The following is a 54,882-nucleotide window of genomic DNA, read 5'->3' as shown; positions in this document are numbered from 1 at the left end:
CGCGAACGTCACGGTCTCGTCCGCCTCGCCGCCGTCGAGGTCGTCGACAAGAAGGACCTGAACCTTCTGTGCCACCGGATTTCCTTTCATCGATAACTTCAGGGCCGGGGGTCTGCGGCGTCCGCCGTTTCGCCGCCCCCCTGTTATATGCAGTACTGCAGTACGTCGGAAAGCAAACCGCTTTTGCGGGAAAAACACAAACCCCTGGGAGAGACCGAGGGGCCCGCTCCCGCGCGGAAACATGCGCGTTTCGGACATAGGGAACCGGGGCATGGCGGGACGCCCGGAATAGCGGGCCGATCCACGGGGATCCTTGCGGATCCATGAGGATCCTTCGCGATCACAGATGCAGAAGCATCCGGCTGTTGCCCAAGGTGTTCGGTTTCACTCGTTCGAGTCCGAGGAACTCCGCGACGCCCTCGTCATAGGAACGCAACAGCTCCGCGTAGACATCGGTGTCCACCGGCGTCTCGCCGATCTCCACGAAGCCGTGCTTCCCGAAGAACTCGACTTCGAAGGTCAGACAGAAAACGCGGCGAACACCAAGCCAACGCGCGGTCTCCAGCAACTTCTCCAGCACTTGATGACCGACACCGGCACCCTTGAGACCCGGCTTCACCGCGAGAGTGCGCACTTCCGCGAGGTCTTCCCACATCACGTGCAGTGCGCCGCAGCCGACCACCTCGGCGTTGTCGTCGCGTTCGGCGACCCAGAACTCCTGGATGTCCTCGTAAAGCGTCACCGTGGCTTTGTCGAGCAAGATGCGGTCGCGGACGTACGCGTCAAGGAGCTGGCGCACGGCCGGGACATCACCGGTCCGGGCCCGCCGGACGGTGATGGCTTTTGCGGTGACTTCGGGGCGCATCGCTGACATGAGCGGACGCTATCGCCCGCCGCGGTCCGGCACGGAGCCGGGGTTCTCCTCTTCCCGTTCGTGCCGTTCCGGGGTTTCCGGACCCTGCACGATGCGTACGGCGTCCCTGAGGGCCTGGCGCTGTACGTCGCTCATCATCCCGAAGAACGCGACGAGGGCGGCCGCCGGGTTGTCGCTCTGCGACCACGCGTCGTTCATCAGGGCGGCCGCGTAGGCGGCCCGGGTGGAGACGGCCTCATATCGATAGGCGCGCCCTTCGGCCTCCCGGCGGACCCAGCCCTTCTGATGGAGATTGTCCAAAACGGTCATCACCGTGGTGTACGCGATGGACCGTTCCTGCTGAAGGTCTTCCAGGACTTCTCGAACGGTCACCGGGCGGTTCCACTTCCACACCCGCGTCATGACCGCGTCTTCGAGTTCTCCCAATGGGCGAGGCACAGCTCAGAACAATAGTGGGAGATCCCGTCAATGGCGTGCCGGACGTGCACTTTCACCAACAAAGGCGACCAAAAAGGGCGTACGACTCGGAAAGTGCGGCCGCGGTGCGGACGCGCGGTGAGTCGTACGCCCAGGGAGGCGCCCGTGGGGGCGTCCCGCGCGCTCAGGCGTCGGCGTTCGGGGCGGCGGTCCGGCGGGCGCCCGCCGCGCGCTCGAGGGCGGCGTCGACGGCGGCGTCCTCCTTGGCCTTGGCGGCCCCGCCCTGGGTCTTCACGATGACCCGGACCAGGCCGATGAAGAAGATGGCCATGACGACCGGAGGCAGGAGCGCGGCGACGTATTCCATGCGTCCAGAGTAGCCACGGGGGACCGGGCGAAAGGGGCGGGGTGGGCCAAGCGTCACGCAAGCCGCGCGAGCTGCCGCTTTCCGGGTGACCGGATCGGGTGGTCGGCTCAGCCGGCGGCGAGTTGCTGCGGTGGTCCGGCGGGCGGCGGGGTGGGGCGGCGGCGCGGGAAGACCTCGCCCGGGGTGGGGATGGGCCGCTTGGGCACGGCGGGCTCGGGAGCCGCGGGCTGCGGGGCCGGCCGCTCGGCGGGCTTCTCCTTCGGCTTCTTCTCCGGCTCCTTGGCCACACCGCCCGGCAGGGCCGTCAGGCGGACTCTGGAGACCGGAACGGCGGGCGCCGGTACCTTGCGGGCTCCCTGGCCGAGCCGGGCCCGCACATCGTGCTCGGCGAGGTCCTGGCACCGGTCGAGCAGTGCGGCGGCGGAGGCGTTCCCCCGCAGGGCCCGCAGCGCGGCGAGGTCGTCCGGGGTGGGCCGGTGTCCGGCGCCCAGCGCCTCCTCCAGGAGGGCGAGGTAGCCGGCGACGGTTCCGGGCAGGGCCGCGCGGTACCGGGCGAGATCGGCCACCAGAAAGGCACGCAACCGGTCTCCCTCGCGCACTGCCTCGTCGAGCGACTCGGCCAGCCGATGACAGTGCTTGATGTCGTCGGCGGAGGCGGGACCGGGGTGAAGGGCGAGGGCGAGGGCGCGACGGAGCACACGCAGCTCCTCCGCACCGAACGCCATGCCGCCGCGGGATCCGTAGGGCGTGGGCATGAACCGAAGATACGCGTAAATCAGACAAACTCGACATAACGCCCGGCGCGTGGCGCCCACTGGTCCACCCGCTCAGCCGCAACACAACCTGCGCCGCGTCCCAGCCCGTCCGTCGTTCGAGGACGAGGCCGTCCAGGCCGAAGCGGGGGTCCGGGGGCGGCAGCCTCCAGTGACGGCGGGGGCCGAAGGGGGCGCAGCCCACTGGTGATGGGACGGGTAGGGGCGGCGGAGGCGAAACCCACCCACGCCCGCCCCACCCCACCGCTCACATCCGCGACACGTTCCGCTCGTACACCAGCCGCAGTCCCACCAGCGTCAGCCACGGCTCGTGCTCGTCGATCACCGAGGACTCCCCCAGCACCATCGGCGCCAGCCCGCCCGTCGCGATCACCGTCACGTCGTCGGGATCGTCGGCGAGCTCCCGGGCCATCCGGCCGACCACCCCGTCGACCTGCCCGGCGAACCCGTACACGATGCCCGCCTGCATGGCCTCCACGGTGTTCTTGCCGATCACGCTGCGCGGCCGGGCCACCTCGATCTTCCGCAGCTGGGCGCCCTTGACGCCCAGCGCCTCCACGGAGATCTCGATACCGGGCGCGATCACGCCACCGACGTACTCCCCGCGCGCGGAGACCGCGTCGAAGGTCGTGGCCGTGCCGAAGTCGACGACGATCGCCGGTCCCCCGAACAGCTCGACGGCGGCGACCGCATTGATGATCCGGTCCGCGCCGACCTCTTTGGGGTTGTCGGTGAGGATCGGCACCCCGGTCTTCACCCCGGGCTCCACCAGCACCGCCGGGACGTCGCCGTAGTAGCGCCGCGTCACCTCGCGCAGCTCGTGCAGGACGGACGGCACGGTCGCGCAGATCGCGATCCCGTCGATGCCGTCGCCGAGTTCGTCGCCGAGCAGCGGGTGCATACCCATCAGGCCCTGGAGGAGCACCGCCAGCTCGTCGGCGGTGCGGCGGGCGTCCGTGGAGATGCGCCAGTGCTCGACGATGTCCTCGCCGTCGAAGAGGCCGAGGACGGTGTGCGTGTTGCCGACGTCGATCGTGAGGAGCATGGGGTCACTCCGGGTCGCGCAGGTCCAGGCCGATGTCCAGGATCGGCGAGGAGTGGGTGAGGGCGCCGACGGCCAGGAAGTCCACGCCGGTGTCGGCGTACGCCCGCGCGTTCTCCAGGGTGAGCCGCCCGGACGCCTCCAGGAGCGCGCGCCCGTCGACGATCGCGACGGCCTCCTCGCACTCCATCGGCGTGAAGTTGTCCAGCAGGATCAGGTCGGCGCCCGCGTCGACGACCTCGCGCAGCTGGTGCAGGGTGTCGACCTCGACCTCGATCGCCAGGTCCGGGAAGGCTTCGCGCACGGCCTTGAAGGCCTGGGCGACACCGCCGGCGGCGACCACGTGGTTGTCCTTGACCAGGGCCGCGTCGGAGAGCGACATGCGGTGGTTGACGCCCCCGCCGCAGCGCACCGCGAACTTCTCCAGGGAGCGCAGCCCCGGCGTGGTCTTGCGGGTGTCCCGCACGCGCGTGGCCGTACCCTCCAGGGCGTCCGCCCACGCGCGCGTGGCGGTCGCGATGCCGGACAGGCGGTTCAGGATGTTGAGCGCGCTGCGCTCGGCGGTGAGCAGGTCGCGGGTGCGGGTGGTGATGGACAGCAGCGGCTGCCCGGCCTCGACCCGGTCGCCGTCCTCGACGTGCCGCTCGACCTCGAACTCGTCCGTGCAGACCACGGAGACCACGGCCTCGGCGACCCGGAGGCCCGCGACGACGCCCGCCTCGCGCGCGACGAAGTCGGCGGTCGCCACGGCCTCCTCGGGGATCGTCGCGACGGTCGTCACGTCCACGCCGTTGTCCAGGTCTTCCTGGACGGCCACGTTGGCGATGTCCTCGACCTCGATGGGGTCGAGTCCGGCGGCGGCGAGGAGTTCGGCGAGCGCGGGGTCGAGCCCGCACACTGCGTATTCTGCGGCCCCCTCGTCGCCGCAGGCACAGCCGTCGCCGCAGCCACCGCCGTCGGCGAGGGGAAGGTCGTTGGTGCTCACGTCTGTCACTGCTCCTGGTGTGGCTGGTGCGGCCGGGTAGGGGGGAAGTCTGCGGTGTCGGTGGTGCCCACGGCCAGCGAACGGTCCGGATTGAGCCGTACGACGATGTGGCGCCGCCAGTGTGCGTCGTCGCGGTCGCCGTGGTCCTCGCGCCAGTGGCAGCCGCGGGTCTCCTGGCGGCGCCGGGCCGCCTCGACGAGCACGCGCCCGACGCACAGGAGGTTGGTGGCCTCCCAGGTGTCGACGCCGGGCTCGGCGGTCTTGCCGTTCTCGTCGAGGGCGTCGCGGGCCTCGGTGTGCAGCCGCTGGAGCTGCTCGGCGGCCGTGGCGAGGGACTCCTCGGAGCGCAGGACGCCGGCGCCCTCGGTCATGATCCGCTGGATGGCGAACCGTGCCTCGGCGGCCTGCAGCGGGTGCGCGGGCTTCTCCGGGTGCGGGACCGGGACGGGCACGCACGCGTGCAGGCCGTCGTCCGCGCGGGCTGCCGTGATGTCGGCGGCGATGGCCTCGGCGTAGACCAGGCCTTCGAGGAGGGAGTTGGAGGCGAGCCGGTTGGCACCGTGCACGCCGGTGCAGGCGACCTCGCCGCACGCGTACAGGCCGGGCACGGTCGTACGGCCGCGCGCGTCGGTGCGCACGCCGCCGGAGGCGTAGTGGGCGGCCGGGGCGATCGGGATGGGCTCGGTGACCGGGTCGATGCCGTTGGCCCGGCAGGCGGCCAGGATGGTCGGGAAGCGGTGCTCCCACATGTCGGCGCCGAAGTGCCGGGCGTCGAGGTACATGTGCTCGGCGCCCTGGTCCAGCATCCGGCGCAGGATGCCCTTGGCGACGATGTCCCGGGGCGCCAGCTCGGCCAGCTCGTGCTGCCCCACCATGAAGCGCACGCCGTCCGCGTCGACCAGGTGGGCGCCCTCGCCGCGGACCGCCTCGGAGACCAGCGGCTGCTGGCCCTCCGCGTCCGGGCCGAGGAACAGCACGGTCGGGTGGAACTGCACGAATTCGAGGTCGCTGACCTCGGCGCCCGCGCGCAGGGCCAGCGCCACGCCGTCGCCGGTCGACACCGAGGGGTTGGTGGTCGCGGCGAACACCTGGCCCATGCCGCCGGTCGCGAGGACCACCGCGGGGGCGTGCACGGCGCCCACGCCGTCGTGCTGGCCCTCGCCCATCACGTGCAGGGTGACACCGGCGGTACGGCCTTCGGCGTCGGTCAGCAGGTCCAGCACGAGCGCGTTCTCGAAGGTGCGCAGCCCCCGCGCGCGTACCGCCTCGACCAGGGCCCGGGAGACCTCGGCGCCGGTGGCGTCGCCGCCGGCGTGCGCGATCCGGCGCCGGTGGTGGCCGCCCTCGCGGGTGAGGTCGAGGCCGCCCTCGGAGGACTCGTCGAAGATGGCGCCGGTGTCGATGAGCCGCCGTACCGCGCCGGGGCCCTCGGTGACGAGGATCCGTACCGCTTCCTCGTCGCACAGGCCCGCGCCGGCCACCAGGGTGTCCCCCAGGTGCTGTTCGGGGGTGTCGCCCTCGCCGAGCGCGGCGGCGATGCCGCCCTGCGCCCAGCGGGTGGAGCCGTCGTCCAGGCGGGCCTTGGTGACGACGACCGTGCTGAGCCCGGCGGCCTGGCAGCGCAGGGCCGCGGTCAGGCCGGCCACGCCGGACCCGACGACGACCACGTCCGCCGAGATGCTCCAGCCGGGGGCGGGCGCGTGCAGTCGTATGCCTGTGCTGGTGCCTGTGCTGGTCACGAGGCGGCTCCGAAGATTCCGAAGGTGAGGGGGATGTTGTCGATCAGCCGGGTCGTCCCGACCCGGGCGGCGACGGCGAGGACGGCCTCTCCGGTGAAGTCGTCGTCGATGTCGGTGAAGTCGGAGGGGTCGACCAGGGCGAGGTAGTCCAGTTCGAGCGGCGGATCGTAGTGGACGGCCTCGTCCAGGGCGGTCCGGGCGGCCGCGCGGACCGCCGCTGCGGCGTTCGGCACGGCCTTGGCGACGGCGTGCGCGTCGGCGGCGGCGCGGGACTCCCCTATGGCGCTGAGCGCCTCGGCCCGCGCGCGCGTGGAGGGCACTTCGAGCGCCCGCGCGCGCAGCGCCTCCTGTGCCGCGTGCCGGTCGCGGCCCGCGAACAGCGCGCGCGACAGCGTAAGGGCCGTGCGCCGCTCGTCGGCCGACAGGTAGCGGTTGCGGCTGGACAGCGCGAGCCCGTCGGCCTCGCGCACGGTCGGCACGCCGATGATCTCGACGCCGAAGTTCAGGTCCCGCGCCATGCGCCGGATCACGGCGAGCTGCTGGGCGTCCTTCTGCCCGAACAGGGCCACGTCGGGACGGGTGAGGTGCAGCAGCTTGGCGACGACCGTGAGGACGCCGTCGAAGTGCCCGGGCCGGGAGGCGCCCTCCAGGACCGTGCCCATGGGGCCCGCGGTGATGCGGACCTGGGGCTCGCCGCCGGGGTAGACCTCGTCCGCGGCGGGGGCGAACACCACGTCCGCGCCGGCCTGCTCGGCGATCTTGAGATCGGCGTCCAGGGTGCGCGGGTAGCGGTCGAGGTCCTCGCCCTTGCCGAACTGCAGGGGGTTCACGAAGACGGTGACGATCACGAAGCCGTCGCCGCCGACGTGCTCGCGGGCCTCCCTGATCAGGGTCGCGTGCCCCTCGTGCAGGGCACCCATGGTCATGACGACGGCGGTACGGCCCGGCACCGCGGAGTGGTCCCGGGCGGCGCTGAGGTCGTCGACGGTGGAGGCGAGTGCGAAGGGGTGGCGGGTCATCGGTCTTCCCCGTTCTCGGACGTGTGCGTGCCGTTGGCGAGGACGCCCAGGAGGTCCTCGGCGAGTTCCGGCTTCAGCAGACCGTGGGCGAGCGCCCGGTCGGCCGTCGCGCGGGCCATCGCCAGGTAGCCGTCGACGGCCTGCGGGGCGTGCCGCCGCAACTCGGTGACGTGCGCGGCGACGGTGCCCGCGTCCCCGCGCGCGACCGGGCCGGTCAGCGCCGCGTCGCCGGAGCGCAGGGCGTTGTCCAGGGCGGCGCCCAGCAGCGGGCCGAGCATCCGGTCGGGGGCCTCGACGCCGGCCGTGCGCAGCAGCTCCATGGACTGGGCGACCAGGGTGACCAGGTGGTTGGCGCCGAGGGCGAGGGCCGCGTGGTAGAGCGGGCGGTTCTCCTCGGCGATCCACTCCGGCTCGCCACCCATCTCGATGACGAGCGCCTCGGCGGCCAGCCGCAGCTCCTCGGGCGCGGTGACCCCGAACGAGCAGCCCGCGAGCCGCTGGACGTCCACCGGCGTCCCCGTGAAGGTCATCGCCGGGTGCAGGGCCAGCGGCAGCGCGCCCGCGCGCAGGGCCGGGGCCAGGACTCCGGTGCCGTACCGCCCGGAGGTGTGCACGAGCAGCTGGCCGGGCCGTACGGCGCCGGTCTCGGCGAGGCCGGTGACCAGGCCGGGCAGGGCGTCGTCGGGGACGGTCAGGAGCACCAGGTCGGCGCGTCGGAGGACCTCGGCGGGGGGTACCAGCGGGACGTCGGGCAGCAGCGCCTCGGCACGCCGTCGGGAGGCTTCGGAGACCCCGGAGGCGGCCACCGGGCGGTGCCCGGCGAGCTGCAGGGACGCGGCGAGCGCGGGACCCACCCGACCGGCGCCGACGACGCCGACGGTGAGCCGCGCGGGGCGGTCACTGAGGTCTGGCTGTTGGAATGTACTCACGCGAGGGTGGCCTTCCCGTTCCAGTCCGCTCTCGGTACCGGACGATTTCTCGTCATGTTAACGCTATCGGGTCGGAGCCCAGTTGGTTGTCCACAGGCTGTGGGTGACCCGTCACATCCCGGGGACGGTTCCGCGCGAAATTCCGGGGCCCCCCTCCCCGCGCCACGGCATCATCCACGGCATGAGCGATACGGCGACGCCCCAGGACGAGCGGCCGCAGGAGACCCTGCCGGCCGAGCAGCAGATGCGAGAGCGGCGCGCGGCCGCCTACCGGAGGGCCGACCGCGTCCTCGCGCGTATGGGCCTGCGCGCCTCCCTGCGTGAACGGCTCGCACGGCTCCAGGAGGCGGCACCCGAGGTGTACGACCTGGACGAACCGGCGGACATCTACGGCAACGGGATCGTCGAGGCGCTGGAGCGGCGCGTCGCGGCCCTGCTGGGCACGGAGGCCGCCGCGTTCTTCCCGACCGGCACGATGGCCCAGCAGATCGCCCTGCGCTGCTGGGCGGGCCGCACCGGCAACCCCACGGTGGCCCTGCACGCCCTCGGCCACCCCGAGGTGCACGAACGGGACGCCTTCCGCGAGGTCTCCGGCTTGCGCACGGTGCGCGTCACCGGTGAGCCCCGGCTCTTCACCGCCCAGGAGATACGCGACCTCGAGGAGCCCTTCGGGGCGCTGATGCTGGAACTGCCGCTCCGGGACGCCGGTTTCGTGCTGCCGACCTGGGAGGAGCTCACGGAGGTCGTGGAGGCGGCGCGGGAGCGCGACGCGGTGGTGCACTTCGACGGCGCGCGCCTGTGGGAGTGCACGGTCCGCTTCGGACGCCCCCTGCACGAGATCGCGGAGCTGGCGGACAGCGTCTACGTCTCGTTCTACAAGTCCCTCAACGGCTTCGGCGGCGCCGCGCTGGCGGGCCCGAAGCCCCTGGTCGAGGAGGCGAAGACCTGGCGCCACCGCTACGGCGGCATGGCCTTCCAGCAGTTCCCGACCGCCCTGGCGGCCCTCGTCGGCCTGGAGCGCGAACTGCCCCGCCTCCCGGACTACGTCCGCCACGCGCGCGTGGTCGCCACGGCCCTGCGCGAGGGCTTCGCCGGGGCGGGCGTCCCCTGGGCGCGCGTCCACCCCGAGGAGCCGCACACCCACCAGTTCCAGGTCTGGCTGCCGTACGAGCCCGACGTGCCGGCGGAAGCGGCGGTCCGGCAGGCCGAGGAGACCGGCACCTACCTCTTCGTGGGCCCGTGGGAGGCGAAGGGCCCGGGTCTGTCCATGAACGAGGTGACGGTGACGGCCGAGGGGCTGGAGTGGACCGCGGAGGACGTGCGGGCGGCGGTCGCGGACTTCGTGGCGCGGCTGCCCTAGCCGCCCCGCCCGAGGTCGCGTGGATTGACGGCGGCCGTCAATCCACGGGGGCGTTGTCGGTGCCTGGGTGCACGATGGGGACATGAGCGTACGTATCGACATCGCGGGGCTGCGGCCGGAGAGGGTCGCCGTCGTGCCCTCTCCACTGGCCGAGCTCGGCATGGCGCTGCACGCGCTGTCCGAGCCGGGGCACCACCCCGGTCTCCAGGGCTGGGTGACCGGCGTGGCCGCCGCTCTGGAGCCGCATCTGGCGGACCGGATGTGCGAGGCGGACTTCCTGTGGCGGACGACGTTCTCGGACCTGTTCCTGCCGTACGCGGCCGTGCCGGGCGCCGTCCCGGGCGGCACGCTCGCCGAGGAGCTGGACCAGCTCGACAAACTGACGGACGAGCAGTTCGTGGACGCGGCACTGGAGTTCACCTGCGCGCTGTCGTACGGCACGCGGGCGCCGGCTCTGCTGTCGGACCCGGCCGCGCGCGGGCGGGCGCTGGAGGTGGCGGCCTCGCGCGGTCCGACGCAGGTCCGCTTCGCCCGGCGGCTGCTCGACGATCCGCCGAGCGTGCGCGCGTGGCTGCGCCGGTTCCTGGAGGACTGCGCCGAGGCGTTCTTCGACGAGGCCTGGTCGCGGCTGCGCCACCAGCTGGCGGCCGACGCCCGGCACAAGACGGAGCTGTTGCGGCGCAAGGGGCTGGCCGAGACGCTGACCGCGGTCTCGCCGTCCGTGACCCTCGACGGGGCGGCCGAGCGGATCACCGTGGACAAGCTCACCGACGGCCACGCCACGGCCGCCGCCGACGGCCTCCTGCTGGTGCCCACGAGCCTCGGCTGGCCGCATCTGATGGTGCTGCACCGCTACGGCTGGCAGCCGGTGCTGCACTACCCCGTCGGTTCGCCGGAGCTCGCCTCCCCGGCCTCGGTGGAGCAGCTCACGCTGCGGATGGCGGCGCTGTCCCACCCCGTCCGGATGCGGCTGTGCCGGTATCTGGCGCGCAGCGCGTACACGACCAGCGAGCTGGCGCAGGCGCAAGGTCTGTCGGCGCCGGAGGTGTCCCGGCATCTGGGCGTGCTCAAGAAGGCGGGCCTGGTCTCCACCCGCCGCCGTGGGCGGTACGTGCTGCACCAGCTGGACGTCACGGTCGTCGCCCGGCTGGGCAGCGACTTCCTGGAAGGGATACTCCGCTAGCCGCCCGCGCGGTACGGCGGCGCGTCAGGCGTGCCCGCCGCCCGCCCGCACCAGCCCGGTCTCGTAGGCGAGCACGACCACCTGGACCCGGTCGCGCAGCCCGAGCTTGGTGAGGATGCGGCCCACGTGGGTCTTCACGGTCGCCTCGGACAGCACCAGCCGGCCCGCGATCTCGCCGTTCGACAGTCCCTGCGCGACCAGCACCATGACCTCGCGCTCCCGGTCGGTGAGCCGGTTCAGCTCCTGGTGCTGCGCCTCCTTGCCGGCGGAGGGCAGCATCGGCGCGAAGCGGTCGAGGAGGCGCCGGGTGGTGGAGGGCGCGACGACGGCGTCGCCGCTGTGCACGGAGCGGATGGCCGCCAGCAGCTCGCCCGGCGGCACGTCCTTGAGCATGAAGCCGGAGGCGCCCGCCTTCAGCCCCGAGAAGGCGTACTCGTCGAGGTCGAAGGTGGTCAGGATGAGCACCTTGGGCGGTTCGGGCTCCGCGCAGATGCGGCGGGTGGCCTCCACCCCGTCCAGCTTGGGCATGCGCACGTCCATCAGCACCACGTCCACGTCGGTGGACCTCAGCACCTGGAGGGCCTCGACGCCGTCGCCCGCCTCGGCGACGACGTCCATGTCCGGCTGCGCCGCGAGCACCATCCGGAACCCGGTGCGCAGCAGCACCTGGTCGTCGACGAGCATGACGCGGATCGTCATCGGGTCCTCTTCCGTTGCCATTCGTACGTTTGTTCCGGGGCGTGACAGGTGTCAACCGGGGGCGTGCGTATAGGTCAGTGCGCCGGTTTGAGCGGCAGCAGGGCACTGATGCGGAATCCTCCGCCGGGACGGGGTCCCGCGTCGAGGGTGCCACCGACCATGCCGACCCGCTCGCGCATGCCGATCAGGCCGTGTCCCTGCCCGTCGGCGCCGCCCTCCTCGTACATCTCGTGCGGGGCGCCCTTGCCGTCGTCCTCCACCAGCAGGCCGAGGCCGTCGTCGAAGTAGACCAGCCGCACACTGGCTCCCGTGTTGGGACCGCCGTGCTTGCGGGTGTTGGTGAGCGCCTCCTGCACGATCCGGTACGCCGTGAGCTCGACCCCGCTGGGCAGCGGGCGCGGGGTGCCCTCGACCTTGAAGTCGACGGGCAGGCCGGAGCTGCGGCACTGCTCGACGAGCTCGTCGATCTGCTCGACGTCGGGCTGCGGGACGTACTCGCCGACCTCCTTGTGCTCGCCCGTGCGCAGCACGCCCAGCAGGCGGCGCATCTCGGCGAGGGCCTGGCGGCCGGTGGAGGAGATCGTCTCCAGGGCCTTCTTGGCCTGGTCGGGGGCGGCGTCCAGCACATAGGCGGCGCCGTCGGCCTGGACCACCATCACGGACACGTTGTGCGCGACCACGTCGTGCAGCTCGCGCGCGATCCGGGCGCGCTCCGCGGCGACCGCGACCTTGGCCTGCGCCTCGCGCTCCTTCTCCAGCCGGGCGGCGCGCTCCTCCAGCTGCGCGAAGTAGGCACGGCGGGTGCGCATGGAGTCGCCGAGCACCCAGGCGAGCACGAACGGCGCCGTCTGGAACAGCACGATCGCGACGTGCCCCGGGAAGCTCGCCTCGTCCTGCGGCCACCGGATCTGCGCCAGCGGCGCGGCGGCCAGCCCCGTGTAGAGGCCGAACCGGGACGCCCAGCGCGCGCCGACGGCGGCGTTCGCGCAGACGATCACCAGCATGGCGAAGTTGGCGACGGTCGTCTCCACGTCCAGCACCAGCTGGGCCAGGCCGGTGGCCGCGGCCAGCAGCAGCATCGGCTCCGGGAACCGGCGGCGCAGCGCGACGACGAGGCTCATCACGACGGACACGGCCAGCATGGCGGCCCTGGACCCGTGGTGCTGGGCCTCGCCGAGCTTCCAGATGCTCGCGCAGGAGATCCCGAGCAGGGCGACGGCCCAGAAGCTGTCGACCCATGTCGGGTGCCTGCGGAGGAAGTCATAGAGGCGCTGCACGTAACCCAGAGTAGGGAAGCGTGATAGGTGCAGGGGTCAACCGGAGGGCCGATCCCTGTTCCGCACGCGTACTCCGCAAGGTGGAGAAGGTGATCACCTGTACGCCTAGTCTGGCCCGGTGACGGATGAGGCGACGCGAGAGACGGCCGACGACGCGCGCGGCTGGCGTGCGGCCACCGAGACGGCCCTGTACGGCCCCGGCGGCTTCTACCGCCGCCCGGAGGGGCCGGCCGGGCACTTCCGTACGTCGGTGCACGCCTCGGGGCTGTTCGCCGAGGCCGTGGCCGAGCTGCTGTGCCGGGTGGACGAGGCGCTGGGGCGCCCCGAGACGCTGGACTTCGTCGACATGGGCGCCGGGCGGGGCGAGCTGGTCACCGGCGTGCTGGCCGCGCTGCCCGGAGAGGTGGCGGCACGCACGCGTGCGTACGCCGTCGACATCGCCGACCGCCCGCCCGGCCTCGCCGACCGCGTCACCTGGCTCGCCGAGCCCCCGCGCACGATCAGCGGCCTGCTCTTCGCCAACGAATGGCTCGACAACGTCCCGGTCGACGTCGTCGAGGTGGACCCGGCCGGGGTGCCCCGCCTGGTGCACGTCCGGCGGGACGGCGTCGAACTGCTCGGGGAACGGGTGTCCGGCGCGGACGCGCAGTGGCTCGCGCGGTGGTGGCCGCTGGGCACCGAGCCAGGGCTGCGCGCGGAGATCGGGCTGCCCCGGGACCAGGCCTGGGCGACCGCCGTCACCGGTCTCCGGAGGGGGCTCGCGGTGGCCGTGGACTACGCGCACACGGTGGACACCCGCCCCCCGTTCGGGACGCTGACCGGCTTCCGCGCGGGACGCGCGACGGCCCCCGTGCCGAACGGCTCGTGCGACATCACGGCGCATGTGGCGCTGGACGCGTGCACGGCGCTCGACCCGGCCCTCAGGCTGCCCGAGGCGCTGCTCTGCACCCAGCGCGACGCCCTGCGCGCCCTGGGCCTGATCGCCGCCCGCCCCTCGCTCACGCTGGCCTCCACGAACCCCGCCGGCTACGTGCGCGCCCTCTCGACCGCGGGAGAGGCCGCCGAACTCACCGCCCCCGGCGGCCTCGGCGACTTCCTCTGGCTGGTCCAGCCGGTGGGCATCGCGGACACCCTGCTCTGACCCACCCGCGGCGCACGCCCCACGCCCACGCCGGCCTACTTGTCGATGTCCCCCACCACGAAGAACATCGACCCGAGGATCGCCACCATGTCCGCCACCAGCGTCCCCGGCAGCAGTTCGGTCAGGACCTGGATGTTGTTGTACGACGCCGAGCGCAGCTTCAGCCGGTACGGGGTCTTCTCGCCCTTGCTGACGAGGTAGTAGCCGTTGATGCCGAGGGGGTTCTCGGTCCAGGCGTAGGTGTGGCCCTCGGGCGCCTTGAGGACCTTGGGGAGCCTCTGGTTGATCGGTCCCGGCGGCAGGTCGGCGAACCGGTCCAGACAGGCGTCGGCCAGGTCCAGGGCGTTGTGGGTCTGCTCCAGGAGGCACTCGAAGCGGGCCAGGCAGTCGCCGTCGGTCCGGGTGACCACCCTGAGGGTGTCCTGGAGCTCGCCGTAGGCCAGGTAGGGCTCGTCGCGGCGCAGGTCGAAGTCGACGCCCGAGGCGCGCGCGATGGGCCCGCTCACGCCGTACCCGTGCACGGCCTCCGGCGTGAGGACGCCCACGTCCCGGGTACGCCCCCGGAAGATCTCGTTGCCGAGGACCAGGTCGTCGAAGACGTCCATCCGGGAGCGCACGGCGGCCACCGCCGCACGCGCGCGTGCGGTCCAGCCGGCCGGGAGGTCCTCCTTGAGGCCGCCGACCCGGTTGAACATGTAGTGCATGCGCCCGCCGGAGACCTCCTCCATGACGTTCTGGAGTTCCTCGCGCTCGCGGAAGGCGTAGAAGACCGGGGTGATCCCGCCCAGCTCCAGCGGATAGGAGCCGAGGAACATCAGGTGGTTGAGCACCCGGTTCAGCTCGGCGAGCAGGGTGCGCGTCCACACCGCGCGGACGGGCACCTCCATGCCGAGCATGCGCTCCACGGCGAGGACCACGCCCAGCTCGTTCGAGAAGGCCGACAGCCAGTCGTGGCGGTTGGCGAGCATGATGATCTGCCGGTAGTCGCGCGCCTCGAAGAGCTTCTCCGCGCCCCGGTGCATATAGCCGATCACCGGCTCCGCCGAGACGATCCGCTCGCCGTCCAGCACCAGCTTCAGCCGCAGCACGCCGTGCGTGGAGGGGTGCTGGGGGCCGATGTTGAGCACCATGTCGGTGCTCTCCGCGGCGCCGCCGATCCCGACCGTGGTCTCCGTCGTAGGAGTCATGGCCCCAGTCTCTCCTACGTACGCTGGGCGTATGGAGACGGGGAGCCCGGCCGGCGCCGGGACGACGGGGACCGAGCCGGTGTGGACGGGATTGCCGTCCGGCCTGCTGCGGATGCGCCGGCTGCTGCTGGTGGTGTGGCTGGGGCTGATCGCCCTCGCCCTGGGGCTGCTGCTCGGCCTGCTCGCGGGCCCGGTGTGGGCGGCGTTCGCGCTGCTGCCGCTGGCCCTGCTGGCCTGGGGCTGGGTGCTGTTGGGCCGCAACTGGCGGTCCTGGCGCTATGCCGAGCGCGCCGACGACCTGCTGATCAGCCGTGGTGTGCTGTGGCGCGAGGAGACCGTGGTGCCGTACGGGCGGATGCAGCTGGTGGAGGTGACCTCGGGGCCCGTCGAACGGCACTTCGGGCTGGCCAGCGTCCAGCTGCACACCGCGGCCGCGGCCACCGACGCGACCATCCCGGGCCTGGACCCGGCCGAGGCAGAACGGCTGCGGGACCGGCTCACCGAGCTCGGCGAGGCCCGATCGGCGGGCCTGTGACCACGCCGGGCGTCGACGACGCGGTAGGCGCGGACAAGGCGGCCGTGGCCGAGCGGCGGCTGCACCCCGTGACGCCGTTCCGGCGGGCGTGGGCGCCGGTCGCGGTGATCGCGGGATGGGCGATGCACGACCCGAACCAGGCCCAGGAACAGCTGACGAAGCTGACCACGACCATGCTCCTGGCCGGGTTCGCCGTCCTGGTCACGGCGGGCGCCCTCTACGGCTTCCTCACCTGGTGGTTCACCCACTTCGCGGTGACCGACAGCGAACTGCGTATACGCACCGGCCTGTTGTTCCGGCGCACCGCGCACATCCGGCTGGAGCGGATCCAGGCCGTGGACGTCACCCAGCCGCTGCTGGCGCGCGTGGCGGGCGTCGCCAAGCTGCGCATAGACGTCGTCGGCGCCGACAAGAAGGACGAGCTCGCCTTCCTGGGGCAGGGCGAGGCGCGGGCGCTCCGCGCGGAGCTGCTCGCGCGCGCCGCCGGATTCGCGCCCGAGACCGCGCACGAGGTCGGTGAGGCGCCGGCGCACGAGCTGATGCGGGTGCCCCCGAACAAGCTCGCGCTCGCCCTCGTGCTGACCGGCGCCACCTGGGGCTCGCTGGCCGCGGCCCTCGTCGTCCCGCCGCTGCTGTGGCTGGCCACCCACAGCGTGTGGACGGTCCTCGCCACCGCGCTGCCGCTGCTCGGCGCGGCGGCCACGGCCAGCGCGGGGCGGTTCGTCGCGGAGTACGACTGGACGCTCGCGGAGTCCCCGGACGGGCTGCACATCGACCACGGGCTGCTCGACCGCACGCACGAGACGGTGCCGCCGGGCCGGGTGCAGACCGTGCGGATCGTGGAGCCGCTGCTGTGGCGGCCGCTGCGCTGGGTGCGGGTGGAGCTGGACGTGGCCGGGTCGGCGAACTCCGTGCTGGTGCCGGTCGCGCCCCGCGCGGTCGCCGAGTCGGTCGTCGCGCGCGTGCTGCCCGGGGTGACCGTGCCGGCCGGGCTGTCGCGGTCGCCGCGGCGGGCCGAATGGTGCGTGCCGCTGTGGTGGCGCGGCTACGGGTTCGCGGTCACGGACGCGGTGTTCGCCGCCCGGCACGGGCTGCTGCGCCGGAAGCTGTCGCTGGTCCCGCACGCCAAGGTCCAGAGCGTACGGCTGACGCAGGGGCCCTGGGAGCGGCTGTGGCGGCTCGCGGACGTTCATGTGGACACGGGGGCCAACAAGACCGTCACAGCCCGTCTGCGGGGCGCCGAGGAGGCCGCCGCGCTGCTGCGGGAACAGGCCGAGCGATCCCGCACGGGCCGCCGAACCGCACGCCCGGACCGCTGGATGGCCTGAGACCGGGGACGACTTGGGCCCGGGACGCCTCAAGGCCCTGGACGCCTTGAGGCCGCACACGCCTTGAAGCCCTGAACTGCCTGAGGCCGGGACCCCGTCGGGTGTCCCGGCCTCAGGATCGCCGCGTGTTCAGGGGGCGGCGTGGCTTCAGGAGGCGGCGCTGCGCAGTCCGCCGAGGTTGATCTGCTCCGTCTCGTCGTGCGCGGTCAGGTCGATGACCTGGCCGACGCCCAGGGACTCCGGGTCGGCGGGCTTGAACTCGGCCTCGGACTCGGCCTTGTGGAGCGCGAGCGCCTCCTGGCCGACGACGTCCGCGAGGTCCTCGTTGTGCATGGTCTCCAGCCCGCCCGCCGCGGCGCCCTTCTGCGTGCCGAAGAAGTCGAACCCGCCGGTGACCAGCGGCCGCGGGATGGGCGCCGCCGGCAGCACGGCCACCGCGGTCGGCACCGTGAAGTGCCCGGTGGGCTGCACGGAGTTGGCGGACGGCGCGGTCGCGGTCGGGGCGTCCTGCTCGGGCCCTTCGGACTGCTCGGGCTCTTCGGACTGCTCGGGCCGTTCGGACTCGGCCGGGGTGGTGTCCTCCGGTCCGGCCGTGGTCGTGGTGGTGGCGGCCGCGCGCGCGTGCCCGTCGGCCGCCTCGGGCTGCCCCTGGTCCTCGTCCTCCGGCGCGGACTCGCCCTTCGCCGCCTCGGGCTCGGCGGCCGTCTCCGCCACGCTCCCGCCGTCGGTGTCCGCCTCGACCGCCGGGGTGTCGCTCTCGTCGAACCGGGCCAATGCCACCTTGGCCCGCAGGAACAGCTTGGAACCCTCCGGCGAGAAGACCGCGGGAGTCGTCTCCTCGACCGTCAGCTCCTCGACGACGTCCTCGACCTCTTCGAGCGCTTCCGCGGCCGCGCCGGCCGGCAGCTCGTTGGACGGCGCGGTCGCCTCGATCTCCAGCAGCCGGCGGCCCTCCAGGGCGCTCGCGCGCTCGGTCTCCGCCGTGGCGTAGCGGCGCAGCAGGGACGCGTGCTCGTTGCGCAGTCCCGCCAGCTCCGCCCGCTTCGCGCGCAGCCGCTGCTCCAGCTTGGTGCGCAGCTCCCGCGACTCCTCGAGGTCGGTCTCCAGCTCGGCGATCCGCTCCTCGTGGCGCCACTCGTCGCTCGCACGCGCGCGTGACAGGTCGGCCACCTGCTTGCCCGCATCGGTGTCCCAGCGCCGCATGACGGCGGCACCGACGGCCGCGGTGGCCGCGGCTATCGCGGCAAGGGTGCGCAGCACCGTCGGTTGGGAGAACAACCAGGGGCCCAGGGCGCAGACGAGGGAGACACCGGCGATCGCCGAGGGAGGCAACAGCCTGTGCAAAGGCGGGGAATGGCGGTGACGTCCACGTGGCATGGCCAGAAACTTACCGCGCGTAGGCGAATCGTGGTGCCCCGGGCCGTAAAAACACAGCGACAACGAAGTCTTCACACGGCATCGGCAGAGCCCGGGTTCAGTGATCGCCCAATCGGCCGCTGATCCACTGAAGAGTCGCGGGGATCTCCCGGCGCCAGGTATTGAAGTTGTGGCCGCCGCTGTCGAGGATGATCGACGAGATCCGGGTCAGCTTCGTGGCCTGCACGCGCGCGATGAATTTCAGCGTGTCCTTGTAGTTCGTTTCCCCGACCCTGCTGCTGGTGACCAGCAGGGACGTGTCCGGAGCGGGCTCGTGCCGCAGCAGCCACCAGAGGTTCGCGCGGTTCTGCAGTTGCCGGTCGCCCTGGAAGAGGTCACCCGTAGTGGCGTCCAGGGGCGCCTTGTACGACGGGGAGAGCCCGGCGCCGGCTCCGTACACGTCGGGGTGGTGCATCGCGAGCTTGAGCGCGCAGTACCCGCCCGTCGAGTCGCCGACGATCCCCCAGCGGCCCTGCTTGCCGACGGCCCGGTAGTGCGCGCGCACGGCCTCGGGAAGGTCCTTGGCGAAGAAGGTCTCGGTCTGCGGGCCGCGCGGGACGTCCACGCACTCGGTGTCCCGGGGCGGCGCGACCGTGGGCCGCAGCATCACCAGGATCGTCGGCCGCATCCGCCCGTCCCGGACCAGGTGCTGCGCCGTGCGCGGGTAGTGCAGCCTGTCGACCAGCGCCCGCGCGGTGCCGGGATAACCGCTGAGGACGACCGTCACCGGGAACGTACGGGTGCGGTTCTGCGGCTGGAAGTACTCCGGCGGCAGGTACACGTACGCGGGGGTGGCGATGTGGCTCGTACGGCCGACGATGTCGACCTGCTGGACCTGACCGGCCGTCTGCGGCAGCGAGCCGCCCATGCCGTGCACCTCGGACGTGGACACCACCTGCACCGGACCGCCGGCCGCGTGGTCGACGACGACGCCCTGGTCCGTCTCCGTACCGAACAGGTCCGCCCAGCTCGCGTAGAAACCGAAAGCCTGGTTGACGGCTATCCCCAGGCACGCGAAGAGCGCCAACTGGGTGGCCAGCAAAAGGCCGACGCGTCCGCTGACGGCCCGCCAGTTCCGCCGGGCCAACCGGGGCCACAGCCACACGGTACCGACGAACAGCAGTACGGCGGACAAGATCGCCAATGCCAGCATTTTATTGCTCGTGAGACCCATGAGGTGCTTCCTGCCTGCGCTTTCCCCCGTGGCGACCACCGCTTTCAGCGAGGCTTGCCCTGGGCTTTCCCTGGCCTTTGAACCGGCTTTCCGGTGGGGAGTGAACCTCTCCCCCCGAGACACCGTCCTAGAGGGCGCAATGTCGCCGGATGCCCGAATCGGCACCGGATTCAAGGTCTCTCGCAGAACTACGGGATGCGATGTCTGTCAGGATAGATGGGGAAATGTCGGGCGAGGTTCCGAGCCGATCAGGCCGGGCGCGGCGCATAGTCCGTGGTCCGCGTCCCGAGGCCGTCCCCGCTCTGGTCGGCCGGGCGTGCGCCGTCGTGGGCGCCCTGGACATCGCCGCGGGTGTGTTCCCGCGCTTCCGTCACAGCCGTATGCACGCCATGGCCGAGGTACTGCCGGGCTCGCTCGGACCGTTCGCGGCCGCGCTCTCGCTCAGCGCCGGGGTGCTGTTGCTGCTGCTCGCGCACGGGCTCAAGCGGCGCAAGCGCCGGGCGTGGCGGGCCGCGGTCGCGCTGCTGCCGGCCGGTGCGGTCTCCCAGTTCGTGTACCGGCACTCGCTCATCGGCGCGCTGATCTCGCTGGCGCTGTTCGTGCCGCTCGTGATCCACCGCGAGGAGTTCAAGGCGCTGCCCGACCCGCGCAGCCGGTGGCGGGCGCTCGCCAACTTCGTCCTCATGAGCGCCGGTTCCCTCGCGCTCGGCCTGGTCATCGTCAGCGCCCACCCCAGGCGCACCATCGGCGACCCGAGCCTGGCCGACCGGCTCACCCACGTGATCTACGGCCTGTTCGGCTTCGAGGGCCCGGTCGACTACGAGGGCGCCACCTCCTGGACGGTCGCCTTCTCGCTCGGCGCGCTCGGCCTGATCACCGCGGTCACCACCATCTACCTCGCGTTCCGCCCCGAACACCCCGCCGCGCACCTCACCGAGGAGGACGAGACGAGGCTGCGCGCCCTGCTGGAGAAGCACGGCGCCCGCGACTCCCTCGGCCACTTCGCGCTCCGCCGCGACAAGGCGGTCGTCTTCTCGCCCAGCGGCAAGGCCGCGGTCACCTACCGCGTCGTCTCCGGCGTGATGCTCGCCAGCGGCGACCCCATCGGCGACGTCGAGGCCTGGCCCGGCGCCATCGAACGCTTCATGGACGAGGCCAAGGCCCACTCCTGGACCCCCGCCGTCATGGGCTGCTCGGAGACGGGCGGCGAGGTGTGGACCCGCGAGACCGGCCTGGACGCGCTCGAACTGGGCGACGAGGCGGTGGTGGACGTCGCGGATTTCTCGCTCGCCGGACGCGCGATGCGCAACGTGCGCCAGATGGTCAAGCGCATCGAGCGGGCCGGCTACGAAACCCGGGTACGGCGCATCCGTGACGTCGGCGAGGCCGAACTGGACCGCATCCGCCGGGCGGCGGAGGACTGGCGCGGCACCGACACCGAGCGCGGCTTCTCGATGGCGCTCGGCCGCATAGGAGACCCCTCCGACGGCGACTGCCTGATCGCCACCGCCCACAAGACCGACGAACAGCCCGGCCCCTACGGCGACCTCAAGGCGATCCTGCACTTCGTCCCCTGGGGCACCGACGGCGTCTCCCTCGACCTGATGCGCCGCGACCGCGCCGCCGACCCCGGGATGAACGAACTGCTCATCGTGGCCGCCCTCCAGGCGTCCCCGAAGCTCGGCATCACCCGGATCTCGCTCAACTTCGCGATGTTCCGCTCGGCGCTCGCGCGCGGCGAGAAGATCGGCGCGGGACCGGTGCTGCGCGCCTGGCGCGGACTGCTGGTCTTCCTGTCCCGCTGGTTCCAGATCGAGTCGCTGTACAAGTTCAACGCCAAGTTCCAGCCGCGCTGGGAACCGCGCTTCGTGGTCTACCGGGCCTCCGGCGACCTCCCCCGCATCGGCCTCGCCGCCATGCAGGCCGAGGGCTTCGTCAACCTCGCCCTTCCGCTCCCGCGCTTCCTGCGCCGCCCCGCCCCCGCCGCCCGCCCCTGCCCGCACCAGGTGGCCGAGCACGAGGTCCGGGCGGCCTGACCCCACCGACGGGCCCGGGCGGCGCCCCTCCCCCCAGCCCGGGGGCGCCGCTCGGGCCGCACGGCCCCCTCCCGGCGGGGCCTACGCTGAACGTATGAACAACCAGAGCGGGCGTGGCCAGGTGACAGGGCTTCCGGCATGGGACCGCTGCGCGGTCATGGGGGTCGTGAACGTCACCCCCGACTCCTTCTCCGACGGCGGCCGCTGGTTCGACACGACCATCGCCGTCAAGCACGGTCTCGACCTCGTCGCCCAGGGCGCCGACCTGGTCGACGTCGGCGGCGAGTCCACCCGCCCCGGCGCCACCCGCGTCGACGAGGCCGAGGAACTGCGCCGGGTCATCCCCGTCGTCCGCGGCCTCGCCTCCGAAGGCGTCGTCGTCTCCGTCGACACCATGCGCGCCTCGGTCGCCCGGCAGGCCCTCGCCGCCGGCGCCGCCCTCGTCAACGACGTCAGCGGCGGCCTCGCCGACCCCGACATGATCCCCGCCGTCGCCGAGTCCGGCGCCCCCTTCGTCGTCATGCACTGGCGGGGCTTCCTGGAGGGCGGCAACGTCAGGGGCGCGTACGACGACGTCGTCGCCGAGGTCATCGACGAACTCCGCGCGCGCGTGGACGCCGTCCTCGCCGGCGGCATCGCACCCGACCGGGTCGTCGTCGACCCCGGCCTCGGCTTCTCCAAGGACTCCGAGCACGACCTGACCCTGCTCGCCCACCTCGACCGGCTGCACGCCCTCGGCCACCCGGTGCTGGTCGCCGCCTCCCGCAAGCGGTTCCTCGGCCGGGTCCTGGCCGGACCCGAGGGGGCGCCCCCGCCGGCCCGGGAGCGTGACGCGGCGACGGCCGCCGTCTCCGCGCTCGCCGCGCACGCCGGCGCGTGGGCGGTGCGCGTGCACGAGGTGCGCGCCACGGCGGACGCGGTACGGGTCGCGCGCGCCATCGAGGGAGCCCGCACCGCAGAGGGAGCCCGGTGAGCGCCCCCCATACCGACGTCGAGCAGGTCGAGGCCGCCAACACCGCCTTCTACGAGGCGCTGGAGAACGGCGACTTCGAAACGGTCTCCTCCCTCTGGCTCACCCCCGCCGACCTGGGCGTCGACGAGGAGTACCACGACCCGGCGGACAGCGGCGTGATCTCCTGCGTGCACCCCGGCTGGCCGGTGCTGACCGGCCGCGGCGAGGTCCTCAGGTCGTACGCGCTGATCATGGCGAACACCGACTACATCCAGTTCTTCCTCACCGACGTGCATGTCTCCGTCACCGGCGACACCGCCCTGGTGACCTGCACGGAGAACATCCTCAGCGGCGGCCCGGCCCCGGAGGGCGGGCAGGAACTGGGCCCGCTGGTGGGCCAGCTCGTCGTCGCCACCAACGTGTTCCGGCGCACCCCGGACGGCTGGAAGCTCTGGTCCCACCACGCCTCCCCCGTGCTTTCCGAGGCCGACGAGGACGAGGAGGACGACACGCCCTCCTGAGCGGAGGAACCTCCTCCGGCCCCCCTCGCGGACCAAGAAGTGGCTGGAATCACGAACTCGCGAGTAGGTACGGCTGCCGGCCCGTGAGCCGCCGGGTTCTCCGGGGGAAACGCGCGATGAACCCTGCCGGCCGTGGCGGACGCCGCCGCCCCGTACCCCGGCGCTGTCAGTGCCCGCAGGTAGATTCGTGTGTGGCCGGTCCGTCGTCCACACGCGATGCGACCTCGCCGTCACCGACGATTGCAGGAGTGATTCGCGTGGATCGTGTCGCGCTGCGCGGCCTCAGGGCCCGCGGGCACCACGGTGTCTTCCCCAAGGAACGCGAGGAGGGCCAGACCTTCATCGTGGACCTCGTCCTTGGCCTGGACACCCGGCCCGCGGCGGCCACCGACGACCTCGCGAAGACCGTGCACTACGGCATCGTGGCCGAGGAGGTCGTCGCCGTGGTCGAGGGGGAACCGGTGAACCTGATCGAGACGCTCGCCGAGCGGATCGCTCAAGCCTGCCTGAAGCACGAGGGGGTACAAGAGGTCGAGGTCCGCGTCCACAAGCCCGACGCGCCCATCACCGTCCCGTTCGACGACGTCACCGTCACCATCACCCGGAGCCGAGTATGACCGCATCCTCCCTGCGGGGTCCCAGCGACCCGACCGTACAACCGGTGCCCGCCTCCGTCGTCGAGCAGGTCGACGCCGCCGACACCACGCTCTCCAACCCCAAACGCGCCGTGGTCGCCCTCGGCTCCAACCTGGGCAACCGCCTGGAGACCCTCCAGGGCGCCGTCGACGCGCTGGAGGACACCCCGGGCGTCCGCATCAAGGCCGTGTCGCCGGTGTACGAGACGGAGCCGTGGGGCGTCGAGCCCGGCAGCCAGCCGACGTACCTCAACGCGATCGTGGTGCTGAAGACCACCCTCCCGCCGTCCTCCCTGCTGGAGCGGGCGCACGCGGTGGAGGAGGCGTTCAACCGGGTGCGGGACGAGCACTGGGGCCCGCGCACCCTCGACGTCGACATCGTCGCCTACGCCGACGTCGTCTCCGACGACCCGCAGCTCACCCTCCCGCACCCGCGGGCCCACGAACGCGCCTTCGTGCTCGCGCCCTGGTACGACATCGACCCCGAGGCCCAGCTGCCCGGCCGCGGCCCGGTCGGGGAGCTGCTGACCGCCGTCACCCGGCACGGTGTGGAAGCGCGTGCGGACCTGGAACTCCGACTGCCCGAGTAGTCGTTAAGGTCAAGACGACCACATCGCTGCGGGGGAGCTGAAGGAACACAGTGAAAGAGCTGCGGATCAGGGTGCTGGCCGGCGTGTTCGTCGTGGCCGCGGTGCTGTCCTGGGCGGCCGCCCGCCTCTGGAACTCGGTGGGGACCCTGCCCAGCGTGCCGGTGGCCGCCCCCATCGTGCTGGCCCTGATCGCCGTGGTCCTGCTCTCCACGGCGCTCTCGCTGCGCGCCCGCTTCAAGGCCCAGCGCGAGCGGCGCCCCGGCGCCAAGGGCGTCGACCCCCTGATGGCGGCCCGCGCCGTCGTCTTCGGCCAGGCCAGCGCCCTGGTCGCGGCCCTGGTCGCCGGCATGTACGGCGGCACGGGCGTCTTCCTCCTCGAACTCCTCGACATCCCCGCCCGCCGTGACCAGGCCCTCTACGCGGCCTTCTCGGTCCTCGCCGGCATCGGCGTCATAGCGGCGGCCATGTTCCTGGAGCGCGTCTGCAAGCTCCCGGAGGACGACGACAACAACCACAGCGGGGCTGAGCCGGTGGCGTGAGCCCCGCACCCCCGCAGGATCAGCGCGCCAGTATCAGACTCATCGCCTCGGCGCGGGTCGAGGCGTCCCTGAGCTGACCGCGCACCGCCGACGTGGTCGTCTTGGCGCCCGGCTTGCGGATCCCGCGCACCGACATGCACATGTGCTCGGCCTCCACCACGACGATCACGCCCCGGGCCTCCAGGATCCGCATGAGGGAGTCAGCGACCTGCGTGGTGAGCCGCTCCTGCACCTGAAGACGGCGGGCGAACACCTCGACCAGGCGGGCGAGCTTCGACAGACCCGTGATCTTGCCGGTCTCCGCCGGGATGTAGCCCACGTGGGCCACGCCGTGGAACGGCAGCATGTGATGCTCGCAGAGGCTGACGATCTCGATGTCCTTCACCAGGACCATCTCGTCGTGCCCGAGGTCGAAGGTCGTCGTCAGGACCTCTTCCGGTTCCTGGTAGTTCCCGGCCAGCAGCTCCCGGTAGGCACGTGCCACCCGCGCCGGAGTCTCGCGGAGCCCCTCACGGTCCGGGTCCTCGCCGACCGCGATCAGCAGTTCGCGTACGGCGTTCTCGGCGCGTTTCTCGTCGAACTCGCCGATGGGGCCCTCGCCGTCCAGGGTCACGGGGTCGGTCATCTGGGGTGCCTCGTTCCATCGGGTGTGCGCATGTGGATCACGCGCCTCATGTACAGGCATTACGGAAATGCCGCGCCCCCCAGGCTAGATCCTGGGGGGGCGCGGCATCCATTCCGAGCCAGGTGAGACCGGTGTGACTCAGCTCTCGGGTCGGTCCTCCGGAGCCTTCTCGACCGCCGGGGCGGACTCGGCCGCCGTGGACTTCGCGGTGCTGATCGCCGGCGTCGAGCCGTTCGCCCCGTTGGTCAGTGCGAGCTCCTTGGGGGAGAGCACCGGCGGGCGGGTGGACGGCGTACGGCGGGAGGAGCCGGTCCACGCGGGGCGCGCGGGCCGCTTGTGGATCGCCGCGAAGACCTCGGCGATCTCCTCCTTGCCCAGGGTCTCCTTCTCCAGGAGCTGGAGCACCAGGTTGTCGAGGACGTCGCGGTTCTCGACCAGGATCTCCCAGGCCTCGTTGTGCGCGTTCTCGATGAGCTTCTTGACTTCCTCGTCCACCAGGGCGGCGACCTCTTCCGAGTAGTCGCGCTGGTGGGACATCTCACGGCCGAGGAAGGGCTCGGTGTTGTCGCCGCCGAACTTGATCGCGCCGAGACGCTCGGTCATGCCGTACTGCGTGACCATCGCGCGGGCGGTGGCCGTGGCCTTCTCGATGTCGTTCGCGGCGCCCGTGGTCGGGTCGTGGAAGACCAGTTCCTCGGCCGCGCGGCCGCCCAGCATGTAGGCGAGCTGGTCGAGCATCTCGTTGCGCGTGGTCGAGTACTTGTCCTCGTCCGGCAGGACCATCGTGTAACCGAGGGCACGGCCGCGGGACAGGATCGTGATCTTGTGTACCGGGTCGGAGTTCGGGGAGGCCGCCGCGACCAGGGCGTGTCCGCCCTCGTGGTACGCGGTGATCTTCTTCTCCTTGTCCGACATGATCCGGGTCCGCTTCTGCGGGCCCGCGACCACACGGTCGATCGCCTCGTCGAGCATCTGGTTGTCGATGAGCTTGCGGTCGCTGCGGGCCGTGAGCAGCGCCGCCTCGTTCAGCACGTTCGACAGGTCCGCACCGGTGAAGCCCGGCGTACGGCGGGCGACCGCCGCGAGGTCGACGTCGGGCGCGACCGGCTTGCCCTTCTGGTGGACCTTGAGGATCTCCAGACGGCCCTGCAGGTCCGGCGGGTCGACCGCGATCTGGCGGTCGAAGCGGCCGGGGCGCAGCAGCGCCGGGTCGAGGATGTCGGGCCGGTTCGTCGCGGCGATGAGGATCACGCCGCCCTTGACGTCGAAGCCGTCCATCTCGACGAGCAGCTGGTTCAGGGTCTGCTCGCGCTCGTCGTGACCACCGCCGAGGCCGGCGCCGCGGTGGCGGCCGACCGCGTCGATCTCGTCGACGAAGACGATCGCCGGGGCGTTCGCCTTGGCCTGCTCGAAGAGGTCGCGCACCCGGGAGGCACCGACACCGACGAACATCTCGACGAAGTCGGAACCGGAGATCGAGTAGAAGGGCACCCCGGCCTCGCCGGCGACGGCGCGCGCGAGGAGCGTCTTGCCGGTACCGGGACGGCCGTAGAGGAGCACGCCCTTGGGGATCTTGGCGCCGACCGCCTGGAACTTGGCCGGCTCCTGGAGGAACTCCTTGATCTCGTGGAGTTCCTCGACGGCCTCGTCGCAGCCCGCGACGTCCGAGAACGTCGTCTTCGGGGTGTCCTTGGTGATGAGCTTCGCCTTGGACTTGCCGAAGTTCATGACGCGGGAGCCGCCGCCCTGCATCTGGTTCATCAGGAACAGGAAGACGACCACGATGAGGACGAAGGGGAGCAGGGAGAGCAGGACACCGAGGAAAGCGTTCTGCTTGGTCGGCGAGACGGTGTAACCGTCGGGGATCTGCTTGTCCTGGTACTTGGTCTGCAGCGTGTTGGCGATGGTCACGCCCTGGTCGCCGATGTAGCTCGCCTGGATCTTCGAGCTGCCGTCGACCTTCTCGCCGTTCTTGAGCGTGACCTTGATGGTCTGCTCGTCACCGGTGGTCAGCTTGGCCGATTCCACCTTGTTGTCATTGATCGCCGCCACGACCTGGCCGGTGTCCACCGTCTTGTAGCCGCCGGACGAGCCGACGACCTGCATCAACACGACCACGGCAAGGACGGCCAGCACGATCCACATGACCGGCCCACGGAAGTATCGCTTCACGTCCATCCATACGGAGCGAGACGCCCCGTCCCTCCTGCCATAGTGAGTTTGATAAGACAGTTCTTCTGACGGTACCCCAGCTTTGTTACCCAAAGCCGCACGGAGCGGCTCGGAGGGCTGGCAAACCCGTCTCTGCATGCTCCAACGGCGCGAAACCCGCTGGGGTTCCCGATCGTCTTACGCAAGTGGACCCTCCGGCGTATCAGCCGGGGGTCAGCCGCCGTAGACGTGAGGCGCGAGCGTACCGACGAACGGGAGATTGCGGTACTTCTCGGCGTAGTCGAGGCCGTAGCCGACGACGAACTCGTTGGGGATGTCGAAGCCGACCCACTCGACGTCGATGGCGACCTTGGCCGCGTCCGGCTTGCGGAGCAGCGTGCAGATCTTCAGGGTCTCGGGCTCGCGGGAGCCGAGGTTGTTGATCAGCCAGGACAGGGTCAGCCCGGAGTCGATGATGTCCTCGACGATCAGGACGTGCTTGCCCTTGATGTCGGTGTCGAGGTCCTTGAGGATCCGCACCACACCGGAGGACTGGGTGCCCGCGCCGTAGGAGGACACGGCCATCCAGTCCATGGTGACGGGGGTGGACAGCGCCCGGGCGAGGTCCGCCATGACCATCACGGCGCCCTTGAGGACGCCCACGATGAGCAGGTCCTTGCCCGCGTACTCCGCGTCGATCTTCGCGGCCAGCTCGACCAGCTTCGCGTCGATCTCTTCCTTGGTGATGAGTACCGCCTGAAGGTCGGCACCCATGTCTTTCGCGTCCACCCGCATCACTTTCGGTCGGTCGTCCCACCGGCCTACCCACCCCGCCGGAGGAGCCCTCCGGGAGGTCGGGATTCAGCCTTGCCGAATCACCAGTCTGCCACCCTGACGCTGGGCGACGACTTTGCCGGGGAGATTGATGGCTCCCTGACCGCGCCAGCCGGTGATCAGCCGGTCGACTTCCTCGATGTGCCGGGCGAACAGGGAACCGGCCGGTGCGCCCGCCTCGATGGCGGCACGGCGCAGGATCCGGCGGCGTACCGCGGGGGGCAGGGCGTAGAGCTTGGCGCACTCCAGCAGGCCCGCGGCGTCCCGTACGGAGGCCTCGGCCTGGCTGGCCCAGGTGTCCAGGGCGTCGGCGTCGTCGCGGGAGAGCTGGGCGGTGCGGGCGAGGGCCTCGACGACGCCCTTGCCGAGGGCCTTCTCCAGGGCGGGCAGGCCCTCGTGGCGGAGCCGGGAGCGGGTGTAGGCCGGGTCCGCGTTGTGAGGATCGTCCCAGACGGGCAGCGCCTGGACCATGCAGGCCTTGCGGGCGGTCTGCCGGTCCAGCTGGAGGAAGGGGCGACGGTAACGGCCGCCGGCCCCCGAGACCGCGGCCATTCCGGACAGGGAGCGGATGCCCGAACCGCGGGCGAGGCCGAGCAGGACGGTCTCGGCCTGGTCGTCTCTGGTGTGGCCGAGCAGGACCGCCGCGCCGCCGTGCCGTTCGAGGGCGGCGTCCAGGGCGGCGTAGCGGGCGTCGCGGGCGGCCGCCTCGGGTCCGCCGTCACGGCCGACGGTCACGGTGATCGACTCGACCGGGTCGAGGCCGAGTTCGCGCAGCCTGAGGACGACCTCCTCGGCGCGCAGGTCGGAGCCGGGCTGCAGGCCGTGGTCGACGGTGATGCCGCCCGCCCGGATGCCGAGCTTGGGCGCCTCGAAGGCGAGGGCGGAGGCGAGCGCCATGGAGTCGGCGCCGCCGGAGCATGCCACGAGGACGAGCGGGGAGGGGGGCCGCTCGTTCGGTGTCTGCTCCGGGATGTCTCCGACGGGGCGCACGACCCGCACACCGGCATGCCCGAAGGCGCGTTCACCGGGGGCGCGGCTGTGGCGGTTCAGGTCGGTGAGGATGTCGTGGAGGGCGCGGCGGACCGCCAGGCGTATCGCCGCGACCGCAGGATGGGGACCCATGTCCGGTTCCCTTCATGAAGTTTTCGGGGGGTGAGCCCGAGATCGGTCACTCAGAGTGTGTAGATGGTGACAGAAACGGGCCGTTCCCCGAGCATTGCACGCCTACCCATCGCTCACGGTCCCTCGGACGGGTGATTGAAGGGGCGTTCGCCTGCCGCGGGCCGGATTCGGTTCACCACACATCCGCTGGTTCACGACACACGTCCGCTGGTTCACGACTCGGCCTTGCGGTGCACCCGCGCGACCCAGTCCGCCGGTTTGGCGATCTCCGCCTTGGTCGGCAGGGTGTTCGGCGAGGTCCACACCCGGTTGAAGCCGTCCATGCCGACCTGGTCGACGACGGCCCGCACGAAGCGTTCGCCGTCGCGGTACTGGCGCAGCTTGGCGTCGAGTCCGAGCAGCTTGCGCAGGGTCATGTCCAGCCGGGAGGCGCCCTTGGCGCGCCGCTGCTGGAACTTCTCGCGGATCTCCGCGACGGTCGGCACGACAGCCGGTCCGACGCCGTCCATCACGAAGTCGGCGTGGCCCTCCAGGAGGGACATGACGGCGGTGAGCCGGCCGAGGATCTCGCGCTGGGCGGGGGTCTGCACCAGTTCGACGAACGACCGTCCGCCGTCGTCCTCCTCGGCCTCGGGGCGGCTGCCGGCGAGGGACTGGGCGGCGTCCCGGATGCGTTCGAGGACGGTCATCGGGTCGACGTCGGTCTCCGAGAGGAACGACTGGATCTCGCCCTCCAGATGGGCACGCAGCCAGGGCACCGCCGAGAACTGGGTGCGGTGCGTCTCCTCGTGCAGGCAGACCCAGAGCCGGAAGTCGTGGGGCTTGACCTCGAGTTCGCGCTCCACGTGGACGATGTTGGGGGCGACGAGCAGCAGCCGGCCGCCGCCGTTCTCGCCCGCCGGGAGGTCGCGGGAGGCGGGGGCGAAGGTCTCGTACTGGCCGAGGACCCGGGACGACAGGAACGACAGCAGCATGCCCAGTTCGACGCCGGTGACCTTGCCGCCGACCGCGCCGAGCACCGCGCCGCCCGGGCTGCCGGCCCGCCGCTCCTGCATCTTGTCGAGGAGCGGCTTGAGCAGTTCCCGGAACCCGGCGACGTTGGCCTTGACCCAGCCGGGGCGGTCCACCACCAGAACGGGCGTGTCGTGGACGTCGCCGGTCCCCATACGAGTGAAGCCCCGGACGTGTTCCTCCGAGGCCTTCGCGTGCCGCCGCAGCTCCGCGACGATGGTCCGGGCCTCGTCCCGGCTCACCTCGGGGCCCGGCCGCACGAGCCGGGTCGCGGTCGCCACCGCGAGATTCCAGTCGACCATCCCTGATGAGGCAGCGCCACCGATGCTCGTCATGCGTCAACCGTACGTGAGCGGTCCCCCTTCGGGCAGGCCGTGGAGGTTGGTGAGCTTCGCGTGACTTGTGTCATGGGCTACAGCCCCGCCAGCGCCGTCGCCGTCCGGTCCAGTGCCGCCTGTGCCTCCTCCGGGCTCGTCGTGTCCGAGGTGAGGAAGGCGAAGGCCAGCAGGCGGCCGTCCTTGTCGACGACCGTGCCCGCCAGCGTGTTGACGCCGGTCAGGGTGCCGGTCTTCGCACGGACGACGCCTGCCGCGCCGTCCGCGTAACGGCTGGTCAGGGTGCCCGTGAAACCGGCCACGGGGAGGCCGGTGAGGACCGGGCGCAGGCCCGGCCGGTCCGCGTCGGCGGCCTTGGCGAGCAGCGCGGTGAGGAGGTTCGCGGTGAGCCGGTCGTCGCGGTTGAGGCCGCTGCCGTCGTGGAAGGAGGCGCCGGTCATCGGCAGGCCCAGCCTGGTCAGTTGGGCGTCGATGGCGGCCGCTCCCCCGTCGAAGCTCGCCGGCCTGCCGCTGGCCAGCGCCGTCTGCCGGGCCAGGGCCTCGGCGATGTCGTTGTCGCTGTTGGTCAGCATGCGTTCGACGATCGAGGACAGCGGCGGCGAGGAGACGGTGGCGAGGGTGGCGGCCCGGCTGCTGGCCTTGGAGGTGCCGGGGGACGAGGTCTTGATGCCGGCGGCCTGCAGGAAGCCCGCGAACTTCCGTGCCGCGTCGGCCGCCGGGTCGCTCACCCGGGTCACCGGCCCCTCGGTGGAGTCGTCGGTGCGGCCCTCGTCGGCCATCAGCGGGCTCACGCGCGCGAGGTTGTCGTTGACGCCGATGGGGTGCAGGTCGGAGCCGGTGTAGAGCGTGGTGTCGTACGAGAGCGTGATCTGTTTGATGCCCCGCGCGGTGAGCGATTTCGCGGTCTCGGCGGCGAGGGTGCGCAGGCCGGCCCAGCCTTCCGCGTCCTTGTGCGCGGTCAGGGTGGGGTCGCCGCCGCCGACCAGGACGACCTCCCTGGTGCCGGGTTCGAGGGCCACGCGCGTGGTGAGGCGGTGGTCGGGGCCGAGGGCGTGGAGGGCGGCGACGGCCGTGGCGATCTTGGTGGTGGAGGCGGGGGTGAGGGCCGTGTCGGCGCCGGAGGCGTACAGGCGCCTGCCGGTGGCCACGTCGACGACCACGGCGGTGCGGGTGCGGCCGAGTGCCGCATCGGCCAGCATGGGCTTCAGGACGTCCGTGACGGCCGTTCCGGAGATCCCGGCGGGCCGGCCGCTGGGGGCGGACTTCACGGTGTTCGTGGCGCCGCCCAGGCCCGTCAGGACCGACCCGGCGCTGGGCGCGGGGCTGGGCTCGCCGTCGGCTGTGACGGAGTCCGCACCGGAGCCGTGATCTGCGCCACCCGTCCGTTCCAGCGCGGCCGCCCGGTCCCGCTCGGCCGTACGCTGGCCGGTGGCGTCCCAGGGGCCCGCCGCGGTCACCACACCGGCGGCCAGCGCGAGCCCGGCCGTGGCGGCGCCCGCCGTGTACTGCCAGGTCTTGAGGGTCCGGGGACGAGGGGGGCGGACCAGGGTGGCCAGCCGGGGTCCCGTCGCGCGCGTGACGCGTGCGAGCTGCGGTCCCACTGCCCGCCGCAACCGCGCCACCTGCGGTTTCGTGACGGTCGCGGCGCGTGCCAGACGCGGTCGTACGGCGCCCGCGATCTTCCGCACACGCGGTTTCGCGGACTGCCACGACCTCAGCTCTGGCACGACCACCAGCCCCTTTCGCGATCACACACCTGCGTGAGGGACACTTAACCACCAGAACTATGTGTTGATCATGGAGGAGCCACCGGTGGAGTTCGACGTCACGATCGAGATCCCGAAGGGTTCGCGGAACAAGTACGAGGTGGACCACGAGACCGGTCGGATCCGCCTGGACCGTCGTCTCTTCACCTCGACCGCCTACCCGACCGACTACGGCTTCGTCGAGAACACTCTCGGCGAGGACGGCGACCCGCTGGACGCGCTGGTCATCCTGGACGAGCCCACGTTCCCGGGCTGCCTGATCAAGTGCCGCGCGATCGGCATGTTCCGGATGACGGACGAGGCCGGCGGCGACGACAAGCTGCTGTGCGTTCCGGCCACGGACCCGCGTGTGGAGCACCTGCGCGACATCCACCACGTGTCGGAGTTCGACCGCCTGGAGATCCAGCACTTCTTCGAGGTCTACAAGGACCTGGAGCCCGGCAAGTCCGTCGAGGGCGCCAACTGGGTCGGCCGCACCGACGCCGAGGTGGAGATCGAGCGGTCCTACAAGCGCTTCAAGGAGTCCGGCGGTCACTGAGACCCCCCGGCAGGCCGTACCCGGGAAACGGGCCGCACGCGCGCGTGCGGCCCGTTTTTCGTGTCCGCTGTGTGCTCTGCGCATACTGAGGCCTACGTGAAGACGTCGTTCAGGGAGCGTTACGACCGTGACGGAGGCGGAGGACCGCAAGCCCACCTCGGACGAGGCGCGGTACGACCCGGAGATCACGTCCGAGTTCGCCGTGCCGGCGGGCATCGCGGTCCCCGAGGGCGGCGGTGAACCCGAGACCACGTCCGAGTTCGCCGTGCCGGAGGGGCTGGCGGCGCGGCAGCCGGTGAGTGCCGAGCCGGAGCGGTCGGCGTTCAGCACGCCGAGCACCTACAGCGCCGAGGACGCCCCGCCGGTCTTCACGCCCGCCTCCGGGTTTCCCGCCGTGAGTCTCGTCAAGGACGCGCCCTGGCAGGACCGGATGCGCACCATGCTGCGCATGCCGGTGGCCGAGCGGCCGGCGCCGGAACCCGTGCAGAAGGCGGAGGAGGGCGGTCCGGCCGTCCCGCGCGTGCTCGACCTGACGCTGCGTATCGGGGAGCTGCTGCTGGCCGGCGGGGAGGGCGCGGAGGACGTGGAGGCCGCGATGTTCGCGGTCTGCCGGTCCTACGGCCTCGACCGGTGCGAGCCGAACGTCACCTTCACGCTGCTGGCGATCTCGTACCAGCCCTCGCTGGTCGACGACCCGGTGACCGCGTCCCGGACGGTGCGGCGGCGCGGGACCGACTACACGCGGCTGGCCGCCGTCTTCCGGCTCGTGGACGACCTCACCGACCCCGAGGCCCATGTCTCCCTGGAGGAGGCCTACCGGCGGCTCGCGGAGATCCGCCGCAACCGGCACCCGTACCCCGGCTGGGCGCTGACCGCCGCGAGCGGGCTGCTGGCCGGGGCGGCCTCCGTGCTCGTCGGCGGTGACCTGCTGGTGTTCGTGGCGGCGGCGGTGGGCGCGATGCTCGGCGACCGGCTGGCGTGGCTGTGCGCGGGGCGGGGGCTGCCGGAGTTCTACCAGTTCATGATCGCCGCGATGCCGCCGGCCGCGATCGGGGTGGCGTTCGCGCTCGCCCACATCGACGTCGCGGCGTCCGCCGTCGTCACCGGTGGGCTGTTCGCGCTGCTGCCCGGGCGGGCCCTCGTCGCGGGCGTCCAGGACGGGCTGACCGGCTTCTACATCACCGCGTCCGCGCGGCTGCTGGAGGTCATGTACTTCTTCGTCGGCATCGTCATCGGGGTGCTGACGGTCCTGTACTTCGGCCTGAAACTGGGCGGCCGGCTCAATCCCGATGTCGCGCTCAACACCTCCCAACGGCCGCTGCTGCAGATCGCCGCGTCGATGGTGCTGTCGCTGACCTTCGCCGTACTGCTCCAGCAGGAACGATCCACCGTGCTGGCCGTGACCCTCAACGGGGGTGTGGCCTGGTCGGTCTACGGTGCGATGCACTACGCCGGGGGGATCTCACCGGTCGCCTCCACGGCTGTCGCGGCGGGGCTGGTGGGGTTGTTCGGGCAGCTGCTGTCCCGGTTCCGGTTCGCGTCCGCGCTGCCGTACACGACGGCGGCGATCGGGCCGCTGCTGCCGGGGTCGGCGACGTATTTCGGGCTGTTGTCGATGGCCCAGAACGAGGTCGACAAGGGGCTGGTGTCGCTGGCCAAGGCGGCGTCCCTGGCCATGGCGATCGCCATCGGGGTCAACCTGGGGTCGGAGATCTCCCGGTTGACCCTGCGGGTGGGGTCGGCGGGGAAGCGGCGGGCTGCCAAGCGGACGAGGGGGTTCTGAGCGCCCACTGGGCAGGGGGTTCAGGCAGGACGCCGGGTGCGGGTGCGTCGGGGCTGGTCGCGCCCACGCGGCGGCAGCCGCACATTCAATGCAGCCCCGCGCCCCTACGGGGCGCGGTACTGGTCCTCGTTGTACGGGTACTGCTGGTTGTAGTAGCCGTTCTGGTCGTAGTACTGCTGCTGGGGCTGCTGCGGCTGCACGTACTGCGGCTCGATCCTGCGCAGCTGCGTCGTCGCGTCGTCCATCACCGGGTACGCCGGGGGCTGCGGGAGCGGCGGCTGCTGGGCCGCTTCCTTCTTGGCCTTGGAGCGGGCGCGGAGGAACTCGATGATGATCGGGATCACCGAGACGAGGACGATCAGGATCAGGATCGCCTCGATGTTGTTCTTGACGAAGTCGATCTTGCCGAGCCAGGAGCCGAGCAGGGTGACGCCGGCGCCCCAGAGGATGCCGCCGATGACGTTGAAGGTCAGGAACGAGCGGTACTTCATGCCGCTGACGCCGGCGATGATCGGCGTGAACGTGCGGATCACGGGGACGAAGCGGGCCAGGACCAGGGACTTCGGGCCGTGCTTCTCGAAGAACTCGTGCGCCTTGGCGACGTTCTCCTGCTTGAAGAGGCGGGAGTCCGGGCGGTTGAAGAGGGACGGGCCGACCTTCTTGCCGAACATGAAGCCCGCCTGGTCGCCGAGGATCGCGGCGACGCAGATCAGGGCGACGGCGCCCCACAGGGGGAAGTCCAGCTGGTGCGAGGTGATCAGCAGGCCGCAGGTGAACAGCAGGGAGTCGCCCGGGAGGAAGAAGCCGATCAGGAGGCCGGACTCGGCGAAGACCACCAGGAGCAGGCCCCAGATGCCGAACGAGTCGAGAAGTTGGTTCGGATCCAACCAGCTCGGGCCGAGAGCGAGCGTCATCGTGGTTCCGGTCGTCACGGTTCCGGGCTCCTGAGGGGTGAGGGCACTACGCGTTCCATGTGCGGGCGCACAAAGCTATCAACGCAATGTGTCCACCCCAGGTTCCATGGGTGGAACCTGGATGCACTGTGCCCGGCCTGGGGAATGGCTGTGGACATGGGTATCGAAGAGTACGGCGGCGGCCAGGGGCCGCAGCCGGATGTGCTGGTCGTCACCACGAACGACGTTCCCGGGTACCGGGTGCGCGAGGTCATCGGCGAGGTCTTCGGGCTGACCGTGCGCTCCCGGCACCTGGGCAGTCAGATCGGCGCGGGTCTGAAGTCGATGATCGGCGGCGAGCTGAAGGGGCTGACGAAAACGCTGGTGCAGACCCGTAACCAGGCCATGGACCGGCTCGTCGAGCAGGCACGCGCGCGGGGTGCCAACGCCGTGCTGGCCTTCCGGTTCGACGTGACCGAGGCGGCGGACGTCGGGACCGAGGTGTGCGCCTACGGGACGGCCGTGATCATCGACAGAGCCGTCTAGTCAGACCGTGTGCCGGGCCGCGTTCGCCTCGATGGCCTCCTTCAGGTGCTCGGCCAGACCGGGGGCCATCGAGTCGTAGAACGCCTTGAAGCGCTCGTCGGAGACGTACATCTCGGCGAGGCCGCGGTGCAGGGCGTACGGGCAGTCGTAGAACCAGGCCGAGATGTGCTGCCGGTGCTCCTCGGCGAGGTCCATGGCGCGCTCGCCGGTCGGCGGCTCGGCGCCGGTCACCAGGGCGGCGTAACGCGCGCTCCAGTCGTCGACCTCGGCCTTCATGCGCTGCCAGTCGGCCTTGGTGTAGCGGGCCGCGCGGCGCTGCGACTCGGCGTAGGCCTCGGTGCCGCCCCAGCGCTGTTCGGCCTCCTCGGCGTGCTGGTCCGGGTCCTTGTCGCCGAAGACCTCGAAGCGTTCCTCGGGGGTGAGGTTGATGCCCATCCTGCGTGCCTCCATGGCGTGCTCCACGGCCGCGGCCATCCGCTGCAGCTTCTCGATCCGGGCGGTCAGCAGTTCGTGCTGCCGGCGCAGGTGTGCGCGCGGGTCCGCCTCCGGGTCGTCGAGCAGGGCCGCGACCTCCTCGAGCGGGAAGCCGAGCTCCCGGTAGAACAGGATCCGCTGGAGCCGTTCGAGGTCGGCATCGCCGTAGCGCCGGTGGCCCGCGGTGCTGCGCTCGCCCGGGACCAGCAGGCCGATCTCGTCGTAGTGGTGCAGGGTGCGCACGGTCACGCCGGCGAACCCGGCGACCTGTCCTACGGAGTAGTTCACTTCCGCTCCTTTCCGCGCTCCACCCTGGGGCCTCACGTCACGTGAGGTGCAAGCCGGTTTCGTTCAGGATGTTGTGCCGGTTTTGCCCGCTTATGGTGGGCCCGTGGCCCAGGACACCGCGCACCAGGCGCTCCCCACCCCGCCCTCGGCCCCCGCGCGTGCCCTGCTGCCGCTGATCCTGCCCGCTCTGGTCGTCGGGGTCGGCGGCAGTCTGCTGTTCCTGCTGGTGAGCTCGCTGGCCGAGCGGCTGCAGCACGTGCTGTGGAACAACCTGCCGGACGCGCTGGGCATCGGACGGTACTCGGTGCTGTGGATGGTCGTGATGCTGACGGCCACCGGTATCGCGGTGGGGCTGGTGGTGTGGAAGGTGCCCGGGCACGCCGGGCCGGATCCGGCCACCCTGGGGCTGGAGGCGGTGGCGATGCCGCCGGCCGTGCTGCCGGGGCTGGTCCTGGCGACCGTGCTGATGCTGGCGGGCGGGCCGAGCCTCGGTCCGGAGAACCCGCTCATCGCCGTCAACGTCGGGCTCGCGCTGTGGCTGGGGCGGCTCGCGATGCCCCGGCTGCCGAACTCGCTGTGGCCCGCGCTGGCCGACGCGGCGACGCTCGGCGCGCTGTTCGGTACGCCGGTGGCGGCGGCCCTGGTCATCTCCGAGGCGCTGGCCGGGAAACCGCTGAAGGGGGCGTTGTGGGACAACCTCTTCGGGCCGCTGATGGCCGCGGGGGCGGGCGCGATGACGACCGCCCTGGTGAGCCGTCCGACGCTGGACCTCGGGCTGCCCGCGCTCAGCCGCCCGCGCTGGCCCGATCTGCTGGGGGCCCTGGTGGTCGCCCCCGCGGCCGCGCTGCTCGGCATGTGCGCCGTCTACGCCTTCCCGTACGTCCACGGCGCATTCCGGCGCCTCGGGCACCCCATGGTGGCCCTTCCGGCCGGCGGGCTGGTGCTGGGCCTGCTGGGGGCGCTGGGCGGCCATCTGACGCTCTTCAAGGGGCTGGACGAGGTCGCGGAGCTGGCGAAGGACCCCGAGGGCTGGTCGGCCGGGCAGTTCGCCGGGATGGCGGTCGTCAAGCTGGCCGCGCTGCTGATGGCCGCCTCCTGCGGTTTCCGCGGCGGCCGGATCTTCCCGTCGGTGTTCATCGGCGCGGCCTTCGGGCTGTGCGCCCACGCCCTGGTGCCCGCGGTCCAGCCCTCGGCGAGCGTGGCGGCGGGTGTGCTGGGCATGCTGTTGGCGATCACCCGCCAGGGCTGGGTGAGCCTGTTCACGGCCGCGGTGCTGGTGGCCTCGCCGAGCATCGTCGCGCTGCTGTGCGTCGCGTCGCTGCCCGCGTGGCTGATGGTGACCGGGCGGCCCAGAATGCAGCTGCGGGCGGACGGTACGGCCCTGCGTTGATCCCTGTGAGTCATGAATCGTGAGTCGTGAATTCCTCTAGGAGGCACCCTTCATGCCGCTCCACAAAGGTTCCCAGAAGCACCAAGAGCGCCCCATGTCCGTCAACCCGTTCTTCGGTGAGGCGAACCCGGTCGCCGGCATGGCCGAGGCCCCGCCCACGCACCGGCTGCCGGAGGGCCCGCTGCCGCCCATGACCGCCTATCAGCTGGTGCACGACGAGCTGATGCTGGACGGCAACGCCCGGCTGAATCTGGCCACGTTCGTCACCACCTGGATGGAGCCGCAGGCCGGCGTCCTGATGGCGGAGTGCGACGACAAGAACATGATCGACAAGGACGAGTACCCGCGCACCGCCGAACTGGAGCGGCGGTGCGTGGCGATGCTCGCCGACCTGTGGAACGCGCCGGATCCGGCCAACACCATCGGCTGTTCGACGACCGGTTCCAGCGAGGCCTGCATGCTCGCCGGGATGGCGCTGAAGCGGCGTTGGATGCAGCGCAACACCGACCGCTATCCGGGCGGCGCCCGGCCGAATCTGATCATGGGCATCAACGTCCAGGTCTGCTGGGAGAAGTTCTGCACCTTCTGGGAGGTGGAGCCCCGGTTCGTGCCCATGGAGGGCGACCGCTACCACCTGGACGCGCAGGCCGCCGCCGACCTCTGCGACGAGAACACCATCGGGGTCGTCGCCATCCTCGGCTCCACCTTCGACGGGTCCTACGAGCCGGTCGCCGACCTCTGCGCCGCCCTGGACGCCCTCCAGGAGCGCACCGGGATCGACGTCCCGGTCCATGTGGACGGCGCGTCCGGCGGGATGGTGGCGCCCTTCCTCGACCCGGACCTGGTGTGGGACTTCCGCCTCCCGCGCGTGGCGTCGATCAACACCTCGGGGCACAAGTACGGCCTGGTCTACCCGGGCGTCGGCTGGGCGCTGTGGCGGGACAAGGAGGCGCTGCCCGAGGAACTCGTCTTCCGGGTCAACTACCTGGGCGGCGACATGCCCACCTTCGCCCTCAACTTCTCCCGCCCCGGCGCCCAGGTGGTCGCGCAGTACTACACGTTCCTGCGGCTCGGCCGGGACGGCTACCGCGCGGTGCAGCAGGCGTCCCGGGACGTGGCGACCGGGCTCGCCGAACGCATCGAGGCGCTCGGCGACTTCCGGCTGCTGACGCGCGGCGACGAACTGCCCGTGTTCGCCTTCACCACCGCCGACCACGTGACGGCGTACGACGTCTTCGACGTGTCCCGGCGGCTGCGCGAGAACGGCTGGCTGGTGCCCGCGTACACCTTCCCGGCCAACCGGGAGGACCTGTCCGTGCTGCGGGTGGTGTGCCGCAACGGCTTCTCGAAGGACCTGGCCGACCTGTTCGTCGAGGACCTGACCCGACTGCTGCCCGGACTGCGCCGGCAGCCGCATCCCCTGACCCACGACAAGGACGCGGCCACCAGCTTCCACCACTGAACGCTCCGCCGGGAGTGCCGCAATTGTGCCGCCGCCTGCCGTCTGCCGCGCCGTCGTGGCCGGTCGCGCCCACGCGGCGGAGCCGCATATCGATACAGCCCCGCGCCCCTTCGGGGGCGCTTACGCGCCCTGTTCCAGTGCCACCAGCTCGAAGGCCGTCTTCCCGTCCAGGGACTCGCGGATGATGTCGGCGTGGCCGGCGTGGCGGGCGGTCTCGCGGACGAGGTGGAGGCAGACCCAGCGCATGGAGACACTGCCCTTCGGGAACCAGGGGGCCTCGGGGAGCGGGAAGGTGTCGTCGAGGCTGGGGACGGAGCGGATGAACTTCTCCGTCTCGGCGGCGACCTGCTCCCAGTGGGCGAGCTGGGAGGCCACCGTCTCGTCGCCGACCAGCTGGAAGGTCTCGTGCCAGTTCGACTGGTCGCGCTGGATCGCCGGCGGCTCCTGCTTGGCCCGCGCGATCCAGCTCTGCTCGACCTCGGCGCAGTGCTTGAGCAGGCCCGCCAGGGGCAGCTCGCTCGCGCTGGGTTTGCTCGACGCCTGCTCGTCGGTGAGGCCGAGCAGGGCCCGGCGGATGCCGCCGCGCTGCTCCTCGATGAAGGAGAGCAGTGCTCCGCGCTCGTCGCCCTGTGCTTCCGCGGGAACGTGAGTGACCATGACCGGCCGCCTTTCCTCAGGTCGTGTTTCCCTGACACGACCGAAGCTACGGGCCCCTTAGGACAGATCGCGTCCTAAAGGGCCCGCCGGGGCCGAACTCATGAAGAGGGGCTAGAACGGGAAGCCGCTGCGCCCGTGCTGCACCGAGATCCACTTCACCGTGGTGAAGGACTCCACGGTCGTCTCGCCGTTCAGGCGGCCGATGCCGGAGTGCTTCTCACCGCCGAAGGGGACGAGCGGCTCGTCGTGGACGGTGCCGTCGTTGACGTGGAACATGCCGGTGTCGATCTGCTTGGCGAAGGCCACGCCCCGCTCGATGTCCCCGGTGTGGACCGCGCCGCTGAGCCCGTACGGGGTGTCGTTGACGATGCGTACGGCCTCCTCCTCGCCGTCGAACGGGATGAGGAAGGCAACCGGGCCGAAGACCTCCTGGCGGAGCAGGTCGGAGTCGGCGGGGACGCCGGTGAGGACCGACGGCTCGACCAGGTTGTCGGTGGTGGTGCCGTGCACCAGGGCGGTGGCGCCCTCGGCGACGGCCTGCTCGACGGTGGCCGAAAGCGACTCCGCCTGCTGGGAGTTGATCACCGGGCCGATGATGGTCTGCGGATCGCGCGGGTCGCCGGACTTGAGGGTCTTCACCTTGGCGACGAACTTCTCGGTGAACACGTCGGCGATCGACCGGTCGACCAGGACGCGGTTGGCGGCCATGCAGACCTGGCCCTGGTGGACGTACCGGCTGAAGACCGCCGCGTCGACCGCGTAGTCGATGTCGGCGTCGTCGAGGACCACGATCGCGCTGTTGCCGCCCAGTTCGAGCACCGAGCGCTTGAAGAGCGAGGCGCAGACGGTGGCCACGTGGCGGCCGACCTTGTCGGAGCCGGTGAAGGAGATGACCTTGGGGATCGGGTGCTCGATGAAGGCGTCGCCGATCTCCGCGATGTCGGTGACGACGACGTTGAGCAGGCCGCCCGGCAGGCCCGCGTCCTCGAAGAGCTTCGCGACCAGGGTGCCGCCGACGATCGGGGTGTTCTGGTGCGGCTTGAGGACCACGCCGTTGCCGAGCGCGAGCGCCGGGGCGACCGACTTGATCGACAGCAGGAAGGGGAAGTTGAAGGGGCTGATCACGCCCACGACACCGACGGGCACGCGGTAGAGGCGGTTCTCCTTGCCGTCCACCGGCGAGGGCAGGATCTTGCCCTCGGGGCGCAGCGCCCACTGGATCGACTCGCGCAGGAACTCCTTGGCGAGGTGCAGCTCGAAGCCGGCCTTCAGATGAGTGCCGCCGAGCTCGGCGATGATCGCCTCGGTGATCTCCGCCTCGCGCTCCTCGATGAGGCGCAGCGCCTTCTCGAAGACGGCCCGGCGGGCGTAGGGGTTGGTGGCGGCCCACTTCTTCTGGGCGCGCGCGGCGGCCTGGTAGGCCTGATCTATCTCCTCGACCGCGGCTATCGTGATCGACGCGAGCTTCTCACCGTCGTACGGATTGAAGTCGATGATGTCCCAGGAACCGGTCCCCGGGCGCCACTCGCCGTCGATGTACTGCTGGGCCAGGTCGGTGAAGTACGACGACATGTGATCCCCAAATCACTAGCAGACATGATCAACATCACGGTCTGATCACGCGTCATCGTACTTGTGCTACAGGGGAGTTGGGGACAGAGAGCGAACTTCTGGGGAGAGCCCTAGGAAAGTTGGAGGAGGCCCCGCAGCAGGTCCCGGCTCTCGTCCGGTCCCGGGCTGTCCTGCTGGAGTTCCTTCAGAGCCTGCTCGTACTGGGCGACGTCCTCGCGTTTGTCCAGGTAGAGGGCGCTGGTGAGCTGCTCCAGGTAGACCACGTCGGAGAGGTCCGACTCCGGGAAGCTGAGGAGGGTGAAGGAGCCGCCCTCCCCGGAGTGCCCGCCGAAGCTGAACGGCATGATCTGCAGTCGTACGTTGGACCGCTCGGAGATCTCGACGAGGTGCTGGAGCTGACCCCGCATCACCTCGCGGTCGCCGTAGGGCCGGCGCAGGGCGGCCTCGTCGAGAACGATGTGGAAGTCGGGGGCGTTTTCGGACACCAGGTACTTCTGCCGCTCCATGCGCAGGGTGACCCGGCGCTCGACATCGGCCTCGCTGGCCCCCTTCATACCGCGCCGCACCACGGCGCGCGCGTAGGCCTCGGTCTGCAGGAGGCCGTGCACGAACTGCACCTCGTACGCGCGGATCAGATGCGCCGCGCCCTCCAGGCCGACATAGGTGGGGAACCAGGTCGGCAGGACGTCCGAGTAGCTGTGCCACCAGCCCGCCACGTTGGCCTCGCGGGCGAGGGACACGAGCTGCTCGCGCTCCGCCTCGTCGGTGATGCCGTACAGCGTCAGCAGGTCTTCCACGTCCCTGGTCTTGAAGCTCACCCGGCCCAGCTCCATGCGACTGATCTTCGACTCGGAGGCACGGATCGAGTACCCCGCGGCCTCGCGGGTGATCCCCCGGGCCTCGCGCAGTCGCCTGAGTTGCGAGCCGAGCAGCATGCGCCGCACCACCGATCCGGGCTCTCCCGCGCTCACGTTCGCCAGCCTCCCCAACCGTCTTCAGGGCCCGCAGTCTGCCACTAAAACACTTCGAGCAGTACTCGTCCGGTTACGGAAACGGAAAGCGGCCAAAGTTTAAGCACAGGAAGTTGCAAGCAGGTAGTGAGCCAAGGGCTGCAAGTTGGCGGAAAAAATGGCCAACAAGCGGTACGGGAGGGTCCAATTCGGTCGCGTGCACGTGCATCTGCCCTTGCATCTGCTGTGCGCTTCCGAAACCATGGTCCCGCGCCACCGCTGCATCGCAACGACCGCGAATTCCCGGGAGTGCCTCGCATGGGGACGAATGGATCGACCATGCTCAAGCCATTACGGCAGGGCCTTCCGCCGCTCGACCCCGCGGCCGTGTCCAGCGCCGCCTCCTGCGCCCTGCCCGCCCGTCACGAAGCCGTACGCGAAGCACGTCGGTTCACCCGCAGAACCCTCGACCAGTGGGATGTCGGCGACCGCTTCGACGACGTCTGTCTCGTCGTCTCCGAGCTTGTCACCAACGCCCTGCGGCACGCGGTGCCCGGCGAGACCGACTGTCTCGCCGCGCCGCAGGCGCCGGCCGTGCGGCTGCATCTGATGCGGTGGACCGAGCGGCTGGTGTGCGCGGTGCGCGACCCGAGCCACGAGACCCCGGCCCCCCGCGACTCCGACGACTTCTCCGCCGAGTCGGGCCGCGGGCTGTTCCTGGTCGACTCCTTCAGCGACAGCTGGGGCTGGCACCCGCTGGCCGGCAACCTCAACGGCAAGGTCGTCTGGGCGCTGTTCCGGCTCCAGCCGGACGAGTAGCCGAACCCGGCATCGTGGGATGCCGGGTTTCTACGCGCGTTACCGAGCGTTGTACGACGATTGCCCGGAGTTGCCCCGGGAGCGGCCGCGGCTCAGCTCGTGATCAGGTGGTCGAACTCGCCGTCCTTGACGCCGAGCAGCATCGCCTCTATCTCTGCGCGCGTGTAGACGAGCGCCGGCCCGTCCGGGAAGCGCGAGTTGCGGACCGCAACGTCGCCGCCCGGCAACCGGGCGAACTCCACACAGGAACCCTGCGAGTTGCTGTGCCTGCTCTTCTGCCAGGCCACTCCGTCCAGCTGCGTGGCAGCCATGCCGTTGTACACGTCAAACCCCCCGTACACGCCGTCAACGTCGAGGTTCACAGGTCGCTCCCCGGTGGTGCACTAACTGGCTGATGTGACCATTGATGCTCTAGTCAACTGACCCGGATCATAACCCTGTTCATGTGCAGATGCATGAGCAGATGCACGTGCACGCGGGGTGTTCCTGCGGTTACAGCTTTGACGTCCGCTTTACTCAACCCGTTCCAGCGTCTGCCCCAGAGCTGCGAAGACATGCGACCGCCAGCCCCCGTCCATGATCGTGCGCGCCATCATCTGCGCAGGATCGTCCGGATCGAATCCCTCGTGTACTAGGAACAGACGCGTACCGCGGCCCTCGTGTTCCAACGTCCATGTGATGGTCCAGTGGGCGAGATTGGCCGGATCGGGATCGGACCACTGGACGGACAGCATCCGCTCCCGGTCGCAGGCGAGAACCTGCACGTCGACGACGCCGGAGAAGCGGGTGTTGGGACGCGGCACCGAGGTCATCCGGTACCGGTGACCGACCTCCGGACGGAAGTTCTCCGCGCCCGGCATCTGCCACTGCGCGAGCAGGTCCGGCTCGGTGAGGGCGCGCCAGACCTTCGCGGGCGGATGTGGAAGGAACTGGTCCACGCGGATGGTGGTGAGGTCGCCGTCACCAGGGTGCTCGGTCGTCATGGCTGATCATCGTCGGGCATGCGGTCGAGCAGCGCGCCGAGGCTCTTCAACCGGTCGCGCCAGAACCGCTCGTACGGGTGGAGCCAGTCCTGCAGGTCGGCGAGGGGGGCCGCCTCCAGGCGGTAGATGCGCTGCCGGCCGGAGCGCTGCTCGGAGACGAGGCCGGCCTCCCGGAGCACCCTGAGGTGTTCCGAGAGGCTGGGGCGGCGCATGTCGAAGTGGTCGGCCAGGGCCTGGACCGGCTGCGGCCCGCCGTCACGCAGCAGCCGCAGCACCTCGCGGCGGGTGGCGTTGGCGAGCGCGGCGAAGACCTGGTCCTCGACGGCACCGGTCGCGGTCATGCCGGGTCCTCCCCTACGGCTGGGCCTCCGTGAGCAGCATCAGACCGTTGCCGTCCGGGTCCCGGAAGGAGGCCATCCGGCCCCAGGGGAACGCGTCCGGGCCCTGTACGTCGGTGCCCGCCTCGGCGAGCCGCGCACAGTCGGCGTCGACATCGGTCGTCACCAACATGATCCCCCGCGCGGACCCGGGCTCGAAATCACCCATCCCCGGACCGGACAGGGTGAACACGGTCTGCGCGCCCCTGGGTGCGACCTGGAGCCAGCGTCCGGGCGGCATCTCCAGGTCGGCGGTGACCTCGAAGCCGAGGACGTCCCGGTAGAAGCGCAGGGCTCGGTCCTGGTCGGTGACGGGGAGGGTGACGAAGGAGGCGTGGGTGATGTGCGTGGTCATGGGGACGACAATAGGTAGGAACTTCCCTACTGGTCAAGCGTAGGGAAGTTCCTACCTATTGTCCCTATGGCCCCTATGACCCCTGCGGTCTTCTAGCGGACAGGCCCGTACGGCAACAGCGCCATCTCGCGGGCGTTCTTGATCGCCCGGGCCAGCAGCCGCTGCTGCTGCGCCGAGACGCGGGTGACCCGGCGGCTGCGGATCTTGCCGCGGTCCGAGAGGAACTTCCGCAGCAGGTCGGTGTCCTTGTAGTCGATGTACGTCACGCCCGCCCGGTCCAGCGGGTTCGGCCGGTTCGGCGTCGGCTTGCGGTCGGTCTTGCGGGGCATGGCGGGGTCAGACCTCCAGGAGGGTGTCGAAGGCGGGCGGCAGCCGCTTCCAGGCGGCCCGCCCGGCGGCGTACTCGGCGTCGGTCAACAGACAGGACTCCAGGAGACGTTCGAGCCCGTCGCGGTCGAGGCCGGGGGACGTGAAGACCAGGTGCTGGCAGCAGTCGCCGTGCTCCGGGTGCCAGTCGAGCGCCGCGGCGGCCCGGCGCACCGGCGGGACCATCTCCCAGGCCGCGTCCGGCAGGGAGGCGAGCCACGGCCCGGCGCTCTCCACGCAGAGGGCGCCGCCCGCCGCGTCCCAGTGCAGCAGCACATCGGGCTTGTCGGCGAGCCAGAACCGGCCGCGGCTGCGGGCGGCCGCGCAGGTCAGGTCCTCCAGGGCCGCGTACAGCCGCTCGGGATGGAAGGGCCGTCTGCGGTGCCAGACCAGCGTGGACACCCCGTGGCCGTCGGCCTCGGCGGGCAGCAGGGCCGAGGCCGGGTGCTGGGCGGCGGCGGCCGCCTCCACGTCGAAGCCGGCGAGCGCGGCCCGGACCAGCGCGGCGCCGGGAGCGGGGCCCGCCGAGTCCCCGGGGTGGCCGCCCGGGAGGGGGACTCGGCGGGCGGTCGGGTGGAGCTGCGCGAGCAGCTCGTGGTCCTCGTCGTCGGCCTCCGGGGAGTCGAGGACGGCGAGGACCGGGGCGTACTCCAGCTGCCGGGCAAAGGTGTCGGCGACCGTGCGCCGGTCGGCGGCGGCCGCGGCGAGGCCGGTGTCGGCGAGGTCGTCGCCGTTGCCGAGGTACGGCAGCAGCAGGGCCGGGTCGACGGCGGTGATCACCCCGGTGACGCTGAGCCCGCCCGCGACGACCACCTCGGCCATCGCCTTGGGCTCGACGGAGTCCCACAGCTCGACGACCGCGAGCCGGGTACGGCCGTCGTCGGCGAGCCTGCGCAGCTCGGGCACCAGGTCCTCGCGCAGGGCGCAGCACGCGCAGTCGTCGACCAGGGGCGTCTCACCGGCGGCGAGGACTCCGGTGGCGTCCCGGACGGTCCGTACGACCGTGCCGTCGGCGGCCGTCGCGAGGTCGTGGTGGAGTACGACGCTGCCGGGGACGTCGGCGAGCAGCCGGGCGACGACCCGCCTGCGGGCGTCGGCGTGCAGTCCGCCGACGATCACGACGGGGAGCGGGGCGGCGGGACGCATCAGCCCTGCTTTCCGTACCGCCGCTCGAAGCGCTCGACGCGCCCGGCGGTGTCGAGGACGCGGGCGGTGCCGGTATAGAAGGGGTGGCTGACGTTCGAGATCTCGACGTCGACCACGGGGTAGGTCCGGCCGCCCTCCCACTCGACCGTCTTCTCGCTCGTCATCGTCGAGCGGGTGAGGAAGGCGTGGCCGGCGGCCCGGTCACGGAACACGACGGGCCGGTGGTCCGGGTGGATTCCCTTGCGCATGGCGGGGGTTCAGCGCTCCTCTCGGAAGTCGACGTGCCGGCCGGCGACCGGGTCGAACTTGCGCAGCGTCATACGGTCCGGATCGTTCCGGCGGTTCTTGCGGGTCACGTAGGTGTAGCCGGTCCCTGCGGTGGACCGGAGCCTGACGACCGGGCGGAGTTCGTTGCGTGCCATGGCTGCTATCTTACTGAAAATGAATCCCATTAGCACTAACTATTCCGAGGAGAGCTACGTCACCATGTCCGCGCACTGCATGCTGACCGGCGCCCAGCCCGGTTTCGGCAACCGCGTCTCCCACTCCCACCGGCGGACCTCCCGCCGCTTCGACCCGAACATCCAGACCAAGCGCTACTGGCTGCCGGGCGAGGGCCGGCACGTACGGCTGCGGCTGAGCGCCCGCGCCGTCAGAACGGTCGACGCGATCGGCGTGGAGGCGGCCGTGGCGCGCATCCGCGCGCGAGGCGTGAAGGTCTGAAGGGGGCGGGGCACCGATATGGCGAAGAAGAGCAAGATCGCGAAGAGCGAGCGGCGGCAGCAGGTCGTGGCGCGGTACGCCGCCCGGCGGGCCGAGCTGAAGGAGATCGTCCGGCGGCCCTCCTCGACGGCGGCGCAGCGGCTCGCCGCCCGGCGTGAGCTGGACAGGCAGCCGCGCGACGCGAGCGCCACGCGTGTGCGCAACCGCGACCAGGTGGACGGCCGGCCGCGCGGTTACTTCCGCGCGTTCGGCCTGTCCCGGGTGAATCTGCGGGACCAGGCCCACAGCGGATACCTACCCGGCGTACGCAAGTCCTCTTGGTGAGTCCTGGTAGCTTGCGGCTGTCGCCCGGGCAGCCGGGCGGCCGACCCCCTAGAGCTCGGGAGCGTTGCGGTGACCACGGCTACGGCGAGTACGGCTACGACGCCCGCGGAGACGGCTTCGGCCTCTTCCGCATCGGCTCCTTGCGCTTCCGTTTCTTCCGTACCGGCCTCCGCGCGGCCGGTCGTGCGGATCGCGGCCGCCGCCGCGGGGCTGGTGGGCGCGCTCGCGCTGACCGCGTGCAGCGGCGGCGGCGACTCCGGCAGCGACTCCTCGGCCACCCCGTCGGGCACGTCGTCCGCGGCGGCGAGCGCCACGGCCGGTTCGGACAGCGCCACGGCCTCGTCCGACGCGCTGCAGGGCAGCTGGATCACCACCAGCGGCGGCAAGATCGTCGCCCTGGTGGTCACCGGGAAGTCCGCGGGGCTCTTCGAGACCGGCGGGGCCGTGTGCAGCGGGACCGCGGGCGAGGAGGCAGGGATGCGGATGATCCACCTCACCTGCACGGACGGCAGCAAGGGCCGGGTCACCGGAATGGTCGACTCGGTCAGCAAGAGCAGTATGAAGGTCACCTGGTCGGGGAAGACCGGCGAGGAGACCTACACCAAGGCCGAGGGCGGCAAGCTGCCGTCGGGGCTGCCGACGGCGAGCCTTGGTCAGTAGGGCCGGATCCGGCCGGGCGGCACGGGTGCCGGCCGCCGTCACGGGCGGGGCGGACGCACCCCGAACGGGTCAAGGACGGGGGCGGGCGAGCGGGACCCGGGCGGGGGCGTGATGATGCTGGGACACCGTCACGACCTCGATGGGGATCTGCTCATGCGCGCCATTCCGCTCACCGTCACGGCCCTCGCCGCCGCCCTCGCCCTCACCGCCTGCGACAGCGGCGGTGGCGGGTCCAGCAGCAAGAACAGCTCCGCCTGCCAGATCGGCAAGGTCTCCGTGCAGGTGGGCTCCGCGAGCGTCGCACCGGCCGCCGGGGACACCGGCGAGGTGCCGGTGAGCCTCACCAACCAGAGCGCGCCGTGCACGCTGGACGGGTTCGCCGGGGTGACGCTCAAGGCGGGCGGCACGTCCGCGTCGCTCTCCTCGCTGTCCGGCGCGAAGAACCAGAAGCTCAAGCTGGCCAAGGGCGACTCCGCGACGTTCTCGATCAGCTACGTGCGGGGCAAGGACGGCGACGCGGCGAGCCTCGCGGCCACGTCGATGGAGGTGTCCCTGCCGGGCAGCGACGCGACGCAGAGCTTCCCTTGGAAGTACGGGGCGGTTGCGGGCAAGGGGTCGGCGGCGAAGCCGAACGCGACGGTGGGGGCGTTCCAGCAGGCTGGGGACTGACGGCGAAGAGCCGGCTACGGAGCCGCCGGTTCGGTCGGATGCCGGTGGGGGGCCGGATGCCGGCCGACCGCCGGTGGGGCCGGATGCCGGCCGGCCGCCGGTGGGGGGCGGATAGCGGTGGGGGCCGGCCGCGCCCGCGTGGCGGAGCCGCATATCGATACAGTCCCGCGCCCCCGGCGGGGCGCCTCAGGCCTCCGGCGGGCCGTGGGCGCCCCTGACCTGACGGGTCGCGTGCGGGGTCAGGGAAGCTGGGAGCGAGAGCGCACCTGTGCCTGATCCGCTGCCCGGGTTCCCTCCGTCCAGCCCGCCTCGTCGGTCACCCCGCGCAGGCGGGTCGTGGTCGTCTCCGGGAACATCCGCTCCATACGGTCGGCCACGGCCGTCTCTCTGCTCGCCAGGACCGGGAGCAGGTCCACGGCCGTCTCGGTCTCGGTCACGGCCGACTCCGCGGCGGCGGCCAGGCGGTCGCCGACGCGGTGGGCGTAGGCCGCCAGGAAGGACTGGCGGAAGGTCTTGGTGCGTTTGCGGCCGCCCGCCCGCTGGGTGGCCTCCGCCTTCGTCATCGCGTGCGTGGCCTGCACCAGCAGCGAGGTGTAGAGCAGCTCGACCGCCTCCAGGTCCGCCGCGAAGCCGACGACCGTGGAGAAGGAGAGCGGCTCGTTCCACACCGCGCGGCAGTGGTTGGCCGTGGCGACCGCGTCCAGCAGCACCGCCTTGGCCTGCTCGTACGGCGGCTCCACTCCGATCCGGCAGGCTCCGGGCGCGTCCGGCGCGGGCGCCCCCGCGGCGAGCAGCGCCTCGTCGACGCTGTGCCGGGCCATCAGCTCCTGGGCCTTCGCGCTGAGCGCCTCCGCCTCCTCCGGGTAGCCGGTCGCCTCGGCCTTGGCGAGCAGCGCGCGGATCCGGGTGAGCATGCGGGACTCGGGCCGGACCGCGTCCGCGCGGGGTCCGGCACCGGACCCGGCGCCGGGCTCGTCGAGGGGCTCCAGTGCGGGCAGCCGCAGCAGCAGCCGGTACAGCTCCAGGACGGCGGTGGCCCGCGAGAAACGGTCGCCCACGCGCGCGTCGCCGTCCGGCAGCGCGTCGAGCTGGGCCCGCCAGCGTGGGCCGCGCGGCCGGTCGTCCGGCACCTGCGCCAGGATCAGCCCGGCGGCGAGGCGGACATGCGCGTCCTCCAGCTCGCGCCGCACCAGCCGTACGACGTCGGCGGGCTGCCAGCCGCGCCGCCAGGCCGCCGCGACGAAGTCCCGGCCCCGGCGCGCGAGTTCCGCGTCCGCGTCGGAGTCGGCCGCGAGGAGGGACGCGCCCGTGTCGAGGCCGGAGTCGGTGTCGTCGTACAGCGCCGTGCGGAAGGCTCGGTCGACGGTGCTGGGCTCGCTGCTGGTCACGCGTCGATCGTGCCACGCGGTACCGACGGCGCGCGGCGGCCGTCCACACCCTGTGGACAGTCCCGGCGGTGGTCCTTCCGGCCGGGACTGTCAACCGATGGTTGACACCTTCGGAGTGTCAACCTAAGGTTGACACATGGCTACCGACCAGAACATCACGGCATCCGTACGCCTCGACGATCTGATCGCGGCGATCAAGAAGGTGCACCCGGAACCCCTCGACCAGCTCCAGGACGCGGTGATCGCCGCCGACCACCTGGGCGACGTGGCCGACCATCTCATCGGGCACTTCGTCGACCAGGCCCGGCGCTCGGGCGCCTCCTGGACCGAGATCGGCAAGAGCATGGGCGTCACCCGGCAGGCGGCACAGAAGCGCTTCGTGCCCAAGGAGTCCGCCGCACTCGACCCCAACCAGGGCTTCGACCGCTACACCCAGCGCGCCCGGAACGTGGTCATGGCGGCCCACAACGAGGCCGTCACGGCGCGCAACCCGGAGGGCCGCCCCGAGCACCTGGTCCTCGGGCTGCTCGCCGAGCCGGAGGGCATCGCGGCGAAGGCGATCCTCGCGCAGGGCGTCCTGCTGGACACCGTGCGCCAGACGGCGACGGCCGCGCTGCCGCCCGCCGCGGAGGACGTCCCCGACCTCGTCCCGTACGGTCCGGAGGCGAAGAAGGCCCTCGAACTCACCTTCCGCGAGGCCCTGCGCCTCGGCCACAACTACATCGGCACCGAACACCTGCTGCTGGCCCTCCTGGAGCACGAGAACGGCGCGGGCGTCCTCAGCGGCCTCGGCATCACCAAGCCGCCCACCGAGGAGTACGTCGCCAAGGTGCTGGCCCTGCTGGGGGAGCAGAAGAAGGCGGCGACGGAGGCGGCGGGGGCGGCCGGGGCGACGGGCGACGCGGAGCGGGGCGAAGCCGGCTGAGAAACCTCCCGGACCATCGAATCCGCAGGTCAGAGCGATTGTCAGTGCTGCCTGCCACACTCGCAGCATGACCGACCGATGGGCTCTCGCTCCGGCCGAGGACGGTGGCGTGGATGTCGCCCCCCTCGGTCCGGACGGGCTGCCCGCCGGGCCGGTGCGGCGGGAGCCCGATCTCGCCGGGGCGGTCAGGGGCCGCCCGGAGGTCACACGCTGGGTGTGGCGGTCGACCGCCGAGGTCTACCCGCGCCTGCTCGCCACGGGGGTGCGAGTGGAGCGGTGCTACGACATCGAGGACGCCGAGACACTTCTGCTGGGCCACGAGGGACGGTCCGGTGAGCCGCGTTCGGCCGCCGCCGCCCTGGCCCGCCTCCGGGGCGGCCCCGTACCGCCCGACCCGCCGCAGCGCTCGGCCGAACCGGGCGCGCAGTCCCCCCCTGTTCGAGCCGGAGGGCACCGCCCGCCTCACGCTCGACGAACTCCTCGTGGTCTACGCAGAGCAGCAGCGCCGGCACGACCGGGCCGAACGCCCCGACCGGATGCGGCTGCTGACCGCCGCCGAGTCGGCGGGCATGCTGATCGCCGCCGAGATGAACCGCGCGGGTGTGCCCTGGAGCGCCGAGGTGCACCGCGAGGTGCTGCGCGAACTGCTCGGCGAGCGGTACGCGGGCGGCGGCGAACCGCGCCGGCTGGCCGAGCTGGCGGACGAGGTCTCGGCCGCCTTCGGCCGTCGGGTGCGCCCGGACCTGCCCGCCGATGTGGTCAAGGCCTTCGCCCAGGCCGGGATCAAGGTGAAGTCCACCCGCCGCTGGGAGATCTCGTCCGTCGACCACCCGGCGGTGAAACCGCTCCTGGAGTACAAGAAGCTGTACCGGATCTGGGTGGCGCACGGCTGGACCTGGCTGCAGGACTGGGTGCGGGACGGCCGCTTCCGGCCCGAGTTCCACGCGGGTGGCACGGTCACCGGGCGCTGGGTGACCAACGGCGGGGGCGCGCTGCAGATCCCCAAGGTGATCCGGCGGGCCGCGGTCGCCGATCCCGGCTGGCGGCTGGTCGTCGCCGACGCCGACCAGATGGAGCCCCGGGTGCTGGCGGCCATCTCCCGCGACCCCGGGCTGATGGAGGTCGCGGGGCGGGAGACCGACCTGTACCAGTCCGTCTCCGACCGTGCCTTCTCCGGCGATCGCCAGCAGGCCAAGATCGCCGTCCTCGGCGCGGTCTACGGCCAGACCTCCGGCGACGGGCTGAAGAACCTGGCCGCGCTCAGACGCCGCTTCCCCAAGGCGGTGGCCTATGTCGACGACGCGGCACGGGAGGGCGAGGAGGGCCGGCTGGTGCGCACCTGGCTGGGCCGGACCTGCCCGCCGGCGGCCGGTGCGGGCGACGGCGCGGAGGAGGCGGGCATGCCCCAGGAGGAAGCCGAGGAGCAGACCGCCGACGGCTGGGTGCCGGGGTACGCCTCCACCAACTCCCGTGCCCGGGGCCGCTTCGCGCGCAACTTCGTCGTCCAGGGCAGCGCCGCCGACTGGGCCCTGCTGATGCTCGCCGCGCTGCGCCGGACCTGCGCGGACCTGGCGGCGGAACTGGTCTTCTTCCAGCACGACGAGGTGATCGTGCACTGTCCCGAGGAGGAGACCGAGACGGTCGTGGCGGCGATCCGGGAGGCGGCCGACCTGGCCGGACGGCTGACGTTCGGCGAGACGCCGGTCAGATTCCCGTTCACGACGGCGGTGGTGGAGTGCTATGCCGACGCCAAGTGATCAGTCTCCGGGTGCCAGCAGCTCGCCCAGCTCCGCGAGGACGTCCGGCTCGTCCGTGCCGTCCAGGGCGGCCAGGGCCGCCCGCCAGACCTCGTACGCCTCGCCCGTGCGCCCCTGTTCGCGCAGGAGCAGACCGAGTTGGTGGCGGGCGAGACCGCCGCTGTAGCGGTCGGCGCGGGCGTCCGCCCGGCGCAGCAGCTCGGTGCACTCCCGGTGGGCGCGGTCGGTGCGGCCGAGGCCGCGCAGTGCGCGGACCAGGCCGAGCCGGGTCTGGGACTCGCCGTGCCAGTCGCCGTGCCCGCCGAGGATGCGCAGGCTCTCCTCGAAGTGCGTGGCGGCCGCGGCCGGTTCGCCGAGGGTGAGGTGGGCGTAGCCGATGTTGCAGTGCGCCGAGTGCTGCAGGATGACGGCGCCGATCGCGTCCCCGATCGCCAGGGAGCGCCGGTGCTGCTCGATGGCGGCACGCGGGTCGGTGTGCTCGTAGAGGTTGCCGAGGTGGCTGTGGGTGACGGCCTCGCCGTAGGGGTCGTTCAGCTGCCGGGAGTACGCCAGGCTCTGCCGCAGCGCCTCCCCCGACTCCTCGTACCGGCCGAGCCCTTCCAGCAGCAGCCCCCGGTTGTTGAGGCTGCGCCGGATCCAGGACGGCACGTCCAGCCGCCGCCAGAGGGCGAGCGCCCGGTCGGTCAGGGCGAGGGCCTCGCGCTGGCGACCGGTCAGGAAGCGCAGTCCGGCGAGATCGCCCAGGGCGTAGGCCTCGGCGGGCTCGTCCCCGAGACGGCGCGCGGCGGCCAGGGCGGCCGTGCCGAGCACCTCCATCTCGGCGACCCGGCCGCCGCGCAGGACGTAGGGGAAGAGGAGCCGGACGAGGGTGGACAGATACGCGCTGATCCGGGGATCGGCCGTGTCGGCGTACCTCCCCACCAGGGCGACGATGTTCTCCAGCTCCAGATCGCCCCAGGCGAAGGCGTGTTCGGCGCACTCGAAGGGCGGCAGGGCGGCGACGTACGGCTGGTGTTCGGGGGGCTGGGCGGCGGTGGGGCGGCGGCGGTCGCCCTGGTCGAGGCCGGGTTCGAGGATCGCGACGAGGGCGAGTTCGGCGACGGCGGCGAACCAGCGCAGGGCGGTCAGGGCGGCCTCGGTGCGGTCGGCGCCCCCGGCCCCGGCCAGCTCCCGGGCGAAGTCCCGCACCAGGTCGTGCGGGGCGTAGCGGCCGTACGCGGTCTCCTCCAGCAGGGCCACGTCGACCAGCCGGTCCAGGGCGGCCTCGGCGCGGCG

At 71.7% G+C, this 54,882-nt stretch carries 58 protein-coding genes and 1 pseudogene (2 of these 59 running past the window's edge); 23 read left to right on the top strand and 36 right to left on the bottom strand.

Going from position 1 to position 54,882, the window contains the following annotated elements:
• The 10 genes from ACFZDK_RS14485 to ACFZDK_RS14440 all read right to left on the bottom strand — a co-directional run.
• Positions 1–75, bottom strand: partial view of an Lsr2 family protein gene (locus ACFZDK_RS14485; RefSeq protein ID WP_046730878.1) — the beginning only. It extends 261 nt beyond the left edge of the window; 75 of the gene's 336 nt are visible here — the first part of the coding sequence; the start codon lies at positions 73–75; its stop codon lies beyond the left edge, outside the window.
• A gap of 265 nt (positions 76–340) precedes the next feature.
• Positions 341–874 (bottom strand): amino-acid N-acetyltransferase, encoded by a 534-nt coding sequence (locus tag ACFZDK_RS14480; protein ID WP_359225467.1) that lies wholly within the window; start codon positions 872–874, stop codon positions 341–343.
• A gap of 9 nt (positions 875–883) precedes the next feature.
• Complete coding sequence (locus ACFZDK_RS14475; RefSeq protein WP_390972428.1) at positions 884–1,300, bottom strand: BlaI/MecI/CopY family transcriptional regulator; 417 nt, start codon at positions 1,298–1,300, stop codon at positions 884–886.
• A 175-nt stretch (positions 1,301–1,475) separates the two neighbouring features.
• On the bottom strand, positions 1,476–1,658 hold the full coding sequence (locus ACFZDK_RS14470; RefSeq protein ID WP_390972427.1) for a hypothetical protein: 183 nt from the start codon (positions 1,656–1,658) through the stop codon (positions 1,476–1,478).
• 107 nt (positions 1,659–1,765) lie between these two features.
• Positions 1,766–2,383 carry a hypothetical protein gene (locus tag ACFZDK_RS14465; RefSeq protein ID WP_390972535.1) on the bottom strand — a complete coding sequence of 206 codons (618 nt, stop codon included), beginning with the start codon at positions 2,381–2,383 and terminating at the stop codon, positions 1,766–1,768.
• 295 nt (positions 2,384–2,678) lie between these two features.
• Positions 2,679–3,476 carry a type III pantothenate kinase gene (locus ACFZDK_RS14460; RefSeq protein WP_089099902.1) on the bottom strand — a complete coding sequence of 266 codons (798 nt, stop codon included), beginning with the start codon at positions 3,474–3,476 and terminating at the stop codon, positions 2,679–2,681.
• Positions 3,477–3,480: 4 nt separating this feature from the next.
• Positions 3,481–4,458 (bottom strand): carboxylating nicotinate-nucleotide diphosphorylase, encoded by a 978-nt coding sequence (nadC, locus tag ACFZDK_RS14455; RefSeq protein ID WP_390972425.1) that lies wholly within the window; start codon positions 4,456–4,458, stop codon positions 3,481–3,483.
• Between the two features lie 5 nt (positions 4,459–4,463).
• Complete coding sequence (locus ACFZDK_RS14450; protein WP_390972423.1) at positions 4,464–6,197, bottom strand: L-aspartate oxidase; 1,734 nt, start codon at positions 6,195–6,197, stop codon at positions 4,464–4,466.
• Positions 6,194–7,216, bottom strand: a complete 1,023-nt coding sequence (gene panC, locus ACFZDK_RS14445; protein WP_390972422.1) for a pantoate--beta-alanine ligase — start codon at positions 7,214–7,216, stop codon at positions 6,194–6,196. The genes ACFZDK_RS14450 and panC overlap by 4 nt, the downstream gene beginning before the upstream one ends.
• Entirely contained in the window at positions 7,213–8,145 is a 933-nt protein-coding gene (locus ACFZDK_RS14440) for a DUF2520 domain-containing protein (RefSeq protein WP_390972420.1), read from the bottom strand. The genes panC and ACFZDK_RS14440 overlap by 4 nt, the downstream gene beginning before the upstream one ends.
• A gap of 181 nt (positions 8,146–8,326) precedes the next feature.
• On the opposite strand from ACFZDK_RS14440, the gene ACFZDK_RS14435 reads away from it, so the two are divergent.
• The gene (locus tag ACFZDK_RS14435) at positions 8,327–9,505 is read left to right on the top strand and encodes a beta-eliminating lyase-related protein (protein WP_390972418.1); all 1,179 of its coding nucleotides are present in this window, start codon (positions 8,327–8,329) and stop codon (positions 9,503–9,505) included.
• 82 nt (positions 9,506–9,587) lie between these two features.
• Positions 9,588–10,688, top strand: a complete 1,101-nt coding sequence (locus tag ACFZDK_RS14430; protein ID WP_390972417.1) for a DUF5937 family protein — start codon at positions 9,588–9,590, stop codon at positions 10,686–10,688.
• Positions 10,689–10,712: 24 nt separating this feature from the next.
• Here ACFZDK_RS14430 and ACFZDK_RS14425 read toward each other — a convergent pair whose 3' ends face one another.
• Entirely contained in the window at positions 10,713–11,387 is a 675-nt protein-coding gene (locus ACFZDK_RS14425; protein WP_390972534.1) for a response regulator, read from the bottom strand.
• Positions 11,388–11,461: 74 nt separating this feature from the next.
• Positions 11,462–12,664: a histidine kinase gene (locus ACFZDK_RS14420; RefSeq protein WP_390972416.1), complete on the bottom strand. Its 1,203-nt coding sequence runs from the start codon at positions 12,662–12,664 to the stop codon at positions 11,462–11,464.
• A 118-nt stretch (positions 12,665–12,782) separates the two neighbouring features.
• Between ACFZDK_RS14420 and ACFZDK_RS14415 the strand changes: the two genes are divergently transcribed.
• Entirely contained in the window at positions 12,783–13,805 is a 1,023-nt protein-coding gene (locus tag ACFZDK_RS14415) for an SAM-dependent methyltransferase (RefSeq protein WP_390972414.1), read from the top strand.
• Between the two features lie 35 nt (positions 13,806–13,840).
• On the opposite strand, the gene ACFZDK_RS14410 is transcribed toward ACFZDK_RS14415, so the two are convergent.
• Positions 13,841–14,992, bottom strand: coding sequence for an NADH-quinone oxidoreductase subunit D (locus tag ACFZDK_RS14410; RefSeq protein ID WP_390972413.1), 1,152 nt, complete (start codon positions 14,990–14,992; stop codon positions 13,841–13,843).
• 31 nt (positions 14,993–15,023) lie between these two features.
• On the opposite strand from ACFZDK_RS14410, the gene ACFZDK_RS14405 reads away from it, so the two are divergent.
• Together ACFZDK_RS14405 and ACFZDK_RS14400 are read left to right on the top strand one after the other, a co-directional pair.
• Positions 15,024–15,527, top strand: coding sequence for a PH domain-containing protein (locus ACFZDK_RS14405; protein ID WP_390972411.1), 504 nt, complete (start codon positions 15,024–15,026; stop codon positions 15,525–15,527).
• Positions 15,524–16,855, top strand: coding sequence for a PH domain-containing protein (locus ACFZDK_RS14400; protein WP_390972409.1), 1,332 nt, complete (start codon positions 15,524–15,526; stop codon positions 16,853–16,855). Before ACFZDK_RS14405 ends, ACFZDK_RS14400 begins: the two co-directional genes overlap by 4 nt.
• A 147-nt stretch (positions 16,856–17,002) precedes the next feature.
• Here ACFZDK_RS14400 and ACFZDK_RS14395 read toward each other — a convergent pair whose 3' ends face one another.
• The gene (locus ACFZDK_RS14395) at positions 17,003–18,232 is read right to left on the bottom strand and encodes a hypothetical protein (RefSeq protein WP_390972407.1); all 1,230 of its coding nucleotides are present in this window, start codon (positions 18,230–18,232) and stop codon (positions 17,003–17,005) included.
• 97 nt (positions 18,233–18,329) lie between these two features.
• Entirely contained in the window at positions 18,330–19,445 is a 1,116-nt protein-coding gene (locus ACFZDK_RS14390) for an alpha/beta hydrolase-fold protein (RefSeq protein WP_390972405.1), read from the bottom strand.
• Positions 19,446–19,669: 224 nt separating this feature from the next.
• Between ACFZDK_RS14390 and ACFZDK_RS14385 the strand changes: the two genes are divergently transcribed.
• From ACFZDK_RS14385 to ACFZDK_RS14360, 6 genes are all read left to right on the top strand, one after another.
• A complete protein-coding gene (locus ACFZDK_RS14385) occupies positions 19,670–21,481 on the top strand; it encodes a phosphatidylglycerol lysyltransferase domain-containing protein (protein WP_390972403.1) in 1,812 nt (603 codons plus the stop codon).
• 94 nt (positions 21,482–21,575) lie between these two features.
• On the top strand, positions 21,576–22,454 hold the full coding sequence (gene folP / locus ACFZDK_RS14380) for a dihydropteroate synthase (RefSeq protein ID WP_390972402.1): 879 nt from the start codon (positions 21,576–21,578) through the stop codon (positions 22,452–22,454).
• Positions 22,451–22,954, top strand: coding sequence for a nuclear transport factor 2 family protein (locus ACFZDK_RS14375; protein WP_390972400.1), 504 nt, complete (start codon positions 22,451–22,453; stop codon positions 22,952–22,954). The genes folP and ACFZDK_RS14375 overlap by 4 nt, the downstream gene beginning before the upstream one ends.
• 257 nt (positions 22,955–23,211) lie before the next feature.
• Entirely contained in the window at positions 23,212–23,571 is a 360-nt protein-coding gene (gene folB / locus ACFZDK_RS14370) for a dihydroneopterin aldolase (RefSeq protein WP_355722237.1), read from the top strand.
• On the top strand, positions 23,568–24,179 hold the full coding sequence (gene folK / locus ACFZDK_RS14365; protein ID WP_390972398.1) for a 2-amino-4-hydroxy-6-hydroxymethyldihydropteridine diphosphokinase: 612 nt from the start codon (positions 23,568–23,570) through the stop codon (positions 24,177–24,179). Before folB ends, folK begins: the two co-directional genes overlap by 4 nt.
• Positions 24,180–24,229: 50 nt before the next feature.
• Complete coding sequence (locus tag ACFZDK_RS14360; protein ID WP_390972397.1) at positions 24,230–24,718, top strand: DUF3180 family protein; 489 nt, start codon at positions 24,230–24,232, stop codon at positions 24,716–24,718.
• A gap of 19 nt (positions 24,719–24,737) precedes the next feature.
• Here ACFZDK_RS14360 and folE read toward each other — a convergent pair whose 3' ends face one another.
• From folE to dacB, 6 genes are all read right to left on the bottom strand, one after another.
• Positions 24,738–25,343 (bottom strand): GTP cyclohydrolase I FolE, encoded by a 606-nt coding sequence (gene folE / locus ACFZDK_RS14355; protein WP_390972395.1) that lies wholly within the window; start codon positions 25,341–25,343, stop codon positions 24,738–24,740.
• A 138-nt stretch (positions 25,344–25,481) separates the two neighbouring features.
• On the bottom strand, positions 25,482–27,521 hold the full coding sequence (gene ftsH, locus ACFZDK_RS14350; RefSeq protein ID WP_390972393.1) for an ATP-dependent zinc metalloprotease FtsH: 2,040 nt from the start codon (positions 27,519–27,521) through the stop codon (positions 25,482–25,484).
• A 207-nt stretch (positions 27,522–27,728) separates the two neighbouring features.
• Positions 27,729–28,289: a hypoxanthine phosphoribosyltransferase gene (gene hpt, locus ACFZDK_RS14345; RefSeq protein WP_359206847.1), complete on the bottom strand. Its 561-nt coding sequence runs from the start codon at positions 28,287–28,289 to the stop codon at positions 27,729–27,731.
• A 66-nt stretch (positions 28,290–28,355) separates the two neighbouring features.
• Entirely contained in the window at positions 28,356–29,450 is a 1,095-nt protein-coding gene (tilS, locus tag ACFZDK_RS14340) for a tRNA lysidine(34) synthetase TilS (protein WP_390972392.1), read from the bottom strand.
• Positions 29,451–29,662: 212 nt separating this feature from the next.
• On the bottom strand, positions 29,663–30,796 hold the full coding sequence (locus tag ACFZDK_RS14335) for a zinc-dependent metalloprotease (protein ID WP_390972391.1): 1,134 nt from the start codon (positions 30,794–30,796) through the stop codon (positions 29,663–29,665).
• A 77-nt stretch (positions 30,797–30,873) separates the two neighbouring features.
• Positions 30,874–32,529 carry a D-alanyl-D-alanine carboxypeptidase/D-alanyl-D-alanine-endopeptidase gene (dacB, locus tag ACFZDK_RS14330; protein ID WP_390972389.1) on the bottom strand — a complete coding sequence of 552 codons (1,656 nt, stop codon included), beginning with the start codon at positions 32,527–32,529 and terminating at the stop codon, positions 30,874–30,876.
• Positions 32,530–32,608: 79 nt separating this feature from the next.
• Between dacB and ACFZDK_RS14325 the strand changes: the two genes are divergently transcribed.
• Both ACFZDK_RS14325 and ACFZDK_RS14320 read left to right on the top strand, forming a co-directional pair.
• Positions 32,609–33,100, top strand: a complete 492-nt coding sequence (locus ACFZDK_RS14325; protein ID WP_089099927.1) for an inorganic diphosphatase — start codon at positions 32,609–32,611, stop codon at positions 33,098–33,100.
• A 127-nt stretch (positions 33,101–33,227) separates the two neighbouring features.
• Positions 33,228–34,883, top strand: a complete 1,656-nt coding sequence (locus ACFZDK_RS14320; RefSeq protein ID WP_390972387.1) for a threonine/serine exporter family protein — start codon at positions 33,228–33,230, stop codon at positions 34,881–34,883.
• Positions 34,884–34,987: 104 nt separating this feature from the next.
• On the opposite strand, the gene ACFZDK_RS14315 is transcribed toward ACFZDK_RS14320, so the two are convergent.
• On the bottom strand, positions 34,988–35,815 hold the full coding sequence (locus ACFZDK_RS14315; protein WP_390972385.1) for a VTT domain-containing protein: 828 nt from the start codon (positions 35,813–35,815) through the stop codon (positions 34,988–34,990).
• Between the two features lie 138 nt (positions 35,816–35,953).
• Here ACFZDK_RS14315 and ACFZDK_RS14310 point away from each other — a divergent pair, with 138 nt between their 5' ends.
• Positions 35,954–36,322 (top strand): YbjQ family protein, encoded by a 369-nt coding sequence (locus tag ACFZDK_RS14310; RefSeq protein WP_355727081.1) that lies wholly within the window; start codon positions 35,954–35,956, stop codon positions 36,320–36,322.
• Here ACFZDK_RS14310 and ACFZDK_RS14305 read toward each other — a convergent pair whose 3' ends face one another.
• Complete coding sequence (locus tag ACFZDK_RS14305; RefSeq protein WP_390972384.1) at positions 36,323–37,084, bottom strand: TipAS antibiotic-recognition domain-containing protein; 762 nt, start codon at positions 37,082–37,084, stop codon at positions 36,323–36,325.
• 103 nt (positions 37,085–37,187) lie between these two features.
• On the opposite strand from ACFZDK_RS14305, the gene ACFZDK_RS14300 reads away from it, so the two are divergent.
• Both ACFZDK_RS14300 and ACFZDK_RS14295 read left to right on the top strand, forming a co-directional pair.
• Positions 37,188–38,474: an ion channel protein gene (locus ACFZDK_RS14300; RefSeq protein WP_390972382.1), complete on the top strand. Its 1,287-nt coding sequence runs from the start codon at positions 37,188–37,190 to the stop codon at positions 38,472–38,474.
• A 52-nt stretch (positions 38,475–38,526) separates the two neighbouring features.
• A complete protein-coding gene (locus ACFZDK_RS14295; protein WP_390972381.1) occupies positions 38,527–39,936 on the top strand; it encodes a glutamate decarboxylase in 1,410 nt (469 codons plus the stop codon).
• A 120-nt stretch (positions 39,937–40,056) separates the two neighbouring features.
• Here the strand turns inward: ACFZDK_RS14295 and ACFZDK_RS14290 are convergent, their stop codons facing one another.
• The 3 genes from ACFZDK_RS14290 to ACFZDK_RS14280 form a co-directional block, all read right to left on the bottom strand.
• Positions 40,057–40,593, bottom strand: coding sequence for a DinB family protein (locus tag ACFZDK_RS14290; RefSeq protein ID WP_390972380.1), 537 nt, complete (start codon positions 40,591–40,593; stop codon positions 40,057–40,059).
• 111 nt (positions 40,594–40,704) lie between these two features.
• Positions 40,705–42,165 (bottom strand): aldehyde dehydrogenase family protein, encoded by a 1,461-nt coding sequence (locus tag ACFZDK_RS14285; protein WP_390972378.1) that lies wholly within the window; start codon positions 42,163–42,165, stop codon positions 40,705–40,707.
• A 110-nt stretch (positions 42,166–42,275) separates the two neighbouring features.
• Entirely contained in the window at positions 42,276–43,100 is an 825-nt protein-coding gene (locus ACFZDK_RS14280; RefSeq protein WP_359206852.1) for a helix-turn-helix transcriptional regulator, read from the bottom strand.
• A 333-nt stretch (positions 43,101–43,433) separates the two neighbouring features.
• On the opposite strand from ACFZDK_RS14280, the gene ACFZDK_RS14275 reads away from it, so the two are divergent.
• The gene (locus tag ACFZDK_RS14275) at positions 43,434–43,934 is read left to right on the top strand and encodes an ATP-binding protein (RefSeq protein ID WP_390972376.1); all 501 of its coding nucleotides are present in this window, start codon (positions 43,434–43,436) and stop codon (positions 43,932–43,934) included.
• A gap of 92 nt (positions 43,935–44,026) precedes the next feature.
• Here the strand turns inward: ACFZDK_RS14275 and ACFZDK_RS14270 are convergent, their stop codons facing one another.
• From ACFZDK_RS14270 to rpmG, 8 genes are all read right to left on the bottom strand, one after another.
• Complete coding sequence (locus tag ACFZDK_RS14270) at positions 44,027–44,245, bottom strand: DUF397 domain-containing protein (protein WP_089100703.1); 219 nt, start codon at positions 44,243–44,245, stop codon at positions 44,027–44,029.
• A gap of 201 nt (positions 44,246–44,446) precedes the next feature.
• Positions 44,447–44,917: an SRPBCC domain-containing protein gene (locus ACFZDK_RS14265; protein ID WP_390972374.1), complete on the bottom strand. Its 471-nt coding sequence runs from the start codon at positions 44,915–44,917 to the stop codon at positions 44,447–44,449.
• Positions 44,914–45,258 (bottom strand): metalloregulator ArsR/SmtB family transcription factor, encoded by a 345-nt coding sequence (locus ACFZDK_RS14260; RefSeq protein ID WP_390972372.1) that lies wholly within the window; start codon positions 45,256–45,258, stop codon positions 44,914–44,916. The genes ACFZDK_RS14265 and ACFZDK_RS14260 overlap by 4 nt, the downstream gene beginning before the upstream one ends.
• A gap of 13 nt (positions 45,259–45,271) precedes the next feature.
• Complete coding sequence (locus ACFZDK_RS14255; RefSeq protein WP_390972370.1) at positions 45,272–45,649, bottom strand: VOC family protein; 378 nt, start codon at positions 45,647–45,649, stop codon at positions 45,272–45,274.
• A gap of 92 nt (positions 45,650–45,741) precedes the next feature.
• Positions 45,742–45,978 (bottom strand): 30S ribosomal protein S18, encoded by a 237-nt coding sequence (gene rpsR / locus ACFZDK_RS14250; protein WP_390972368.1) that lies wholly within the window; start codon positions 45,976–45,978, stop codon positions 45,742–45,744.
• Positions 45,979–45,985: 7 nt separating this feature from the next.
• Positions 45,986–47,161, bottom strand: a complete 1,176-nt coding sequence (locus tag ACFZDK_RS14245; RefSeq protein ID WP_390972366.1) for a GTP-binding protein — start codon at positions 47,159–47,161, stop codon at positions 45,986–45,988.
• Complete coding sequence (locus ACFZDK_RS14240) at positions 47,161–47,409, bottom strand: type B 50S ribosomal protein L31 (RefSeq protein WP_390972364.1); 249 nt, start codon at positions 47,407–47,409, stop codon at positions 47,161–47,163. Before ACFZDK_RS14240 ends, ACFZDK_RS14245 begins: the two co-directional genes overlap by 1 nt.
• Before the next feature lie 9 nt (positions 47,410–47,418).
• Positions 47,419–47,583 carry a 50S ribosomal protein L33 gene (gene rpmG, locus ACFZDK_RS14235; RefSeq protein WP_355727060.1) on the bottom strand — a complete coding sequence of 55 codons (165 nt, stop codon included), beginning with the start codon at positions 47,581–47,583 and terminating at the stop codon, positions 47,419–47,421.
• 64 nt (positions 47,584–47,647) lie between these two features.
• On the opposite strand from rpmG, the gene rpmB reads away from it, so the two are divergent.
• The 4 genes from rpmB (at position 47,648) to ACFZDK_RS14215 (ending at position 49,537) form a co-directional block, all read left to right on the top strand.
• Entirely contained in the window at positions 47,648–47,884 is a 237-nt protein-coding gene (gene rpmB, locus ACFZDK_RS14230) for a 50S ribosomal protein L28 (RefSeq protein WP_359206081.1), read from the top strand.
• 18 nt (positions 47,885–47,902) lie between these two features.
• Entirely contained in the window at positions 47,903–48,208 is a 306-nt protein-coding gene (gene rpsN / locus ACFZDK_RS14225; protein ID WP_390972363.1) for a 30S ribosomal protein S14, read from the top strand.
• A gap of 183 nt (positions 48,209–48,391) precedes the next feature.
• Complete coding sequence (locus ACFZDK_RS14220) at positions 48,392–48,868, top strand: hypothetical protein (protein ID WP_390972362.1); 477 nt, start codon at positions 48,392–48,394, stop codon at positions 48,866–48,868.
• A gap of 153 nt (positions 48,869–49,021) precedes the next feature.
• Positions 49,022–49,537, top strand: a complete 516-nt coding sequence (locus ACFZDK_RS14215) for a DUF4232 domain-containing protein (RefSeq protein WP_390972361.1) — start codon at positions 49,022–49,024, stop codon at positions 49,535–49,537.
• A gap of 239 nt (positions 49,538–49,776) precedes the next feature.
• On the opposite strand, the gene ACFZDK_RS14210 is transcribed toward ACFZDK_RS14215, so the two are convergent.
• Positions 49,777–50,925, bottom strand: coding sequence for a DUF2786 domain-containing protein (locus ACFZDK_RS14210; protein ID WP_390972359.1), 1,149 nt, complete (start codon positions 50,923–50,925; stop codon positions 49,777–49,779).
• A gap of 136 nt (positions 50,926–51,061) precedes the next feature.
• Here ACFZDK_RS14210 and ACFZDK_RS14205 point away from each other — a divergent pair, with 136 nt between their 5' ends.
• Together ACFZDK_RS14205 and ACFZDK_RS14200 are read left to right on the top strand one after the other, a co-directional pair.
• A complete protein-coding gene (locus ACFZDK_RS14205; protein ID WP_390972357.1) occupies positions 51,062–51,850 on the top strand; it encodes a Clp protease N-terminal domain-containing protein in 789 nt (262 codons plus the stop codon).
• A gap of 67 nt (positions 51,851–51,917) precedes the next feature.
• Positions 51,918–53,607: pseudogene (locus tag ACFZDK_RS14200) on the top strand (bifunctional 3'-5' exonuclease/DNA polymerase).
• Here the strand turns inward: ACFZDK_RS14200 and ACFZDK_RS14195 are convergent.
• On the bottom strand, positions 53,608–54,882 hold the 3' portion of the coding sequence (locus tag ACFZDK_RS14195; RefSeq protein ID WP_390972532.1) for a BTAD domain-containing putative transcriptional regulator. The gene runs 1,866 nt beyond the window's last position; the window shows 1,275 of its 3,141 coding nt (coding positions 1,867–3,141); its start codon lies off the right edge, out of view; the stop codon is at positions 53,608–53,610.

The organism is Streptomyces sp. NPDC007901, from assembly GCF_042959465.1.
In the GTDB taxonomy this organism is placed as follows: domain Bacteria; phylum Actinomycetota; class Actinomycetes; order Streptomycetales; family Streptomycetaceae; genus Streptomyces.
This window is presented reverse-complemented; position numbering and strand designations above follow the sequence as displayed.

What these genes read in the sequence shown, in the direction of transcription:
- ACFZDK_RS14480 (WP_359225467.1), bottom strand. Translation starts at nt 874, where the DNA reads ATGTCAGCGATGCGCCCCGAAGTCACCGCAAAAGCCATCACCGTCCGG.
- ACFZDK_RS14470 (WP_390972427.1), bottom strand. Translation starts at nt 1,658, where the DNA reads ATGGAATACGTCGCCGCGCTCCTGCCTCCGGTCGTCATGGCCATCTTC.
- ACFZDK_RS14465 (WP_390972535.1), bottom strand. Translation starts at nt 2,383, where the DNA reads ATGGCGTTCGGTGCGGAGGAGCTGCGTGTGCTCCGTCGCGCCCTCGCC.
- ACFZDK_RS14460 (WP_089099902.1), bottom strand. Translation starts at nt 3,476, where the DNA reads ATGCTCCTCACGATCGACGTCGGCAACACGCACACCGTCCTCGGCCTC.
- panC (WP_390972422.1), bottom strand. Translation starts at nt 7,216, where the DNA reads ATGACCCGCCACCCCTTCGCACTCGCCTCCACCGTCGACGACCTCAGC.
- ACFZDK_RS14435 (WP_390972418.1), top strand. Translation starts at nt 8,327, where the DNA reads ATGAGCGATACGGCGACGCCCCAGGACGAGCGGCCGCAGGAGACCCTG.
- ACFZDK_RS14430 (WP_390972417.1), top strand. Translation starts at nt 9,588, where the DNA reads ATGAGCGTACGTATCGACATCGCGGGGCTGCGGCCGGAGAGGGTCGCC.
- ACFZDK_RS14425 (WP_390972534.1), bottom strand. Translation starts at nt 11,387, where the DNA reads ATGACGATCCGCGTCATGCTCGTCGACGACCAGGTGCTGCTGCGCACC.
- ACFZDK_RS14410 (WP_390972413.1), bottom strand. Translation starts at nt 14,992, where the DNA reads ATGACTCCTACGACGGAGACCACGGTCGGGATCGGCGGCGCCGCGGAG.
- ACFZDK_RS14405 (WP_390972411.1), top strand. Translation starts at nt 15,024, where the DNA reads ATGGAGACGGGGAGCCCGGCCGGCGCCGGGACGACGGGGACCGAGCCG.
- ACFZDK_RS14395 (WP_390972407.1), bottom strand. Translation starts at nt 18,232, where the DNA reads ATGCCACGTGGACGTCACCGCCATTCCCCGCCTTTGCACAGGCTGTTG.
- ACFZDK_RS14390 (WP_390972405.1), bottom strand. Translation starts at nt 19,445, where the DNA reads ATGGGTCTCACGAGCAATAAAATGCTGGCATTGGCGATCTTGTCCGCC.
- ACFZDK_RS14385 (WP_390972403.1), top strand. Translation starts at nt 19,670, where the DNA reads ATGTCGGGCGAGGTTCCGAGCCGATCAGGCCGGGCGCGGCGCATAGTC.
- folP (WP_390972402.1), top strand. Translation starts at nt 21,576, where the DNA reads ATGAACAACCAGAGCGGGCGTGGCCAGGTGACAGGGCTTCCGGCATGG.
- folK (WP_390972398.1), top strand. Translation starts at nt 23,568, where the DNA reads ATGACCGCATCCTCCCTGCGGGGTCCCAGCGACCCGACCGTACAACCG.
- folE (WP_390972395.1), bottom strand. Translation starts at nt 25,343, where the DNA reads ATGACCGACCCCGTGACCCTGGACGGCGAGGGCCCCATCGGCGAGTTC.
- ftsH (WP_390972393.1), bottom strand. Translation starts at nt 27,521, where the DNA reads ATGGACGTGAAGCGATACTTCCGTGGGCCGGTCATGTGGATCGTGCTG.
- hpt (WP_359206847.1), bottom strand. Translation starts at nt 28,289, where the DNA reads ATGCGGGTGGACGCGAAAGACATGGGTGCCGACCTTCAGGCGGTACTC.
- tilS (WP_390972392.1), bottom strand. Translation starts at nt 29,450, where the DNA reads ATGGGTCCCCATCCTGCGGTCGCGGCGATACGCCTGGCGGTCCGCCGC.
- ACFZDK_RS14335 (WP_390972391.1), bottom strand. Translation starts at nt 30,796, where the DNA reads ATGACGAGCATCGGTGGCGCTGCCTCATCAGGGATGGTCGACTGGAAT.
- ACFZDK_RS14310 (WP_355727081.1), top strand. Translation starts at nt 35,954, where the DNA reads ATGGGTATCGAAGAGTACGGCGGCGGCCAGGGGCCGCAGCCGGATGTG.
- ACFZDK_RS14295 (WP_390972381.1), top strand. Translation starts at nt 38,527, where the DNA reads ATGCCGCTCCACAAAGGTTCCCAGAAGCACCAAGAGCGCCCCATGTCC.
- ACFZDK_RS14290 (WP_390972380.1), bottom strand. Translation starts at nt 40,593, where the DNA reads ATGGTCACTCACGTTCCCGCGGAAGCACAGGGCGACGAGCGCGGAGCA.
- ACFZDK_RS14285 (WP_390972378.1), bottom strand. Translation starts at nt 42,165, where the DNA reads ATGTCGTCGTACTTCACCGACCTGGCCCAGCAGTACATCGACGGCGAG.
- ACFZDK_RS14280 (WP_359206852.1), bottom strand. Translation starts at nt 43,100, where the DNA reads ATGCTGCTCGGCTCGCAACTCAGGCGACTGCGCGAGGCCCGGGGGATC.
- ACFZDK_RS14275 (WP_390972376.1), top strand. Translation starts at nt 43,434, where the DNA reads ATGGGGACGAATGGATCGACCATGCTCAAGCCATTACGGCAGGGCCTT.
- ACFZDK_RS14270 (WP_089100703.1), bottom strand. Translation starts at nt 44,245, where the DNA reads ATGGCTGCCACGCAGCTGGACGGAGTGGCCTGGCAGAAGAGCAGGCAC.
- ACFZDK_RS14265 (WP_390972374.1), bottom strand. Translation starts at nt 44,917, where the DNA reads ATGACGACCGAGCACCCTGGTGACGGCGACCTCACCACCATCCGCGTG.
- ACFZDK_RS14260 (WP_390972372.1), bottom strand. Translation starts at nt 45,258, where the DNA reads ATGACCGCGACCGGTGCCGTCGAGGACCAGGTCTTCGCCGCGCTCGCC.
- ACFZDK_RS14255 (WP_390972370.1), bottom strand. Translation starts at nt 45,649, where the DNA reads ATGACCACGCACATCACCCACGCCTCCTTCGTCACCCTCCCCGTCACC.
- rpsR (WP_390972368.1), bottom strand. Translation starts at nt 45,978, where the DNA reads ATGCCCCGCAAGACCGACCGCAAGCCGACGCCGAACCGGCCGAACCCG.
- ACFZDK_RS14245 (WP_390972366.1), bottom strand. Translation starts at nt 47,161, where the DNA reads ATGCGTCCCGCCGCCCCGCTCCCCGTCGTGATCGTCGGCGGACTGCAC.
- ACFZDK_RS14240 (WP_390972364.1), bottom strand. Translation starts at nt 47,409, where the DNA reads ATGCGCAAGGGAATCCACCCGGACCACCGGCCCGTCGTGTTCCGTGAC.
- rpmG (WP_355727060.1), bottom strand. Translation starts at nt 47,583, where the DNA reads ATGGCACGCAACGAACTCCGCCCGGTCGTCAGGCTCCGGTCCACCGCA.
- rpmB (WP_359206081.1), top strand. Translation starts at nt 47,648, where the DNA reads ATGTCCGCGCACTGCATGCTGACCGGCGCCCAGCCCGGTTTCGGCAAC.
- rpsN (WP_390972363.1), top strand. Translation starts at nt 47,903, where the DNA reads ATGGCGAAGAAGAGCAAGATCGCGAAGAGCGAGCGGCGGCAGCAGGTC.
- ACFZDK_RS14215 (WP_390972361.1), top strand. Translation starts at nt 49,022, where the DNA reads ATGCGCGCCATTCCGCTCACCGTCACGGCCCTCGCCGCCGCCCTCGCC.
- ACFZDK_RS14205 (WP_390972357.1), top strand. Translation starts at nt 51,062, where the DNA reads ATGGCTACCGACCAGAACATCACGGCATCCGTACGCCTCGACGATCTG.